Genomic DNA, 57,671 nt, shown 5'->3' with positions numbered 1-57,671 from the left:
GATTGTAACAACCTTTGTTATAGTTTTTTCAGATAAACTATTAGGGGTTTGTGCTTGACTTGGAAAATTCCCCAATCCTAAAAGTAGGGGACTAAGACTCAGGGAAATCAGTAAAGACTTGAATTGGTTCATAATCATCTTTATGGATTAGATATAACTATTGTGTTACCACCAATTTGCAAAGAAACGGAGCCATTGGCAGGTAGTGCAGCAATTGAGGTTCTGACAAATGCAATGGCAGCCCCTATGGTGGGAAACCCCTGTGTTTGTGTCGAACCACTTGCTGTAGTTGTTACAGATACTTGATTAAGAACTGGCGCTTCAGTGCTACTCACCGTCAGAGTAGCCCCCGATGCAAGCAACGATGCGATTTGTTGTTGTGTCGAACCGCCAGTTTGTAACGCTACAACAGCATTTTGTCCAGCCGTATTCACAGCTGTTTGAATCGCAGGCGAAACGGTAATTGTAGATGTTCCATTAGCACTAGTTGTGGCTGTAATGTTGCCTGATGTTGTTGCGCCACCGGTTTGAACAGTGACAGGGGTTGAAAAAACGCTAATACTAGCAGCACCTCCGTTATTACCACTAACTGAACCAGCTGTTCCTTTACTGGGACTATCTTGGCTGAGTTGGGCTTGGCTTGGTAACTGCCAAGCACTCAACAGCACAGGACTCAGACTAAAAGCAAGAATGAAAGACTTGATTTTTCTCATGGTGATTCTCTAGAGATAAGGTATTTATTTAGGCAGGAAATTGAAACCATAGCCGATGCTGATAATGAAAGCAGTACCGCCAGGTGTCCTATCCGTGAGGTCTGAACCTTGAAGTACAATTGTAAGAGGAATAGTTGGAACCGGAACAAAAGAAACTCCAGCGTTTAGACCTACTCCACTCCAAGATGCACCAACACCAACTTGAGGATGAACTTGTAAACCAAATCCTCCAAATACCCCAACACTGTCATTTCCTGGGCGGAAGTTACCGCCTCCCACTCCCACTGTGAGCGCCAATGGCATTTTATTATTAGGATTATTAGGTTGCAACACGGAGACATTTGTAACCGCACCATAGACGGTAGAATCAGCTATTGCTTCATTACCATACTGAGCAAAAGTATTCCAGCCAACTGCGGCGGCAACTTGATTTTTACTACCAGCATAGAGAACACGGTGGGCTTTGAGATCGAAAGTCCCATTAGCACCAAAGTTTTTGATACTACCGTTGTTAAAGGAGACTTCTAAACCGATTAATTTCTGGCTGTCTCCCAAACCAAAACCGACACTTGTGCTGCCATCGAAACCTGCATCGCCATTTGCTTCCTTGCGAGTTGCTCCCGATGCTGCAAAGAAAAAGTCTCCCATGTTAGCCCCGAAAGCACTGGGAATTCCAAAGCTAAGGCTAGGAGGATAGGTTTGTTTAACACCTGTGCTTCCCAACAAAGGCTTAATTTTTAGGTTTTGGCGTAATTCACTATCATTTAGTGGAGTTTCAGAGCCAGCAGAGGGAGTTGCAGTTTGGGATAGAATCTGGCGATCGCCTTGGTTGGGTGATATCATCAACTGCTGTGCTGGACTCAGATTTGAAGAATTTACTTGAGAGACAAAAATCGCCTTTCGGGTTTGAGTGTTGGCTGATTCAGTTAAAGATGCATTCTGTTGTTTTTTAAAAAAATTGTTAGTTTTTAAAGAAGCAGCCTGTTGTTTTTCATTGAAGATTTTAGGTTTAACGTTAGCACTAAAACCATCACTAATACTTACAGTCTCTAATTCAGCAACATTATTATTTTTTTGAGATACCAGCAACCTTTGTCTTAAGCTAATCTTTGGTTGTGTATTAAGTCTAGATAGTCTCGATTGAGTCTCTGGATTTTCAAAAGCAACGCTATCCGCAGCAACTGCCGATTGGATAGAAATATCTGTCAACATTAGCAGAAAAGTTAACAGGATTTTTCCTGAGTTCCAGCAAGCAGAGTTAATGCTAATCATTTCATAAGTATCACTACCATTAGTAATATTTTGTGTTTCATGCATCAATGATATTCCTTTTGTAAAAATTATTTACCTAAACACGAGATCAATTTATACGTAAAATTACTATTTGGCAATAGTAATTTTACGCCAATATAGGCAATTGACGGGACTTAGACAAAATAGAAGATGAAAAAAGATTCTAATTCCTAGCTATCTAATTGGTATTTAAGGACTTGAGGCTAGGGGAAATGCACCTTATTTCCTAATAAAAACTAATAGCTACGGTGTATATACAAGTCTGAAATAGTTTACTCACCTGCTTTTTCGTGTCATTTTTACCCCACCCTAGCCCTCCCCTTGCAAAGGGGAGGGAACTAAATTTTCTTGTTTCCCCCCTTAGCAAGGGGGGATTAAGGGGGGTAATTTGACACGCCTAAAAAGGGGGGCAAAAAGCTCTTTAATTCCCCCTTTTTAAGGGGGAATTAGGGGGATCTACAACGATTTTGGTTTTCGAGAAAGATGTGTGTACACCGTAGCCTAAAAGGAGAGAGGCTTTGATGCTCACTCCCCAACGCTAGCTCTTAAGGGGCTGGGGGTTAAGTCTATATTTCACGCAATTGAGAACCGCTATATAAATTAGCTTATTTCCAACTCAATAACTCTTTATTAGTAATAAAAAACTTCCTGATTAGGTACAAATAAGTAAATTACTCTTTGAGAGTAAGAAAAATTTTTCACCAGAATATTAAAATGAATTGTTTATAACTCAGTTTATGCTAATGCTAAAACCCTTGCTAAATATATGTTGCTAGCAATCTATGAATGGGTGAGAAGTTCCAACTAACTATTACAACTATAAATTAAAATTATGTCTTCTATATTTATAACTTATGACTTAGATATAACCATTTCACAAAATCGAAGTTAATTGTCAGGAAAGTAAGATATTTGTACTTAGGTATTAATAAAAACTTATTTAATAAAGTATTTTCTATATATATACTGCTGTTAATAAGGATTAAGAAATTCTGATTAAAGAATATTGCAATACCTTAATTTAATTGCTAAAGTGTTGTGTGACAACAATGCTGAGAAGCGCTCGGATCTAAGAGAAGTAGAATCTATGAGCTATACCCATTCAGCTAAGTGTCTTAAGCTTTGACGGATTCAAAACGAGAAATTGCTGCCTCATATAGACAACTATGAGGGATTGCAGATTAACCAAGAAATGTCTCATTGCTAAAAGCTTAGTTTCAGTTTGATTTCAATTGCAATTGATTATTTGTCTTACTTTGTGCCGACAAGTAGGTAGCTCTTGCTTGTGTGTATCGGCAATAACGAAAAGTTTGGTAAGACTTAAATTTTGGAGAATAAAACTAATGGAGATTCAAGGTAAAGTTGCCCTAATTACAGGGGCTTCGCGTGGAATTGGACGAGCGATCGCCATCGAATTAGCGCAACAAGGCATCAAACGGATGATATTGGTAGCACGCGATCGCCGCAAGTTATTGGAGGTAGCCAAGGAAATCGAGGCTATGGGTACAGAAGCTGCGATCGTCGCCTTAGATTTGACTCAAACAATTGAAGTAAATATCGCTGTCGCTCAACTCTGGCGCAATTACGGACAGATTCACCTGCTGGTTAATTGTGCAGGAGTCGCATACCAAAGCTCATTTTTGCAATCTAAAATGCCCCAAGTTCAAGAAGAACTCTCTGTGAACTTGTTAGGAATGTACAACCTCACTAGTTTGATTGCTCGACGCATGGCCAGCCAAAGACAAGGGACAATTGTCAATGTATCGAGCCTGATGGGAAAAGTGGCAGCACCAACGATGGCGACATACTCAGCAACCAAGTTTGCCATCTTAGGATTTACCCAAGCCTTGCGTCAAGAATTAGCTGAACACAATATTCGTGTGATTGCATTACTGCCTTCCCTGACAGACACAGACATGGTGCGCGACTTAAAATTATTTCGCTGGGTGATCCCCATGACTCCTCAACAAGTGGCTAAAGCACTCGTCACCGGAATGCAAAATGATTCATCAGAAATTTTAGTTGGATGGCAAAGTCATTTAGCCGTGTTGTGTCAACGCATTTCCCCTTGGTTATTAGAGCTAATTTTACGAATAGCAACACCGCCAGCACCAAGCAGACAACAGCCGAGTCAAAAACTGAACAAGCTAATCCCGAAACTGAATTTTTTGACCAGAATCCATCGTTTCAGTGATTTATTCTTGTCAAGAACATGATTTTTTGCGTGCCTGCATACATAGCGCCAAGGTGATTTTGACATAGATTGGAAGTATTCCCTTTTCCTGCTCCTGCGATCGCTTGACCCATTGCCCAAACTCTACAGTTACAACTTGTGTCAGAAGGTCATCCTGGTGCGGCACGTCCACGATATTCTAAACATACTCATACTGTACAATACTCACTCCACAGCATTGTGGCGTCTAAAATCAGTCCTTGTTCCAATCATTCACAGCAGAGCGGATGATGGTTCGATAAACGGAATGTACATTGATGTGGCTGTTGTGCAAACATCAACTAAACCGTTTCAGACAACTCTGAGCAAACAACATTCGACTTTATACGTTTAGTCAAATTGATATACTCTCAGCAGATTAACGCAATCACTATCCAAATCAGCGTTTTTTAGTGCTAGTATTTACCAGTATTTTTGATCCGCTCAGTAAATAACGCAGGTTATCACCTAAACGGGATGTCGCTTCCATTTGTTTTTCTGTCTGTGTTTAGCCACCAGTTAGAATACAGCGAAATTACTCGTTATGGAAATCTGCACCTCCTTTTTCTCTGTTTAAATTTCTTAAACTTAGGTTTTTGTCAGTCAATCATATTTATTCACGCTTTTTGAAACGCTTTTCTTTACCTAATAGAAAAACTACATAAAATCGCTTCACGAAAAATGGTATAGAAACTCTAATATCAACAAAATGACGTTTATAAATACGGTCATTAAATACTTTTTTTAGCTCAGTTAACTGTGCATTGGTAAAAGTAGCTACTATTTCAGGAGGAATACGAGTAAAAAGCTGTTGCTCGAAAGGGTCTTTTTTGGAAGAGTTTTTCTTTGAATGATTTTGAGACATCTTGCTTTTTACCTGACTAAAACTAAAGTTTAAAAATTAGGACTGTGTTCATAATCCCAGCACTTATCATCACGCCAAACTCTATCAGTGTATTCACATTCTGATTTATCATAAATCCAAGGAATTGATGTAGGGTAAGACAGAGGAGATGTGAGATTCAGAGAAGACAATACAAAAGAAAATATTGTAAAACAACAAATCGATAGAATGATTAAAAATCCTATGACAAACAAGCTATTGCTAAGAGTCCAAAAAGGATATAAACCTTTTTCAGAGCGTAAGCGGTTTTGAGAGCGACGTTCTGAACCTGCTAACAAAACTAGATAAAACCCTAGCCTGGGAATTGGTATTGAAACTCTTATGTTTAAAAAATGACGAGAAGACTTATTATAGCTAAAACCCCTTTTTAGTGCTTCTATTTGCTTATCAGTGAAGGTACTTGCAATTTCTGGATTAATCTGAGAAAAAAGCTGCTCAAAAGTAGGATTAGTGTAATGGGTATTATTCATTTTATCTGTCTTAACATACATTAATTAATATTTCATCACTTGTATCTTTTAATCCGGACATTAGGCACAATAAATTCTATTTAAATATAAAGTTATTGCCTCTACCAATAATTCAATATTTTCCAGATTTATTAGCATTCAAGGCAAACATACTATAGCCTGGCTTAGGTACCACAAAACTTACATATAGAACAGTTATAAATATAGTTATTTACCTAATTTGTACATAAAAAAATAAAAGATGAGCGCACTAGTACAACACGGCGGAAATAAACCAATCATTCCAAATCAACGAAACCCCTATGCTGTATTCATTTTTAATTTTTAATTCCGCCTTGCGGTACTAGTGGGAGGTTTTTTGTTTACGCTATCTATAAAATGCCGTTGTCTTTACAGGTCAAAATACTAATAGAGACTACTTGCTAATCCTTGTATGTATACTTAGTTCAACTCAGGTTTAAAATCTTCTTTTAGTTAGTAGATTCGATAAATATCCTGCTTCTATCGAAATACCAATATTCTCTAAAAACTCTAATAGCTTGCTTTGAGTGAAATTACCCCTGTAGTAAAAGCTCATAACTAAGGCTTTTACTGGATTGAACTCTCTGTCGTATCCTGCTGCTAGAGAAGCTAGGTAAGTTTTTCTGCCCTTTGTTGAGTAGTCTTTTTGCTTACAGAACACTACGTTATCAGTTTTCAGTAAGATGTCTTGAACGATTACTTGTTTGTAGCCCTTGAATTGTGAACCGAATAGTAATTTTTCTTCCTACCCCGATTTATCGAAGAGAACAAAGGGATGGGGAGACAAAGAGCTTGCGGCAACGCAATGCGGATTTAAGACCCCTACCACTTACTTTTTGGTGGATTTAAATCAGGTGGGGTTTGAATCTCCATCTGATTTCTCCCCTTGTCTCTTTCTTCAACGAGCAGATACTGATTTTTGTTGCAAGATAATTCTTCAAAACATCCTAACTTAATTTTTCAAGATTTTAATAACTGTAATATCACGTAGCTCTAGAAAATAAGGTAAAAAAATTACGGTGTATTTACTTACTAAAACACTTGTTCAATGTAAATCAACATATTGAGTAAAAATAATTTTAAAAAATTACAAATTTAAAAATAATACGTTAAAGATTACAAAACAAACAGAATTAAATATTAAAGCTTACATTTCACTTGAAATTTTATATTAAATCAACATGACTTAAACATCAAAGCTCTCAATTGTTGTTGATTGACTATCTTTTTGCATTTTTTATACAGATAAACTCTTTACATTCTTGAAAACGTATGTTTAATTTGATTCAGTAGAGAGCAAAGGCAAATGCCTAGCTAATACTAAAAATCAACAATGAGTTAAAGTCTAAAATCATGGCAGTCGAAAAAACTAATTCTTCTTCAAGTTTGGCAGAAGTTATTGACCGTATCTTGGATAAAGGTATCGTTATAGATGCTTGGGTACGTGTTTCCCTAGTTGGTATTGAATTACTTGCAATCGAAGCTCGGATCGTCATTGCTTCTGTTGAAACCTACTTGAAATATGCAGAAGCTGTAGGCTTAACACAGTCAGCCGCTGTACCTGCTTAATTATTAAGTAGATTCTAGAATATCGAAATTACCTACTAGGTAATTATGATATTCTACTTCCGACCAGATAAATATAAACACAACACTGAGTTAAGGTCTAAAATCATGGCAGTCGAAAAAACCAATTCCTCTTCAAGCTTGGCAGAAGTTATTGATCGTATCTTGGATAAAGGTATCGTCATAGATGCTTGGGTACGTGTTTCCCTAGTTGGTATTGAATTACTTGCAATCGAAGCTCGGATCGTCATTGCTTCTGTTGAAACCTACTTGAAATATGCAGAAGCTGTAGGCTTAACACAGTCAGCCGCTGTACCTGCTTAATTATTAAGTAGATTCTAGAATATCGAAATTACCTACTAGGTAATTATGATATTCTACTTCCGATCAAATAAATATCAACGCAACACTTAGTTAAGGTCTAAAATCATGGCAGTCGAAAAAACCAATTCTTCTTCAAGTTTGGCAGAAGTTATTGACCGTATCTTGGATAAAGGTATCGTTATAGATGCTTGGGTACGTGTTTCCCTAGTTGGTATTGAATTACTTGCAATCGAAGCTCGGATCGTCATTGCTTCTGTTGAAACCTACTTGAAATATGCAGAAGCTGTAGGCTTAACACAGTCAGCCGCTGTACCTGCTTAATTATTAAGTAGATACAATCAAATTAGAATTACTAAAACTATTTCTTTGTGAAGTCATCTGTGGCAAATTTCCTGGATAACTGATCTCCTTGGGTTCTTTTCTTTACAGTTCGTTTTCATTTATTGCAAATCAGCCGATCTTCATAGAGACTTGGTAGAAGTAATTCTGATTGGTATTCTGTTCTTCGTCGATTATCTTGATACTTCTCAATCAAGATTTATCAAAGGATAAAATGCCAAGAGCAGATATTGTTTGAGCTACATTATCTGGATATTAAGTGTCCATTTAATGTAGTTTATTCCCGATTTTAATAATATAATATTGCGGAGAATCTCATGACGGCTTTAATGGAAAAAATCCGGCAAGAGCATAAGTCGATAGCTGAGGAAGTATCCCAACTATTTAGAGAGACTCATGAATTCTTGTCCGCTACAACAGCAAACAGAGAAGAGCAAGCCAAAAAGCAAGCCCAATATCTGCATCAGTTCCACCAAAACCTACAGCAAACAAACCGCGAGTTTCTCACAGAAACTACTAAAGAAAGGCTTGTTCAAGCTCAAGCTCTCCACCAAGAACTTGAGCAAACAAACCGCGAGTTTCTCACAGAAGCTACTAAAGAAAGGTTTGCTCAAGCTCAAGCTCAAGCAAAGTTTTTGCAGGAGTTCTACCAAGAACTTAAGCAAACAACCCACGAATTTCTCACAGAAACTAATAAAGAAAGGCTTGTTCAAGCTCAAGCTCTCCACCAAGAACTTGAGCAAACAAACCGCGAGTTTCTCACAGAAGCTACTAAAGAAAGGTTTGCTCAAGCTCAAGCTCAAGCAAAGTTTTTGCAGGAGTTCTACCAAGAACTTAAGCAAACAACCCACGAATTTCTCACAGAAACTAATAAAGAAAGGCTTGTTCAAGCTCAAGCTCTCCACCAAGAACTTGAGCAAACAAACCGCGAGTTTCTCACAGAAGCTACTAAAGAAAGGTTTGCTCAAGCTCAAGCTCAAGCAAAGTTTTTGCAGGAGTTCTACCAAGAACTTGAGCAAACAACCCACGAATTTCTAGCAGAAACAGCAAAGAACAGAACTGAGCAAGCCAAAGCACAAAAGCAATATCTGCATCAATTTCGTCAGGATTTGTTTGTGAGCATTTTTGGCACGCATATTTAGTCATTAGTCAACGCTCTGACCAAGGGAGTTAATACCCTTTTTCTAAATTACAGTTCATTCTCCTTTCCTCCTTGCTGTAGATTTATTTTAGAGAATTGGTAATCTGTTGGCTGACTAGATTAAATAGTAAAACCCCCTAATCTTGCAGTTAAATAACTGGTCAGAAAAGGGGGCGAATTCAACAATGAGTTTTAGTGTAAAAGTTTAGATATTCTATTCTATCTATTAATTTAGTGTTACTGAGTTATCAAGTCTTAAAGTTTTGCTTGAGCTTGGTTTTTGGAATTAACAAGCATTAACTTTTGGCTTGCTAAACTGTGTAACTAGAATAGCATATCAAGTTCCAAATTGCAACATTCTGAGTTTTTTGTCTCGAAAAGCTATTTCTCATCATCGTAATCTATGACTATCACTGCAAATAACAACAAAAGAGCTGTTCTTCGTGTCCGTCCAGGGCAATTTGTCATCACACCAGCGATTGAGCAGGTAGTAATTCGGGCGTTGCGTTATCTCGCATCAGGCTTTGCAATTCACTTACGTGGCCCAGCAGGTACTGGGAAAACAACCTTAGCCATGCACCTGGCTAACTGTCTAGATAGACCTATCATGTTAATTTTCGGAGATGATGAATTTAAAAGTTCTGATTTGATTGGTAGTGAATCGGGTTACACCCATAAAAAGTTACTGGATAACTACATTCACAGCGTTCTCAAAGTCGAAGACGAATTTAAACAAAATTGGGTTGATTCTAGACTAACTCTAGCTTGTCGAGAAGGCTTAACCTTGGTCTATGACGAATTTAACCGTTCACGACCAGAAGTGAATAACGTCTTGCTCTCTGCTTTAGAAGAAAAAATTCTGACTCTTCCTCCCAGTAGTAATCAGCCAGAATACCTGCACGTTCATCCCCAATTTCGGGCTATTTTCACCTCCAACCCAGAAGAGTACTACGGAGTCCATGCGACTCAAGATGCTTTAATCGATCGGTTGGTCACTATTAATATGCCAGAACCGGATGAGCTAACTCAAACCGAGATATTAGCTAATAAAACAGGCATCAATAGATCAGATGCTCACTTAATTGTGCAGTTGGTTAAAGCATTTCGTTTACGTACAGGTGGCGAGAAGACATCAGGATTGCGGTCTTGTTTGGTGATTGCTAAGGTATGTGCGGAACACAATATTTTGGTATCACTAGAAAATTCTGATTTTCGGGAAATTTGTGCAGATGTGCTGTTCAACCGCACTAAGTTGTCTGCTAGCGAAGCTACAACGATTTTCCTAGAATTACTGAACCATGTAAGAGTAGTGGCAGTAGAGGGATCGCAATATAGTATCACAGCAGACGATACAGATGGGATTGGTACAGAAGAGAGCGAAGCGATCGATGAAGGCGGATTTCCAACCATCATCGATTCTAATTTTAGCGATCTTCATCCAGAAGACCCAGAACACCCAGTTCTAGATCACCCTGTTCCCTTCGAGAAGGAAATTTATCAATACCTACAACAGCGCAAAAGTGCAGCATTAGTTGTGATTCAAAAAGAATTCAACCTCAACCGGATCTCAGCAACTAATGCTCTCAATGCTTTAGAGCAAAAAAGCTTAGTGAGTAAGAACAATCGTTTATATACCATTGAAGAGCCGAATTAATTGTGACTACTACCCCACTACACCCAACACGTCCTCAAGTTAACTCAAATAGAGTAGTTCCTACATCTACGCAAGGCTCCACCTTAGCAGATATTCTCGAAAGAGTTTTAGATAAAGGAATTGTGATTGCTGGTGACATTTCTATATCTATTGCCTCAACTGAACTAATACATATTCGGATTCGTCTGTTAATTTCTTCAGTTGATAAAGCTCGTGAGATGGGTATAAATTGGTGGGAAAGTGACCCATATCTCAGTACCAAAGCTCAACGTTTAGTTGAAGAAAACCAACAACTTCAACAACGGCTAGAAAGTCTAGAATCACAGCTACGTATACTCACATCTGCAAATGTGAAAGATGAAGCTACATTCGCAGCCAAGAATCAAGACGATCTCCAGCCCATATACGAAGTAAATGGCCAATTGGAAAAGGATTCCCAAGTTGAGGCTTAATCAGTTTTTGGAAATGTCAAAGCAATCCATGTCCAATTTATACCAAGATTAAGTCGAATTCAATACTTTTAGAAAAGGTAGATAGCATCATGGCAATGGTTTTTACTCCCTCTGAAAAGTCTCCTGATTTGCTACCTACCACTTCTAAAGCTAACAGCAAAGCAGGTTTAGCTCCTTTACTTTTGACTGTAGTGGAACTAGTACGCCAGCTGATGGAAGCACAAGTAATTCGGCGTATGGAACAAAACTCTCTCAGCGAATCTGATTTAGAACGAGCAGGCGAAAGTTTGCAAAAGCTAGAAGAACAAGTTTTAAACTTGTGTGAGATTTTTGAGATTGAACCAGCAGACTTGAATATACATTTAGGAGAAGTTGGTAGTCTTTTGCCATCACCCGGATCTTATTATCCAGGTGAGATTGGGAATCAGCCTTCTATACTGGAACTACTAGACCGTCTTTTAAATACCGGAATTGTTGTGGACGGTGAAGTAGATTTAGGTATAGCTCAACTCAATCTCATTCATCTTAAGTTGCGGTTAGTTTTAACCTCAAGGCCGTTGTAATTACAAATAAGACTTACACCACTGGCACACTATAACAAGAATAGAGGTGGTCAATAGTCCACAATCAAAAGTTAAATCAAGTTGGACTATTGACTCTTGATATCCTCATCAATAAATCTCTAACACTTGCGTAAATTTTGATAATTACTTTAGTTTGAGCATTCTTTAGCATTATGACATTTGGTCTTTACGTATACGGGATTTTTCCTGAGCCAATTCCAGAAACAGTTGCTATTAAAGGATTGGATTCTCAACCTGTCTATAGTCAAGTAATCGATGGATTTACTTTTTTATATTCAGAGGCACAACAAGAAAAGTATTTAGCTTCTCGACGCAATTTAATTAACCACGAAAAGGTTCTAGAACAAGCTATGCAAGCTGGATTTAGAACCTTACTGCCTTTACGTTTTGGATTAGTTGTGAAAAATTGGGAAACAGTATCTACACAACTACTTCAACCATATAAAGAGCAGTTACAAGAGCTATTCCAAAAATTAGCTGGGCGCCGAGAGGTCAGCGTTAAGATTTTTTGGGACAGTAAGTATGAATTAGAGGCCTTGATGGAGTCTCATAAAGACTTGAAAAAAAAGCGAGACCAAATGGAAGGAAAGGCATTAAGTATGGAGGAGGTAATTCACATTGGACAATTAATTGAAAATAATTTAGCAAGTCGCAAGGAATCAATCATTCAAGTGTTTTTTGATGAGTTAAAACCATTGGCAGATGAGATGATCGAAAATGCTCCAATGACAGAAGACATGATTTATAACGCTGCCTTTTTGATTCCTTGGGAACAAGAAACTATATTTAGCGAACAAGTCGAAGCGATTGATCAAAAATTTGGTGAACGTTTACGCATTCGCTACAACAACTTTACTGCACCTTATACTTTTGCTCAAATTGCTTCATAGGAGTCAAGATTATGCTAGGGAAAATCTTACTATTACCAGTCATGGGCCCAATTAGTGGACTTATGTGGATTGGAGAACAAATTCAAGAACGTACTAATACTGAATTTGATGCTCAAGAAAATCTCCATAAACAATTATTGAGTCTGCAATTAAAGTTTGATATGGGCGATTTTTCTGAAGAAGAATTTGATGCCCAAGAAGAAGAACTTCTCTTGAAAATTCAAGCTTTGGAATTGGAAGAAGAGTCTCGCCTGGCTCTAGAAGCTGAAGATGAAGAAGATGAATATGAAGATTATTCAGTGCAATCTGAGTTTATAGATGTATCTGAAGAGAATGAAGTTTACCAAGAGAAAGACGTATTTGTAAAAGAATACGAAGATAATGAAAATCTAGTTTTATCACCATAATAACTAGTCATCATGATCTGTATATACTTATAACGGATGAAAAAGCTAGAGGCTAAAGGTAATAAATTAGTTTTTGGTTAAGCACTGGATACTAAGCTTCTGACTACAAAAGTTAATTTATTTACCTCTAGCTAGTTAATCTAGAAAATTAAACAATTAATAACCCGCTTTCGCGGGTTAGTTGTTTACTTTTTGTTCTTACTTTCAACTAATTTGGCAAGGCTTGAGAGCTTAGTATTCAATATCAAAAGCCTTGTAGTTATTAGTTTCAAAGAAGATTTTTGGACGCGCTACTGGAGGAACTCTTAACTCAGAACCACGTAAATGCTTAATATTCTTGTCTGTCGCATCTATCTGGCTTTGGAGTGTAGATAAATCTTTTGTAAGTAGCACTTTTCGCTGCTCAATAAAAACTAACTCTTGCTTAATCCTTTGTTTTTCTGTGATTAGCTTATAAAGCTCTAATTGATTAGATGCCTCAGATTGATTACGAGGCATTGTGCTAATTTTTGGTCTGGTTATTCCTTGGCTACGTATTCTTCTCATGGTGTTAACCTGGATATTTGATAGCATTATAACTAAGATTTTAAGAATGTAAATAGTTTTATAAAAATCAGCATTTCTTTTATTTATATGCCAAGATGATTGTTTTAGTTACTGTGGATTAAATTGCCTAGTTTTTTATCTGGTTAAAATCATGCGATCGCAGAATTTCTACACTTACGCATTTTTCAATACTCCTGATTTCCCTGTGGATTTGCCATCTGGCAATCTGGGTGAATTATTCTTAATTAATGGCAAGAATATTTCAGCTGTTGTAGAACCTGGAATATCTTTAGAATCAAGCCAAAATGACGATGAGCAAGTCATAAAAATGGTTTTAGCCCACGATCGCGTTATCTGTGAGTTATCTCGTCAGATGACAGTTTTACCTTTGCGTTTTGGGACTTATTTTATTTCTGAAGATACATTGCTAAACCATATAGAATCCCATGCTCAGGAATATCAAGATAAACTAAATAACATCCAAGGAAAAAATGAATATACTTTAAAGGTCATTCCCCAAAAAGTTGAAGAACTTGCAAAGGCATCTGGGACAAATGGCAGAGATTATTTTTTAGCTAAGAAACAGTACTATGAACAGCAGAAAAGCTTTTTTGCTGCCCAAAATCAGGAAAAATCTTATCTGATTAATTTAATTACAGAAACTTATCAATCATCTGCGATCGTTCAAGATCATGCAGATGAAGTACGGTTTCATCTTTTAGTTGATCGCCAGAATAAAGCTTTACTTTTAGAACAAGTATTAAGCTTGCAACAAAAATGCCCTCATTGGACTTTAATCTTGGGAGAACCTCTTCCTCCTTATCACTTTATTTAATTATTACTCACAAGTTTTTTCAGGAATTTTTTAATTATGAACTACTATGATTCATTGCATCTACTTATGTTTAGTGGCAAGGGTGGAGTTGGTAAAACTACCATTTCTTGCAGTTTTGCACGTTATTGGGCGCGAAAGTTCCCTCAAGAAAAAATTCTGTTAATTTCTACAGATCCTGCACATTCTTTAGGTGATGTATTGCAATCAGAAGTTAAAGATATTGCTTTACCATTAACAGATTTACCTAACTTGAGTGTTCAAGCGCTGGATGCTCAAAAACTATTATTGGCATTTAAAGCCAAATATAGCCACTTTTTAGAAATGCTGGTAGAGCGTGGCAGTTTAGCTGATGGAGGCGATTTAGCACCGGTATGGGATTTAAACTGGCCTGGCTTAAATGAATTAATGGGATTGCTAGAAATTGAACGTTTACTGTCTGAAAAAAAGGTAGATCGTGTAGTTATAGACATGGCTCCTTCTGGACATACCTTAAATTTATTAGGCTTAAAAGATTTTTTAGATGTTATTTTAAATTCCTTAGAATTGTTTCAAGAAAAACATCGGGTAATCACTAAAAGTTTTAAAGGCAGTTATACGGCTGATGAAGTCGATAACTTTTTAGTAGACATGAAAACCGAATTAGCAGAAGGCAGACGCTTACTGCAAGATGAAAAATTTACAGGTTGTTTGGTGGTGGGTATTTCTGAACCCATGTGTTTTTTAGAAACTGAGCGGTTTTTAAATAGTTTAGAAACTTTAGAAGTTCCTTATGCCGGATTATTCATCAATCGAATTTTGCTAAATTCGGAGCTAGAGCCAGATCGTTATGCTGAACAGCAAAATCTCCTGAAAAAATACTTAGAACTTAGCCCTAATCACCCTGTTTTTATCTTACCGCAGCAGAGGGTAGAACCCTTGGGCGACGTGGCTTTAGATTCTCTAGCAGCCCAAATTAAACAAATAGAAAGTGTTGAACTTGCTCCACCACCGCTGATTCAATGGCCTGCTAAAGTTTTACCTAGCTTCCATGATTTTCTCAATGAAGGATGCAAATTAATTATTGTTGGTGGTAAAGGAGGTGTAGGTAAAACGACAGTAGCAGCCGCTATCGCTTGGGCTTCTTCCCAACAACATCCAGATAAAAATATTCGGGTCATTTCTATAGACCCAGCGCATTCTTTAGGAGATGCTTTTGGGAAAAAATTAGGACATGAGCCTATATCTTTAGCATCTAATTTGACTGGCCAAGAAATTGATGCTCATCAAGTTTTAGAAAAGTTCCGCGTAGATTATCTTTGGGAATTAGCGGATATGATTAGTGGTGAAGGTTCGCAAACAGATACAACATATAATGTTGCTTATGTTCCAGAGGCATGGCGGCAGATTATGTCTCAAGCTTTACCAGGTATTGATGAGATGCTAGCCCTAATTACTGTGATGGATTTATTGGACAGTAAGCAGCAAGATTTAGTTATTTTAGATACAGCACCAACTGGTCATCTTCTCCAATTTTTAGAAATGCCATCGGCTTTAGGTGATTGGTTATCTTGGATATTTAAATTGTGGATAAAATATCAAGATGTTTTGGGTAGAGTTGATTTTATTGGACGCTTACGGCATTTACGCCAACAAGTTGTACAAGCGCAAAAGAATTTAAAAAATCCCCAACATACTCAATTCATTGGTGTAATTCAGTCGGAAGTGGCAATCATATCTGAACATATACGTTTAACAGAGTCTCTAAAAAATATGGGTGTTAATCAGCGTTATGTAGTTCAGAATCGTTACAGTCGAGAGGTAGAAATTGATGGCAGTCTCTTTCCAGAAGAAACTATGATTCGGCTACCTGGTTTACCCCGTTCTGTGGAGCCTATGGCCCGGATTCAGGGAGCGGCAAATCTTTTATTTGAAGTTGAGGAATTAACTAAAAATAAAAGATAAATGTGACAAAAGCAAAGTAAATTTTTCAAGATTCTTGGAGTTATTGTATGGCTGATTTATTTAAGGGATTTGAACAGTTCATTGAATTAGTTAAGACTTTAGAAGAAAAAGTAGAAAAGGGAGAAATTAAGACGGATTTCCAGATTAACTCCCGTTCTATGAGCAATATTCCTCGGTCTGGGAATATGCCGCGTCCTAATAATATGGCTAACGATATTGGTACAAGCCGTATCCACACCCAACCCTCTCCTAATTCTGATGCAGGGAATGGAGCTACACCTGACATCGTTGCACCACCTGATGCCCCTTCTGGTAATGCTTTGAAAGATATCGGGGGGCTTAATGAGATTCTCAGAGAACTCAAAGAACTCATCGCTATTCCCTTAAAACGCCCTGACCTGCTGGCTAAACTGGGGCTAGAACCAACCAGGGGAGTACTTTTGGTTGGCCCTCCTGGTACTGGTAAAACCCTGACTGCGCGTGCTTTAGCTGAAGAACTCGGCGTTAATTACATTGCTATTGTGGGGCCGGAAATCATCGGCAAATACTACGGTGAAGCCGAGCAAAGACTGCGCGGCATCTTTGAGAAAGCTGCTAAGAATGCTCCCTGTATTATCTTCATTGATGAAATCGATAGCCTAGCTCCAGACCGCAATTCTGTAGAAGGTGAAGTGGAAAAACGCGTTGTGGCTCAACTGTTGGGTCTGATGGATGGTTTTTCTCACAGTCCAGGTGTGATTGTTCTGGCTGCGACGAACCGCCCCGACCATCTTGACCCAGCTTTGCGTCGTCCTGGACGATTTGACCGCGAAGTGCAGTTTCGGATTCCAGATGCTAAAGGACGCAGAGATATTCTGGAAATTCTCACCCGTGCGATGCCTTTGGATGAGACGGTTGATTTGGACTTCATCGCCGAAGGGGCTGTGGGATTTGTGGGAGCTGATTTGAAAGCCGTTTGTCAAAAAGCTGCTTACACAGCTTTGCGCCGTCAAGTTTCTTCGATTGAGGGACAAATTCCCGAAAATATGACGGTTAACCAAGCTGACTTTTTACAAGCACTCAAAGAAATTAAGCCGGCTGTGTTGCGGAGTGTGGAAGTGGAAGTTCCACATATCGCCTGGGAAGATATTGGCGGTTTGGATAAGATTAAGGAAACCCTACGAGAATCAGTAGAAGGAGCGCTTCTCTATCCAGAACTTTACCTGCAAACTAAAGCACTAGCGCCCAAGGGAATCTTATTGTGGGGGCCACCGGGAACAGGTAAAACTTTATTAGCCAAAGCTGTTGCTTCCCAAGCTAGGGCGAATTTTATTGGTGTCAATGGCCCGGAACTACTCACCCGTTGGGTAGGTGCGAGTGAACAGGCAGTGCGGGAATTATTTGCTAAGGCGCGTCAGGCAGAGCCTTGTGTAATATTTATTGATGAAATTGATACTTTAGCCCCAGCACGCGGCAGTTACAATGGTGATTCGGGAGTGAGCGATCGCGTAGTCGGTCAATTACTGACTGAGTTGGATGGTATAGAAGTGGGAAGCACTATTTTAGTGATTGGGGCGACTAATCGACCTGATGCCCTTGACCCAGCTTTGTTACGAGCTGGACGCTTGGATTTACAGATGAAGGTAGATTTACCAGATTTAGCTAGTCGCTTGGCAATTCTGCAAGTCCATAGTCAAGGACGACCCCTAGAAGATGTGGATTTAGACTATTGGGCAGAGATGAGCAAAGACTGGAATGGTGCAGATTTAACTTTACTGTGCAATCAAGCGGCGGTAGAAGCAATTCGGCGTTTCCGCTCCCAAGGATTGACAGAGCCTTCTGATATCAGGATTACTACTGATGATTTCAATTATGCTTATCAAGTTCTAACTCAACAGCGTCCAGATTAATTTTTTGGCAATCCGTCAAAAAGGTGCAGGGTTTCATACTTAAGAGTTAAAAGGAAAAAAGTAAATAGACCATGCGGTAGGGGCGCAAGGCCTTGTACCCCTACGACAGGTGTGGTTCCAATACTTGTCGGGTTTTGAGGAAAAGGGGAAAGAATAAACCTTTAACCCAAACCCAGTAACCTTTTCCCCAAACCAAATTCCAGTTTAAAATCCAAAACCCGAGCAGTATTGGGCGTGGTTCAAATAGATGAAAACTGCTGTAAGATCCCCCCGCCTGCGAGGGGATCTTCAAAATATTAAAACGTTAACCGAACTGTATTGAGAGAAAAGAAGTGCATATTTGCATTCACTCCTGATACCAATTCACGAAAATCTTGATACAAATAAAGCATCCAAAATAAAACCCCAACCTGTAATAGAAGCAACAATTGATGTATTGAGTGTTTCAAGACGATTGGGGGAAGTACATGTAGAAGGTAGTACCGCGATCGCACTCTAAAAAAATATTGCCTTTTAGCTGTTTGACTAGGTTTTTCACAATTCTTAACCCTAAAGAGTCGTTATTTTCCCAATCTAATGTTTCGAGAATGCCAACACCAGTATCTTTAACTGCTAAAATTAATTGATTTTCTGAGGATTGTTCCAGAGAAATTGTAATATTTCCTTTCTTTTGTTCGGGAAATGCGTATTTTAGACAATTAGAAACCAATTCGTTAATTATCAATCCGCAGGGAATTGCTGTATCAAGGGGCAATTTGATGCCATTCATTTCTATATTAGGAACAATATCTTTTTGACTGATTCCATAGGAGCGAAATAAGCTATCTGTCAGACTTTTGATGTAGTTGTCAAAGTTGATTTCATAAATATCTGCTGACTGATACAGTTGTTCGTGAATCAAAGCCATTGATTGTACACGATCTTGAGACTCTTTAAATAGCATCAAAGTTGTTTCATCACCAGAGCGTCTAGATTGCATCCTCAGCAAACTGGAGATAATTTGCAGGTTGTTTTTTACCCGATGGTGAATTTCTTTAAGTAAGGTTTCTTTTTCTTCTAGCGATCGCTGAATTTGTTCTACTGCTTTTTTGCGCTCGCTAATATCAGACAATCGCACCAAATTAACAGCCTTACCTGCTACAGTAATTTGTTGAGCTGCTAAATTCCCCCAAAAGAAATTACCTTTGCGGGTAGCATATTCGATTTCCCGACTCCACCAAGATTTGTGATTCACTTCCTGTACAATCTCATCCAATTCTTGAGGAGTAAATTCGTAACGTTGTAGTGTATTCCCCTGAATATTCATTAATTCTTCCTTTTCTGAAACCTCAAACAACTCAACTGCACGGCGATTGCAATCAAAAATCAATTGGGTATCGCTGTCTACTAAAAAAAGAGCATCGGCTGATTCGTTAAAGATTGCTTCTCGCAAATCACGATGGTGATTAACTTCTGATTCAATTTCTTTGCGAATAGTGATATCTGTCAGAGTTCCTATATAGCCGATAAGCGTGCCACTGGGGTTGGTTTCGGGTACTATCTGCATATAGAACCAGGTGATGCAACCATCTGGACGCAAATATCTGACTTCTTGCCGACAAGTTTCGTGTAGCCTACATCTTTGTTCGCACGGGTCAGAGCAGTCCATCAACAGGCGATCGCAATCTTCTAAATGTATATTTTCTAACCACCCTTTCCCCAATGCTGCTGCTGTTGGTTTACCCATCATCAGACCCCAGCGCTCGTTAACGTAGATACAATTACTATCAGCATCAAGGCGTAAAATAGCAACTGGGGCAGCTTCTGTCAAGGTAGCATAACGGTGTTCACTCTCCCGCAGAGCTAACTCTACTTGTTTGCGATCAGTAATATCATAGTTAATGCCAACCATCCGCTGTGGTTCACCCTGCTCATTGCGTTGGACTAGAGCAGAGGCTTTGATAAAGCGGATACTACCATCCCTAAGAATAATCCGAAACTCTGTATCAAATTCTTTTACTCCCAGTAGAGCATCTTGAAAAGAAGTTTCTGCTAGAACCAGATCATCTGGATGAAGCCTATTTACCCAGTCTTGATAGACTGCAACTCTATCAGAGCGTTGTAAATCATACAGTTCATACATTCGGTCATCCCATTCCGCATCCTGGATCATATCCCAGTCCCAGATACCAATATTGGCTGACTTGAGCGCCAAGCCCAATCGATCTGAAAGATTGCGTAGTTGTTCTTCAGTTTGCTTACGTTTGGTGATATCAAGGATAGTGCCAATTAATTGACATGGTTGACGATTAATATCTAATATGAATTCGCCTCGTGATAGTAAATAACCCAAACTTCCATCCGCACGATAAAAACGATACTCTATTTCATAAGGCTGTCCCTGTTCCATTGCTTGTAGCAAAACAAAATCACGGCGAGCGCGATCGTCTGGATGAATATAATGGAGCATTTCGTTGTAGCTTGGTGTACCAGACTCAGGATTACGGCCAAATATGCGAAACACCTCTTCTGACCAGATTAATTGTTGCGTTTGTAAGTTCATTTCCCAACTACCCAGATTCGCAATCCGTTGTGCAGATTCGAGGTTAGCCGCATTTTTGCGGAGTTGAGCTTCAATTTGTTTTTGCTGGGTGATATCTTTGGCAATCCCCACACCGCCAATAATTTGTCCTTCTAGATTACACAGGGGTTTAACCGATAGAGCAACAGGAAAGCGCGAACCGTCTTTACGAATGAAAGTCAATTCTACCTCGCAATTATCTTGCTGGATTTTCACCATAGATAAATCTCCAAAGGGAATTTCCCTGCCCGTCTCCTGCGAGAGTGCATCTGTCCGTTGTTTGAGTTCCTCTGGGTCGTGAAAAGTGTTTGGTGTTAACTTACCAATAACCTCATTGGCTGTATAACCCAGCATCTTCTGGGCAGCCAGGTTAAAAGTTTGAATTATTCCCTCGGAATTGGTAGAAATAATGGCATAATCTATGCTAGCTAGAATAGCCTGTTTCAATCTGGTAACGGCTAATAATGCTGCTTCCGTCTGCTTACGTTTGCTAATATCCGTTGCCGAGCCACTCATGCGAATAGCATTGCCGAATTCATCCCACAATGCCTGACCCCGGTCTAATATCCATATATAAGAGCTATCTTTGCATTTTATCTGGTATTCTTCTTGGAAAAAGGGTGTTTTATGGGCTAAATGGTCAGCCAGCACCTTCATGATGCGATCGCGATCGTCGAGATGAATTCGGCTTGACCATGCTTCAAAATTGTGGATAAGTTCATTCTCAGCGAAGCCCAGCATTTCTTCCCAACGAGCCGAAAAGAAAACTTGACTAGTTTTGATGTTCCAGTCCCAGATACCATCATTGCTGCCTCGTAGTGCCAAATACCAACGTTCTTCACTTTCCCGTAAAGCCGCCGTGCGTTCTTCAACTCTGGCTTCGAGTTCTAGATTGAGTTGTTGCAATGCCCGTTCTGCAAGAATTTTATCGCTAATATCTACACATGAGCTGATGTAGCCAAGAAACTCTCCTTCACTGGTGAAACGAGGAGTGCCTGTATCCAAAATCCAACGATATTCTCCATCAAAGCGTTTGAGGCGATATTCCATTTGAAAATTTTCGCGGGCATCAAAGGCATTGACATAAGTATCTAAACAATCTTGCAATTCATCAGGATGTACTCCTTGCGCCCAGCCATCGTCTACCTCTGCTTCTAAGGTTTTACCAGTAAATTCCAACCAGGTTTTATTGAAGTATTGACAAGCTTTATCTAATCCAGCCATCCAAATCAGCACCGGAGCAGTATCAGCCATCTGGCGAAAGCGTTGTTCGCTCTCTCGGAGGGCTGCTTCTACCCGTTTTCGTTCTTGTAGTTCTGCCTGTGCTTGCTGATATGCACTCGCTTGCTGAATGGCGATGGCTATTTGCACGGCCAACTGATCCAACAAGTCCAATTCAAATGACTGCCAATGACGGGGTACAGTACATTGGTGGGCAATTAATAATCCCCATAATTTATTTGTCACCAGAATAGGTACTATCAGACAGGCTTTGACTTCAAATTGCTCTAGTAGCTGCAAATGACAAGGCGTTAAGCCTGCCTGATTTATATCGTCAATCGCCCGTTTTTTTCCTTTGTGATAGTCGGCTCCGGCACCCTTTTTAAAGCAGTTATCTTGAATTTGCGCTCCCATAGCCACTGTCCAACCCGGAAGTATGGACTCCGCCACTATAGTCCCTCTCATATCAGGCTGAAATTGATAGATCACTACCCTGTCTGTCTGAAGAAACTGGCGCACTTCTGCGGCTGTAACAGTCAAAATTTCTTCTAGATCGAGGGACTGACGAATCCGTAAAGCGATCGCCGCCATCAGTTGTTGTTGTTGCCGACTTTGTTCTAACTGTCGGGTCAGCAGCATCAGTTCCACTGCATGATGAATGGCACTTTGCAAGATTTCCGGTGTGAGATAATTTTTCACCAAATAATCCTGAGCGCCTTTTTTCATGGCACGGACAGCGATCGTTTCGTCCCCTTGTCCTGTGAGCATGATGACGGCAGATTCGCTATTATTCAGGTTTTCTCTCAGGTTTTGCAGAAACCCTAATCCATCGTCATCGGGTAATAAATAATCCAGCAAAATCACATCTGGTATCTGTTGCTGACACCATGTCATCGCCTGTTTTGCTGTCTGAAATTCCAAAATATTATGTGTATACAATCTATCCTGTTGCAAATACTGATGATATATCTCCCGATCTTCGGCACAATCATCAATTACTAGGATGGTTAGGTGGGAACGATGACTCATAAATCACACATATAAACGCGATCGCATTTCATCAAAAAATTGAAATTCTCTATTTGCCAAATTCAAAAGTTTTCTGATATCGAGTCAACCCTGAATAGGGTATTAAAAACAGAGTAAATAAAATTCCTGAAGTATTAATACTGACACAAGTCTCTATAAAAAAGTTGTATCTCAAGTTTTCAGTACGGTGGATAACATGTACCTTTTTTTACAATTATTCAGAATGTTTGGAAATAAAAATTAAAGTTCTTCAAGCAACCAACCCAGTTGCTCCACCTGCTTTTTGGATAGTGCGCTATTCCGCTAAAGGAAAAATAAACGCTCACTAATACTATAAACTACAAATATTTCAAGCGATTTTCCCCACCCAAACAAAAGGGAAGTATACTAAATGCAAGCATCTTGGAAAAGCTACTAGTAAAGCTTACCTCATGGCAGTTGAACAAATAGCTACGAAAGCCAAGATTCAAGGACTGTAACAATCTGTAAATACTTTAGTACAAGGATTAGGGTATTTAATAGAAGAGGGTGAAAAATATAAACAAGATTAATTATTTGTGTTCGTGAATATTATGACTTTGTTTGCAAAAGTTGGCAAAATATAATTTAACAATTGGACTGCCAATCAAAAACCGTTTCTTTGAAAAATGTTGGGTTTGGATTTAACTTCGTTCTACCTAACCTAGTAAATAATCAGAGTTTCAGTAATTCCCTAACAAAGTCATATTATTTGCAAACAACTATTTTTTTCCCAAGTCAAAATACTAAAACAGTTAATACATCTCAAGTAATGACAAAAATCTTAGTAATTGAAGATCAGGAAGATATCCGTAGCGTTATTGTAGAAATGCTGACTGCCGAAAATTTCTATGTTATGGATGCAGAGAACGGACAAGTTGGCATTCAATTACTACAAGCAGAAATTCCAGATTTGATTATCTGCGACATTACAATGCCTAAGTTAGATGGATATGAAGTTGTTAGTTGGTCTCGTGAAAATCCAGAAACTGAAGCAATTCCTTTCATATTTCTGACAGCTAAAGCTTCTCAGAGTGATATTCGCCAAGGCATAGAATTAGGTGCAGATGATTATCTAATTAAGCCGTTTACAAGAGCAGATTTACTGGGGGCAATAACAGCGAGATTTGAAAAGCAAGAAATAATTGATAGACAAACTCAAAGAAAAATAAGCAAATATTACAACTACATTACTCAATCAACTAGCAATGAGTTGTGTAATCCTCTTCAGGAAATTATGTCTATTTCCAAGAAGCTGATAGATAACTATGACTTAATGGATAAAGATGAAATACTAAAAAATCTCAAAGAAATTTCTAGTTTAAGCGAAAGATTACAGGAAATAAATCCAAATAAATTATGAATACACTCAACCATAAAATTAATTATGAATCCTATCAAAATTTTAATAGTTGAAGATGAGCAGTTAGTTGCTGATGACCTGAGAGAAACTCTAGAATACTTGGGGTATAATGTCCCTGCTTTAGTTGCATCAGGAGAAGAAGCTATTTTAATAGCAGAAACTTTGCAACCTGACTTAGTACTAATGGACATCAGGCTAGAGGGCGAAATGGATGGAATAGAAGCCTCTTTAGAAATCCAGTCTCGCTTTAATTTGCCTGTAGTTTACTTAACTGCTAATGCCGATCGAGCGACATTAGAGCGAGCGAAGATTTCCCAACCTTTTGGTTATATCTTAAAACCATTTGATGAAAGAATACTAGCTACCACAATTGAGATTGCTCTTTCCCGACACCAAGCAGAGATTGGAGTTAAGAAAGCGCTGGTTGCTGCCAAAACTAGTCAACAAATTGCTGAGTCCAAAAGCCAGATAAAATCTCAGCACTTTTATATGGCAGCACATGAATTCCGTAACCGTTTGACTACAATTCAGCTTAGTACTGAAATGCTGAAGGCCTATGGCGATCGGATGTCAGAGCAAAGAAAACAAAATCATATCAATGGCATTGATTCTGCCACGCATAGCTTGACAAATCTTTTAGAGAATATACTTACACTAGGTAGATCCGAATCTAACAGTTTTGTATTTAACCCCATACCAATAGATGTGGTAACTTTCTGTGCAGAAATAGCCGAATCTTTACGGTTGACACTTAAAGAGCAGTATGAAATTAGCTTTTTGGCAGATGCCGAAAGTTGTATTGCCTGTTTAGATGAACAGCTACTATGGCATTTACTAAATAACTTACTTTCCAACGCAGTAAAGTACTCTTCAAAAGGTAGTACAGTCTCGTTATCGCTAACTTGCCAAGAGAATAGTGTGTGTTTTCAAGTAACAGACCAAGGAATAGGGATTCCAGCAGAATCTCAAGCTAAACTATTTGAACCTTTTCAACGTGCTAGCAATGTTGCTACAATTCCAGGTTCAGGATTAGGGCTAGCAATTGTTAAGCGATGTGTGGATCTGCACAAAGGTAAAATATACCTAGATAGTACGCTAGGTAAAGGAACAAGTTTTCTAGTTAGACTTCCATTGAAAGTAGATTCTGTATCTGTTTAATTATGATTGATAAATCAATTGATTACTTAACAAAAATTAACTATAAGTTTATTCAATCTTAATTAAGATTACCTGAATTAATAAAAATTAAATGGCATATTTGGAAATTCTGTCTCTCTAGATAAGTTTATCGAACTAAATTTTTCAAAAATTAAACTATATTTCTGTATTTTTATTGACAAAGGGCAACAGTATACACTAGTATAAATAATTCACTTGTCCCTAATTGAAAAAATTGAATACAATTGATGTCAATTAATTATTGAATTGAATAAATTTCTGATATCAGCATGGCTAAACGATCTCTCCAAGCTTCAGATGAAGGTATTAGAAAAGCCAAGCAGGCTTTTAATTATAAAGGTTGGACACAAGAATATCTTGCAAAGCAAGTTGGTTTAGACAGTCGCCAACCAATTTGGAAGTTTTTTACTGGCAAACCTGTTGCCCGCCAAATATTCCATGAAATTTGCTTGAGTCTAGCACTAGAGCCAGAAGATATTATTCAAAGACTGGAATTTGAACCAGATGAAGACTTAGCATCTCAGCAGATACTAGAAAGTAGAAATTCTACTACCATTGACCCTTTAGTCATTAAAGTACGTACTGCTCACTCGGAAAAAATTCAAAACCAATGTGGTACGATGCGGTTGCTAGATGTTGCTCGGACTGTAGAATTAGATGAATTATTTGTTGAAGTAAATGTAGTAGAAGAAATTAACAGTCAAAGATGGCTAGATATTTCAGATTTACAAAAATTTGATAATAAAGTTTTGGATAAATTTGACTCCGAGGAAGGTAGTACTAAGAGGATTGCAGGTTTACAAGCTATTGAGAAGTCTTCCAAAGTTATCGTACTTGGAAAGCCAGGAGCAGGAAAAACTACTTTTTTACAATCAATTGCTATCCTTTGTAATCAAGGTAAATTTCAGACTCAAAAGGTTCCCATTTTTATTAGTCTGAAAGATTTTGCCGAAAACATGGATTATGATGATAAAAATTATTTATTAAGCTATTTAATTCAAGAATTTAGCATTTGTAAAATAACTCAACAAGAATTAGAATATCTACTTCATGAAGGTAAAGCTTTAATTTTGCTAGATGGTTTGGATGAAATTGCCGATAAAAATAGTGATAGAATCAATAAAGTAATTAGCAATTTCTTGGATGTTTTTTATAAAAATATAGTAATTATTACTTGTCGGATCGCATTTAGACATCAAAAATTTAAAGGGTTTGCTGAAGTAGAAATTGCTGAGTTTACAAAATTACAAATTTCAACTTTTGCTAATAAATGGTTTGCAGCATTTGCTAACAATAATCTCCGATTAAGAAAAACATTAGCGTCTAAATTTATTGATACAATAGCGCTTCCCGAAAATCGGCTGGTTCAAAACCTAGCATCTACACCTCTTTTACTAAATTTGACTTGTTTAGTTTTTCAATATCTAGGCGATTTTCCTAGTAAGCGTTCCGAAATTTATCAACAAGGATTAGAGTTATTACTGGTACGTTGGGATGAAGCAAGAGGTATAAAAAGAGATGAAGTTTACCGTAATTTAACTTTAACTCAGAAAATTAAATTGCTTAGTTATATAGCTGCTATTTCTTTTGAAACAGGTGATTACTTTTTTGAAGAAAGCAAAATTTGTCAATTAATAGCTGACTATCTTTATTTGTTACCCAATGCACCGACTGATATAGAAGATTTACAAGTAAATAGTAAAGCTGTACTTCAAGCAATTGAATTACAGCATGGATTATTAGTTGAACAAGCTAGAGGGATTTATTCTTTTTCTCATTTAACATTTCACGAATACTTCACGGCGAGGAACTTTGTTGCTAATGGCGATCAAAAAACATTAGAACAAGTTGTCAATCATTTGTTTGATAAGCGGTGGCGTGAAGTTATTTTGCTTACATCTGAAATGCTCAGATCGTTTGATAACTTATTCCAGTTAATGAAGCAACAAATTGAGAAATTAGCTGTTAGCGATGAAACATTAAAGAGTTTTCTGACTTGGGTAATGCAAAAGTATTCAACAGTTACCTCAGATTGTCATCCATCTGCTATCCGTGCTTTTTACTTTACCCTCGTCCTCCCTCCTCATTATTTTTTATCGCGTAACCAAACTCTAGCTATATCTTTAGATAACCATCTTGCTGGAAAATTAGCTAATGATTTAGCTTTAGATTTAGCTTTAATTCATATCCTTGCTGTTAGCCTAGCTTTGACTCCAGAGATTTTTTGCAAGCGGATCTCTGCTATGAAATTAGCTCTTGACATTGATTATTTGTTACAAGATCATTCATCTTTATATGAATCTCTGCAAAGCCTCAAAAATGAATTGCCTAGTTCACAACAAGATAGAGAAATATTAAAAACATGGTGGCAATCTAACGGGCAATCATGGACTACACAATTAAACGAAGCGATCGCAATTCACAGACAGATGGGTTATGATTGGCAATTCACTGAGGAACAGTTGCAGTTAATTCAGCAATACTGGGAGGCAAATAGTTTACTAGTATATTGCTTCAGCACTGCTAATAATGTTACTCCTAGCTTACGAGAAATGATTGAAGAAACTTTGATTTTACCACCAGATACACAGCGATCGCACTGATTAGATAAGCTAAAGTTATCTTTTATAATACACATGAAGAATCAATTTCTTAATTTGGGATAAAGTCGAGCTTAGAAGAGGATTAAGCTGGGCAGGATAGCAGGTAATAGTTGGAAGATTACCATATTCTTTAATGACTTGTATCTGCGGTTGATGTTCGCCAGCTTGTAAGCGATTTTGCAAAATTAATAGTGTACTTTCAATCCCACTGTGTAAATCTACAGCTTTAATCGGTGCTTCATCTAAGCGAGAAAAGTTACGTAAACTCAAGACAATTTTGCTGATGCGATCGCTCCCCGTTTTGATTGATTGTAAAATATTAATCGCATCCTGACAGAGAAAATCGACCTCTATTTCTTCACGTTTGGCTTGAATTTTAGAACTAGGTTGAGCAGATTCCTCTTGATAAAGTGCCAGTAAGCTCATCAAATCGACGATGTAATTTTCTAGATGATTGAGATTACCATTAATAAAACTAATGGGATTGTTAATTTCATGAGCAACTCCTGCCACCAGTTGACCAAGGGATGACATTTTTTCGGTATGAATTAATTGTGCCTGGGTTTTTTGCAGATGTTGCAAGGCTTGTTCTAAATCTTGGGCTTTTTGGTTGAGCGCCTGAGTTTTCTGCTCTACTTCTGCTTCCAGGTTTTGAGAATAGTTGGCGACTTGCTGATACAGTCGAGCATTTTCCAAAGAAATGGCAGCTTGGGTGCAAAGGAAGTCGAGAATGAGAATGCGATCGCTTCGCTAGTAAACACCCCACTGGTAGAGCGATTCTGCAAATACAAAATCCCAATCAAATTTCCTTGATGGAGAATCGGCAAGCATAAAAAACTTTGAGGTTGCTGCTGGGTTAAATATTCATCGATTACCGGTAGATCCGTTTTGAGACGATCAATCACCACCATTTCTTGGGTGTTTTTGACATACTGAATTAGCTTCACTGGTATACTGAGATTCTCCTCCATTGGTTCTGAGTAAAGTTGAGTTGTTTCCGATGTGGCAATGGCTTGCAGATACCACTTACCCTCGCTATTAGGGAGGATTAAAGCACAGCGATCGCAGACATCCCTCTGACCAATTTTAAAATCTTCAATTTTACCAATTTATTGGAACTGGGCAAGACATTTTTCTAAATCTGATTTTAATCCCAAGGCACTTTGATATCTATCTTCAGCGTTTTTCGCCATCAACTTAATGACAATATCTGCAACTACCTGCGGAATTTCTTTTCTGTTCTCTATCCCCAGTTCCCTATTTCCTAATGCCGTAGGCATTTTCGCCAAATGGCAATGTACCACTTTCATCGGATCGTTACTGTCAAATGGTAATTCTCCTGTTAATAATTCATAAAATGTGACCCCAAGGGAATAAAAATCCCTCCGGTAGTCTATTCCTCGATTCATCCTGTAATTTCTCTAAGGATTTTCCTGATACTATTTTCTGGTAAATAGACCATGCGGTAGAAGCGCAAGGCCTTGCGCCCCTACGACAGGTGTGGTTCAAATATATGAAAACTGCTGTAAAAAGATAGTTGCATTGGAGGCAATACTTGCATCACCAGGGAAATGGTGTAGTTACTAAAGTTGAAAGTACAGACGATAAAAAGAGATGCAACTAATCCCAGCTTAGTTAGATTCTTCCATGACCAAAGTCACCAGGGTGCTGGAAATTTTATCAAGGGGGAGAATAAAATCTACATTGCCAGTTTTAACAGCCGCAGAGGGCATCCCGGAAAATTCGGCGGTTTTTATGTCTTGGACAATAACAGTACCACCCATTTTTTTTATCGCTTCTACTCCCATCGCGCCGTCGCTACCCGTTCCAGTTAGCACAACAGCGATCGCTCTGTCTTTGTAAGTGGCTGCAACTGATTCAAATAATAAGTCAGCCGAAGGACGTAAAAAATGTACTAATTCCGACTGTGATAAGGAAAGTGTACCGTCACCGTTAACCAACAAGTGACGATCGGGTGGAGCAACGTAAGCCGTTCCTGGAGTAAGGGAATCTCCCTCTTCTGCCTGTTTGACAGTAATATGTGTGCGCCGACCAAGAATTTCTGCCATGAATGACGGATATTCGGGAGCCAGGTGTTGCACAATCGCGATCGCGGCTGGAAACTTTGCGGGTAGAGTCGATAGCACTTTAACTATAGCAGTCAGACCGCCTGCTGAGGCTGCGATCGCCACTATATCAAAGGCAGCATTACTAAAGTGAGGTGGATGATTTTTGGCATTTTCTGCCATCTGAATCATGATTTTGCGCCTATGATTATCTGCGTAACTTCTTTAGTTACAAATAGCATTAATAAAGTTACAATTTCTTATTTATACCTGGATCTATTATACAGTATATCTCTCTAAACTAATTCAGCATTTTTTTGCCTTTACCTATCAAATTTACAAGTTAACAAAGTTTGGGGTAAAAGTAGCATAGCTTCTATCAAGCAGCCCGAGTTGAAGCCTAAATCTAAATCCCCGTCACAAAACGTAATTGCTCTCTTCGCAGCGGTAGCGTTCGCGCAGCGTCTTGTAGAGAGGAACGAGCGTCATTGCGTTAGCGAAGCGGGGCGTAGCCCATTGCGAATTGTTTTAATCTTCCTGCTCTAGAATACGTTTCGCCTGCAAAAGTTGCTGCTTATGTTCTTCGCTAACTGTTGGGTATTGCAGATTTAGTTCTTCTAATTTTGTGCAAATAATATTGGCAACGGTTAGGCGTGTAAACCATTTGCGATCGGCAGGAATAATATACCACGGCGCCCATTTAGTACTAGTATTATTAAAAACCTCTTCATAAGCATTCATATAATCATCCCAAAAAGCTCGTTCTCGGACATCATTATCTGAAAATTTCCAATTTTTATCAGGAGAGTCAATCCGTTCTAAAAAGCGTTTTTTCTGCTCTGCTTTGGATACGTTTAGAAAAAACTTCATAATTATTACACCATTGTCAACCAAATATTTTTCAAAATTATTGATTTCTTGAAAACGCTGTTTCCATATCTTTTTCCCATTAGGAAAGTGAGGAACTTGTTGTTTCTGAAGCATTTCTGGATGAACACGAACCACTAGCACTTCTTCATAGTATGAGCGGTTGAATATGCCAATTCGTCCTCTTTCTGGTAGAGCTTTCATTGAGCGCCACAAGTAATCATGGTCTAATTCTTCTGCACTAGGCCCCTTAAAACTAAATACCTGGAATCCCTGCGGATTCACACCTGAAGTTACATGTTTAATAGTGCTGTCTTTGCCAGCAGCATCCATTGCTTGAAAGATAATTAATAGAGCATAGGTGTTTTGAGCATAGAGAATATTTTGGTAATTAGCTAGTCGTTCAATATCTACCTGTAATTTGATTGCAGCATCGGTTTTTTCATTAAAATCAGTCTTATAAGCTGGGTCATAGTTTTTTTTCAGAGAAATCTTTGAACCTGGCGGAACAATGAAAGCATCATGATTCATGTATAAAATCTCCTAGCAGCTAATTAATACACAAGTATATTTTGAAGTGTTAATTCCTGAAAGTTAATTAAAGCGGATAATTAAAGGTTTGTAGTGTACCCTTCCGGGGAAGCAAGCTACGCATAGCGTCTCTTAGAGAGGGCTTCAGCCCTCATTAAAAACTACTTCCGTCGTTTTGGCATAGGACGCATTGCTTCACGTCCCAAGATAAACATCCCCGTGATACCTAAACAGACAAACCAAATATATTGATACCAATATTGCCGAATCTGCACAACTGTACTGATTTTTGGATGCAATGTATTTAAGTATAACAACAGTACCAATATCATGAGCGCCCCAAAACCAACAAGGCTCAAGCCGACAAGAATTCGTGCGGGACGCAGTTCAAAATCAGTAATAGTATTTAGGTCAATTTCGGCCAGTTCTTTAAAGGAGTCATCTGCCAAAGATGAGGTTGATTGAAATCTATTGCTCAGTTTTGGTGGCAAAATCGGCGACAGTTTGGCTACAGTTGGGCGACGTAGCAAAGCCTCAGTATCTCGCAGCAATTCCAGCGGCTTACGGGTAGTAGTTGGTTGAGCAAACTCTATATTCTCTGTAGGAGTTGAGGCATTAGCTTTGCTTTCAAAATCCATAGTATACTTCGGAAAAACCAGGATATACATAGCCTAGCGAATCAAAAGACAAATGCGTGAAAATAATTCGTAATTTGTAATTAATTGATTTATGGGAAAAAACATATTCTTTACTCAAAGTAAGTTAATTTAGGCGTTGGCTAATTACAAATTACTCGTCCATCTCTTTTAATGTAGCTAATGCCGATGGAGATAAACGACTGAGATAGCGGAATATCCAATATTTAAAGATAGTGTTTAAAATCACAGGAAATGTAGCAATAAAGAAAAAGATTACATTTCTACTGGCTGGTAGACCTAAATGTTCTGCCAATCCCGCAAGAAGGACTTCCCACCCATCTGGTGAGTGAAATCCTACAAATATATCCGTAAAGAGAATAATTAAAAAAGCCTTAGCACTATCGCTGAGACCAGAGACAATGGTATCCATAAAAGACTTCAGAATCACAATTTCTCTTTTGCTCATGGCGATAACTATACCAAAAGAAAAGAGTGAGATTAAATCAGCAAAAGCATTACTAATGCTACTATTACTTTTTTTGCTAAATTCTTCAGAGATTTCAATTGCTTTACTTTTGATTTTTTCTTGGATTAACTCGGAAGAAAGTGGTGGTGCTTGATTAAGAAAATATTCAAATCTTAGTCCTTCTTGAAAATTATGTAATTCATGGAGAGCTTCTTTTTCCATGTCAGAATTAATGAAGATTTTAGTTGTATTATCTCCTCTAACCCTTTCTAATATTGGAGTTACTATAAATTCTTTAGATAAATATTGAGTTAGAAGCGGTACAATAATGAGAACTATCAAAAATCGCAAGGCAATTATTGTTCTACCTTTAGAAATGCGATAATTCCTGACAAACTCTTCTTCTGTCTGCGGTGCAAAATCTGCCTGAATTTTATTAATTCTTCTGCCAAGAGAACTTTTATTCAGTCTAGGTTTGGGAATTGGATCTTGAACTTGAGGATCATTTATATTAGATGAATTTAGCTGTTTTTTTATTTCGTTGTCATTGATTTTTAAAGGCTGATAAGTTGAGACTAATGGAGTATTGTTAATTAGTTCATCTTTGATAGCATACCTCTCTACTACTTCATCAATAACCTTTAATTTTTCTAATAAAACAGAATTAGAGATATTGACAATTGCCCGACTAAGCTGGAATTCTGCAAGCCTGATCTTAATAATAGTTAGGTTCTTATTAAGATATACTTGCCAATAAGACATTACATTTTCAGTATACTTTACTGATTGTAAAGATATTTTTTTGCCATCAAAATGTTCGTTCTCAATATTTTTAATTCTCTGAGCTGCTTCGTAAGCTTCTAAAAGTGCCCTTTCTGGCGTATCTGACAACCAACGGTTAAGCGATCGCAAATATTTTTGGAAATTTTGGCGGAGTAATTCTGCTGTTCTGGTAAGTGAGTTTTTCATTACATATATGACTTTTAGATAATGTGTATTATAGTTATATAATCATCAAAAATGGGTAGTAACAGCTAAATAGTTAGTCCACTCCAGATTCAGGTAATACTCCCTGATGCGATCTCTAGCACGGGCTATGTCTACGTTAGCAATTTTATATTACCTATAAACTCAGATGGATCGGCATAGATTGACACTGGTTATTTATATTGGCAGTTTATCCATTACACTGTCATTATTGACACCATCTGTCAGTGTTTCTGCTCTATACAAAAGCTTTGATTGTAACATTTCACAATCGAGGCAAATCTTCTACTATGCAGAGTCTATCACTGTTAAAGGGAATAGGAAGTAAAGATGTTGCTTTCTCATCTCCCTTATCCCTCTATTCACTATTCCCCACTCCCAAGTTTTAAATTATGAGTTTGAGTCTATGCATGATTGTGAAAAACGAAGCAGCAACACTGCCTAAATGCCTGAGCAGTGTAAGAAAAGTAGTGGATGAAATGGTAGTTTTGGATACAGGCTCAATCGATCGCACTCCCAATATTGCCCAACAACTTGGTGCAAAAGTCCATCATTTTAAATGGTGTAATGATTTCAGTGCTGCCCGCAATGCAGCTCTCAAATATGTTACTGGTGATTGGATTTTGGTATTAGATGCTGACGAAACTCTGACTCCAGCAATTGTACCGCAGTTACGAGAGGCGATCGCAAGAGATGAATATTTGCTCATCAACCTCGTCCGTCAGGAAGTTGGTGCAGAACAATCTCCCTATTCTCTGGTTTCCAGGCTATTCCGCAATCATCCAGATATTCGTTTTGACCGTCCTTACCATGCCTTGGTAGATGATAGTGTGTCAGAAATTTTAACTAGAGAACCCCACTGGCAAATAGGTTATTTACCTGGGATTGCCCTTGTACACACAGGATATCAAAAAAGTGCGATCGCTCAAAATAACAAATACGCCAAAGCCGCTACAGCAATGGAAGGGTTTCTGGCAACTCATCCCAACGATCCTTATGTTTGCAGTAAATTAGGGGCGTTGTATGTGCAAACTGGGAAAATTTCTCAAGGTATGGATTTGGTCAGACATGGAATCACTGTTGCTAAAGACAACTACGATATTTTATATGAACTTCATTACCATTTAGGCATTGCCTACAGTCGGTTGCAAAAATCCCCACAGGCGATTTCTCACTATCAAGCTGCCATCAAATTGCCAATTTATCCCATGCTCAAATTAGGAGCATACAACAACTTGGGTAACTTACTCAAAGCAGCAGGAGATTTCAACGGTGCGAAAACTGCTTATGCCACAGCTTTGAAAATTGATCCTACTTTTGTTTTTGGACATTATAATTTGGCGATGACATTTAAGGCTTTGGGTTTATTTACAGATGCGATCGTATATTATCAACATGCAATTACCTTAAATCCCAACTATGCCGAAGCGTATCAAAATTTAGGGGTAGTGTTGCTCAAAATTGGCAATCATCAAGATAGTTTAGCAGCTTTTAAAAAAGCGATCGCCCTTCACGAGAGGTATAATCCCGAAGAGGCGAAGAGGCTACGCCAGGGATTGCAGGAGATGCAGTTGATGTAGAGGTGAGGGGGCATTGGGCATAGGGGAGAATGACAAATGACATTAGGATATTAGTATCAATATTTCAGAGATTCCTATGAGTCAAACCATTGATGAACGGATACGCTGGACAAGTGCGGATTTAGAGTTATTGCCAGATAACGGTAATCGCTACGAAATTATCGATGGGGAATTATTTGTGACTAGGGCACCGCATTGGGGACATCAAAAGCTACTGGTAATATTTATGCAGAATTAAGAAGTTGGTCACTCTCAACAGGTCTTGGTGAGGCTGTCCCAACACCAGGAATTATTTTTAGTGATGCAGATAATGTTATTCCCGATGTGGTTTGGGTAAGTAAAGAACGCCTCGCCATTTTACTTGATCGAGAAGGACATTTAACGGGAGCGCCAGAATTGGTTGTAGAAGTACTTTTCCCTGGAGTCCAAAACGAGCGACGCGATGCCTACGGCGGGCTACGCCTACGCGAAGTTAAGCTAAAATTATATGCTTCTAGAGGAGTTCAAGAATATTGGATTTTAAACTGGCAATTACAACAGGTTGAAGTGTATCGCCGAGAAAAAGCAGTTCTGAAATTAGTAGCAACATTATTCGCAACAGATGACCTCTCTTCACCTCTGTTACCAAATTTTGTTTGCACTGTAGCGCGGTTGTTTGTGTAAATAGGCAGAACTTCAAAAACTTGAAGCTGGAAACATAAAACATCAGACTGGAGTATAGTTCAATACAGTTAAGTTAATTGTATTGACTTATAGTCTCAAGACTTGCCTCCCCTAGTTCTCCCCGATTGTTACCTAATCTAAAAATACCAACCCAAAAGTTAAAATCAAAACTTTTGACGGTATCAAACTTTTTAATATTTTATGAATAAAGAGATAAAGTTATTTCGTATATTTCGTTCATATTCGGTGATATTGGCAGCATAATTGCCTTCACGGGCATAATTCTTTAAAGAATATGACAACGTACATGCAATAAGTATCTGAGGAAGTAATACCTATGCTTGAAACCCATCTTATCCACACCGAAGCTGATTATCGTGCTGCACTTAATGAAATTGAAAGATTGTTTGATGCAGAACTCAATACGCCAGAGTTTGACCGCTTGGAAGTTTTAACTACGCTTGTGAAAGCATACGAGCAAAGGTATTACCCAACCGAAGCACGAGATCCTATTGAAGTAATTTTATATTATCTTGAATCCCGTGAGTTATCTTTTGATGACATAGAGCCAATGAAACAAGCGATGTTTAACTAAAAACTTCTGGAACTTGAGCTTCGGAACACGAAAGTTGAGCTTCGGAACTCGGAACTTGAGCTTCGGAACTCGGAATTTGAACTTCGAAACTCGGAATTTGAGCTTTAGAACACAAAACTTGAGCTTCAGAACACGAAACTTGAGCTTCGGAACTCGGAACTTGAGCTTCGGAACTCGGAACTTGAGCTTTAGAACACGAAACTTGAGCTTCGGAACTCGGAACTTGAGGTTTAAAAATGAACTCCACCCGTTCTGAGTTGAAAAGGTGGAGTTCAAAAGTTGAAGAGTTGATAAATTCTCCTCACAAATGACAAATGACAACTGACAACTAACTAAATACGCGACTTGACAAATTTCTCCAATCTATCCATTCCCTTTTCAATCGTCGCCATATCTGTGGCGTAGGAAAGGCGAATGTTGTCATCAGCGCCAAAAGCAATTCCGGGAATGACTGCAACTTGATGTTCTCCCAGCAAAGCGTCACAAAATTCTAGGGATTTTAGACCGGTTTTGCTGATATCAGGGAACAGATAAAAAGCGCCATCTGGTTTTGCGGTACTCAATCCGGGAATGGCGTTGAGTCTGTCTAGCATTACCTGGCGGCGTTTGGCGAAGGCTTGGCGCATTTCTTCGACACAATCTTGAGAACTTTGTAGCGCTGCGATCGCACCATATTGGGCAAAGGTACACACGTTAGATGTACTATGCCCTTGGATGGTACTGGCTGCTTTAATGATTTCCACAGGCCCCGCTAAATAACCAAGTCTCCACCCAGTCATAGAATAAGCTTTCGCAAACCCATTACTAATCAAAGTCCGGTCAAAAATTTCCTTCCCTAGAGAACCGATGCTGATATGTTCTGCACCGTCGTAGAGAATCTTTTCGTAAATCTCATCTGAGACGACAAAGATATCTGCATCAACTACTACCTGCGCCAGTGCTTTTATTTCATCTGGCGTGTAAACCATCCCTGTGGGATTAGATGGGGAGTTGAGGATAAATAACTTCGTCTTCGGCGTGATTGCTTTACGGAGTTGTTCGGGAGTAATTTTATAACCCGTCGTTGCATCTGTGGTAACAATTACCGAGACTCCACCGACCAAAGTCACCATTTCAGGATAACTTAGCCAGTAGGGTGCAGGGATAATTACCTCATCACCTGGATCGATTAGCGCCACGATTAAGTTGTACAGAGAATGCTTACCGCCATTGGTGACAACGACGTTCTCCGACTTGTAATCAAGACCGTTATCAATTTTAAGCTTGTGGGCGATCGCTTCCCTTAACTTTGGTTCTCCGGCTGCTGCACCATACTTGGTTTTGCCTTCATCCAAAGCTTTAACTGCTGCGGCTTTAATATGCGCCGGAGTATCAAAATCTGGTTCTCCAGCGCTAAAACTACAAACATCTATTCCCTCCGCCTTCAGTGCCTTAGCCTTGGCTGCGATCGCTAAGGTTAATGAAGGTGTTACCTGACTTACTCTTGCTGCCAGCTTCATTCTTACTATTTTTGGCAAATCTTTCACTTATCTAAGGATATCCCAGAATCTCTACCAAGATTTGCTTTTTCTGAATTCGTTGAGGATTGAGGAGATGAGGGAGCAGGGGAGCAGGGGAGAATAAGAAATAACTAATGACAAAGGACTAATGACCAATGACCAATGACAAATGACAAATGACTCCGCAAAGCAGTTTGATTATTGACTCCTAAGAATGTATCGTCTATAACTTTAGTTTTAGTGGAAACTAACTGTTTTTATGCAGATTAAGAAACTTTTAATTGCATCTTCTCTGCTAATTACTGGTCTTTTTATACCTAATGCTGCCATTGCTCAAAATCGCGGTACTCCGGGTAAATTTGATTTTTATGTACTGACACTCTCTTGGTCGCCGGATTATTGTGCAAAAAATGGTACTCGTGACCCGCAGCAGTGTGGTTCTGGAAGAAAACTCGGTTTTGTACTACATGGTTTGTGGCCGCAGTACCAAACTGCTTATCCTGCTAATTGTTCCACGCAAAAATTACCGTCGGAAGTAAAGCGACGCTTTCCCAATTTGTTTCCTAGCCCTAAACTTTACGATCATGAATGGGAAAAACATGGTACTTGTTCGGGGAAAACTCCTGCGGAATACTTGGGATTGAGTAAAAAATTAAAAGATGCGATCGCTGTTCCCGCAGCTTACAATCGCCCTAATAAACCTGTACGTACCACAATTACAAATTTTAAAAATTCATTCGTGAGTGCGAATAATCAAATTACTGCTGATGGTGTAGCACCTTTTTGTTCTGGTTCAGGAAGATTTTTGCAAGAAGTCTTCTTTTGTTATTCCAAAAATGGCGAACCTGGTATTTGTAGCGCTGAGATTTTGAAGCGATCGCAAAAAAGTTGTGGTCAGCCAGATTTCTTATTGAGAAACGTTAGATAAAAAGGGGCATGGGGCATTGGGCATGGGGCATGGGGGAAAGAATTGTTATAACTCCTAACTCCTAACTCCCCAGTCCCCCGTCCCCACTCCCTAAGCGATCGTCACATCTGGCGACAAATAAACGTCTTGAATGGTATGAAACAGTTTTACACCTTCCTCAAAAGGACGTTGGAAGGTTTTTCGCCCAGAAATTAATCCTGAACCACCAGCGCGTTTGTTGATTACGGCGGTGCGTATTGCTTCGGCGAAATCATTTTTACCAGTCGCGCCACCAGAATTAATCAGCCCCACGCGCCCAGAGTAGCAATTTAGTACTTGGTAACGAGTTAAATCAATTGGGTGATCGGTTGTCAATTCTGTATAAACGCGCTCATCGGTTTTGCCGTAACTCTTACCACTGGCTTTGGCAACTGCACCGTAACCATTGTTATTTTCGGGTAACTTTTGTTTAATAATGTCGGCTTCAATAGTTACACCCAAATGATTCGCCTGTCCGGTGAGGTCGGCTGCAAGGTGGTAATCTTTATCTTGTTTAAAGGCGTTATTCCGCAGATAACACCAGAGAATAGTCGCCAAACCGAGTTCGTGGGCGCGTTTAAAAGCTTTGCTGATTTCTTGGATTTGTCTGGTAGACTGCTCTGAACCAAAGTAAATTGTCGCACCTACCGCCGCGGCCCCTAAATTCCAAGCTTGTTCGACATCCGCAAACAATACCTGGTCAAATTGATTGGGGAAAGTCAGCAATTCGTTGTGATTGATTTTGGCAATAAAGGGAATTTTGTGGGCATATTTCCGTGATACGATGCCTAATGTTCCTAAAGTGGTAGCAACAGCATTGCAACCTGCGGCGATCGCTAGCTTGAGAATATTTTCTGGGTCAAAGTAAATCGGATTGGGCGCAAAAGACGCACCTGCTGAGTGTTCAATCCCTTGGTCTACTGGTAAAATCGAGAGATAACCTGTGTTTGCCAGACGACCAGTAGAATAAAGTAGGTGGAGATTACGCAATACTTGAGGATTGCGATCGCTGTTGAGCCAGATTCGATCTACAAAGTCCGGCCCCGGTAAATGTATTAAATCACGAGAAACTTTTGCTTTGTGGGTAAGCAGGTCTTCTGCCTCTTTACCTAGCAATGACTCAATAGAATTAGCCTCTTTGAGCGTTGTAGTCATAGTATTATCCTCAAAGTTTGAGCAAATGACCTTGCCTTTAAGATAGCATTTCTAATATTGCTAACTTGGTTGTACGGTCATTAATTATGTGTATTCTTTTTGAATATATAGCAATCTTCTTTTATAAATGAAAACCAAAAGGCTGAGATTTCCCACTTATTTCAATAAGTCGGGAATCTTGTTATGAATGATTAAGTAAGGCTATACTACCGGAAGTATTCAATCAACTTTCGGAATTGATATTTTCAACTTCAGTTACCAACATCAAACAGTACAATCATACTATCTTGGGATCGTAACTGAAAATTGAAAACCCATCTTTCCTCGATTTGGTTAATAATTTTGAACAGAATAAATACAATTCTATGAGTAAGTTTCAAATCGATATCGACTTCAGCAATATAGATTTAGCTTCCCTTGAGACAGAAGAAGATTTTCAACGAGAGGCAAAAATGTTACTCCCAAAGGCACTGGTCAAACTAGGTGAAAGTGTAGGTGAAAAGACTTGGGAAGAATTACAGGAAAAGCTGCAAGGAAATGGAGGTAAACTCAAATCTTCTCCCAGCGAGAAACGTAGGTTTATTCAAGAAACCGGAAGAACTTATCAACGAAATGCTAGTAACAGAGAAAAACAAGAACTAGAAGAATATATAGTAGAGCTATTACGCCAGCACAAGTAGTATTTGTCATAATTTAACTTATCAGACATGATTCAAACAAACCAGCGACGAATCAACTCCACCTGGAAGCAATAGCCGTCGTCAACTTCCTCAATTAATTCACGTTGCAACAGCAAGTTGAAAGTAATCTCAGCATGAGGAAAGTGTTGCAATAGAGTTTGGCAGCTAACTATAGCCCCTTCCCCTTGAGCGGCGATAAAACGTAGAATAGCTTGTCCAGCCGCGTCTACTTGGTTGTTTTGAATGTCAGCGAAGAAAAAGCCCCCACTTTGCAAAGCTTCTGCTATCGCGGCTTCCACATCCGCTAAAGTTGCCAATCGCCGCATAGAGGGGTCTTGTTCATTCTTAAGGACAATAATTTCTGCACAGAGTAGTTGTATACTCGTGGTTTTTTTAACGAACCGCAAAGGACGCAGAGGACGCAAAGAAAGAGGAGAAATATATTTATAAATAAAGTGAAGTAAAGCGGTACGTTAGCCAAAGGCTAACGTACCGTACCAAAACACTAAAGGAGTTAGGAATAAATAACTCCTAACTCTTGTACAGACGCGATTAATCGCGTCTCTAATTTTTACAACGCACAAGTCAACTCGCCGGCTTTTTGACTGAAGCGGTGATTCTCCCGATAATCTACGGGACAATCTATCACGGCGGGTACATCTTGAGCGAGGGCTTCTTTGAGTGTGGGAATCAAATCTAAAGCTGATTCAACTCGGTAGCCTTTTAAACCCATGCTTTCGGCGAATTTGACAAAATCAGGATTGCTAAAATGCACAAAAGATGAGTTTCCTTTGCCAAATTGATTTTCTTGTTTCCACTCAATTAACCCATAACCGCCATCATTGAAAATTATCGTGACAAAGGGCGTTCCGACACGTAAGGCTGTTTCTAATTCTTGAGAATTCATCATAAAGCCGCCATCGCCTGTGACAGCAACGACTTTGCGGTTGGGATGAACCAGTTTTGCTGCTAAAGCGCCAGGAATGGCAATACCCATAGCTGCGAAGCCGTTGGAAATTATGCAAGTATTAGGGCTATGGCAATGATAATGACGAGCCATCCACATTTTATGTGCGCCAACATCAGAGATGACAATATCATCTGGGCCCATCACTTGGCGTAAGTCATATATTAACTTTTGCGGCTTAATAGGAAATCCGTCATCATGGGCATACTGTTCGTAATCAGCCCGAATCTCTGACCTTAAGCTAATAGCAAAAGGATCGGGTTTACCTTGGCGGTCTGCTAATTTTAATATTTCATAGAGGGAATCTGAAATATCTCCCACAACTTCGGCATTAGGAATATAACTACTATCAATTTCCGCCGGACTTACCCCAATATGCACAATAGGAATTTCACCATTACGATTCCATTTCTTCGGGGAAAACTCAATCAAATCATAGCCGATCGCAATTACTAAATCTGTGTTATCAAAGGCACAGGTAATGAAGTCTCTTTGCTGTAATCCTACTGACCACAAAGCTAATTGATGTGTGTAGGGAATCACGCCTTTACCCATGAAGGTATTGGCAACAGGTATATTCAGCAAGGTGGCAAATTGCGTTACGGCATCACTTGCATGAGCGCGAATTGCTCCATTTCCGACTAAGATTAATGGGTTCACAGCTTGGCAAATTGCGGCGGCGGCTGCCCGAATGCTAGCAAAAGATGCATAGGTTTTTTCGCTATTATCCTTACGCAAAGGTTTGCCTTCGACGGGCATGGCAGCAATATTTTCTGGCAAATCGATGTGAACTGCACCAGGTTTTTCGGATTGCGATCGCTTAAATGCTTTACGCACTACTTCGGGTGTAATACTCGGTCGCACAATCTGCTTATTCCACTTGGTAACAGGTGCAAACATTGCCACCAAATCTAAATATTGGTGGGATTCAATGTGCATTCTATCTGTTCCCACTTGACCTGTAATCGCCACTAAGGGCGCACCATCAAGGTTAGCATCTGCTACCCCAGTCATCAAATTAGTTGCCCCAGGACCAAGAGTAGAAAGACATACTCCGGCTTTTCCGGTTAAGCGTCCGTAGACATCGGCCATGAATGCTGCACCCTGTTCATGACGAGTCGTAATAAATTTAATCGAAGAATGTTTTAACGCTTCCAAAACGTGCAGGTTTTCTTCACCAGGGAGTCCAAAAATATATTGCACTCCTTCATTTTCTAGACACTGCACCAATAATTCTGCTGTATTCATTTTATTTCCCGACAACTCTATTAACGAATAAGACTTTTGTTCTTTGTCATTAGTCCTTTGTCATTTGACCAATGACCAATGACTAATGACTAATGACTAATCATTTAACCCACACGGTTTTAACATTGACGAACTCATGTATACCTTGGATACTCAATTCTCTGCCATATCCAGAACGCTTGATGCCACCAAAGGGCAACCGAGGATCGGATTTGACCATACTGTTGATAAATACGGCACCTGCTTCGATTTCCTCAACCAAGCGATCGCTCTCTTGGTCGTTGGTTGTCCAAGCACTTGCACCTAAGCCAAAGGGTGAGTCATTAGCGAGTTTGATGGCAGCATCGATATCTGGAACCCGGAATAACAAGGCTACCGGGCCAAAGAATTCTTCTTTTGCGATTGGTGTGTCGGTGGGGATATCTATGATAATCGTTGGCGGATAAAAGTTTCCCGGACGATCTGATAAAGGATGTCCACCGATGATGACTTTACCACCGCTGCTAATCGCACCTTGCACTTGTTGGTCTAAATCCTGGAGAATCCCAGGTGTTGCCAGTGGCCCTAAATCGGTATCTGGTTGCATGGGATCGCCTACTTTCAGCGCCTCGAATTTTTCTAAAAGCAATTTTTCAAATTTGTCTGCGATCGCATCTGCGACAATAAAACGTTTCGCTGCAATACATGATTGCCCGTTATTTAACATCCGCGCTGTAGTAGCTGTGACAACTGCTGCCTCTAAGTCAGCACTTTCTAACACAATAAACGGGTCACTTCCTCCTAATTCCAAAACTGTTTTTTTAATTTGTTTACCGGCGGCGACGGCGAGAGATGCGCCTGCTGGTTCGCTTCCTGTCAAGGTGGCAGCTTTTACGCGGTCATCAGCCATTAAATCGGCAACTTTGGCTGCGCCTATTAATAGAGTTTGAAACGCACCTTCAGGAAAACCTGCCCGTCGGATAATATCTTCAATTGCCAAGGCGCACTGCGGCACGTTGGAAGCGTGTTTGAGTAAGCCGACATTTCCCGCCATCAGGGCTGGTGCGGCAAAACGAAAAACTTGCCAGAAGGGGAAATTCCACGGCATCACCGCAAGAATTGCACCCATTGGTTGATAACGTACAAAACTCTGGTTGGCATCAGTTTTTACACTGACATCAGCTAAGAAACCAGGGGCGTGTTCGGCGTAGTAGCGACAGACGGCGGCGCATTTTTCGACTTCTGCGATCGCAGCTTTAAATGGCTTACCCATTTCTAGAGTCATCAACTTCGCAAATTCTGCTTTGTCTTGCTCTAAAATATCAGCAGTTTTTTGCAGCCACTGCGATCGTTCAGAGAAACTAGTCTGACGATAGTGTTCAAAAGTCTGATTAGCTAAATCGAGTTTAGCGACAATCTCTTCATCATTGAACGCCTCAAAGGTTTTGAGCGTCTCCCCAGTGGCGGGATTAATGGTGGCGATCGCCATTACCTGACCTCCCGTTAAAAAATAGCTTCGGTAGGCTTCCTAGTGTTACACAGATCAATTCTGGAAGCTACCACCCAAATTCTAGTCTTTTAACCCAGAATTAGTTGCTTCATATTACGATTTTGCAATTATTTTTGAAATAAAATATACCAATCAGTAAGTAATTAATATTGGTTAATTAAATACAAATAAAGTTGCTATAATTTGCACAATTGAGGAATCAAGCTATGACTCAAGTCTTACGCAAAGTAGTTACATTCGATGAATTTGTTGCTAAATATCCAGATAACACAGGGAAACGTTACGAACTATATGATGGAGTAATAATTGAGATATTCGCACCTACAGGCGACCATAAAGAGGTGATTGGATTTTTAGCCACAAAAATTACTTTAGAATATAGTCGCTTAAATCTTCGTTATTTCATCCCTAAAACAGTATTCATTAAACCAGTTGAAAACGAGTCTGCTTATTCCCCAGATATTTTGATACTAAATCAGCCTAATTTACTTAATGAACCTCTGTGGAAAAAAGAATCAACTGTTACTCAAGCAGCATCAATTCCTTTAGTAATTGAGGTGGTAAGTACAAACTGGCGTGATGATTATCTGAAAAAATACGCTGATTATGAAGAAATGGGCATTCCTGAATACTGGATTGTAGATTATGCTGCATTGGGCGGTAGAGAATTTATTGGCAAGCCCAAACAACCTACTATTTTGGTTTGCTGTTTAGAAGAAGGTGAGTATTGCATTAGTAAGTTTCGAGGAGATGACCGTATCCAGTCGCCAACATTTCCAGAGTTTAATGTGACCGCAGAGCAAATTTTTTGCGCTGGCACGGTCAGCTAAATTTAGCATCAGGCTATTCAACCTTTCGTAAGAGAGAGGCTGTCACAGCGATGCATAGCAGATTTATCCTAACCAGGATAGTTAGATATTTTTTATTTGGAAGCCCCTAACATAATTCATAGTTAGTGATTTTTTCCTATTGCCCATTATGCCCAATACCTAAAGATTAATGATTGGAGCAATAATTGTTGGTACTGGCTGCAATTTTGTCTGATAAACCTTAACTAATCGCTCAATACCTTTGAAACGATAATCTCCCATTTCTTGGAAGTCAGAGGGTTCTGAAAGCATTTTATGGGTGGCTTCACTAATCACGCATTCACTAGGGGGACAAACTGCTTCCATTCGAGCAGCAAGATTAATTGTTGCGCCTAATGCCGTATAATCTACCCTTTGGGAACTACCGACATCTCCCACCACAGCCTTACCGCTATTAATCGCAATACGTAATTGCAGAGGTTCGTGCCAAAAACCATTGGCATTCAGATGTTCGAGACGAGTGAGCATTCCCTTGGCAGCAGTAACAGCGCGATCGGCATGATCTGCTTGCGGTTCAGGAGCGCCAAAAAATGCCATAATACAATCACCAATATATTTATCTAAAGTGCCGCCGCAACCAAACACTTCTTTTAGCATTTCTTCAAATAAATTATTTAATAGTTGAGCGATCGCAGTTGGTGTTAACCTTTCAGAAATTGCCGTAAAGCCAACTAAATCAGCAAACAAAATGCTGATTTCGCTTTCGGCGGGAGCTAAACGACCACCCGGTAATCCGCCTACAGATATCAACTGCTGTACAACTGCTGGAGAATGATAACGTTCTAGTCGGTGACGAATCATCTCTTCAGTTTTGAGTTTCTCTACCAGTAGCCAACGCTGCACACTAGAAGCTACAAGGTTTGCTAAAGCTGAAAAAAAGCTCAATTCTTCTTCACCTTCATTTGCCCAATGGTAAGAAGAAAAATTGGCATCGGCATACAGTACGCCCACAACTTTATTTTCATCCCATAAAGGCACTGCCATCGCGCTACGAATGCCTTTGACTAAAATACTCTGTTCGCTAGCAAAGCGTTCATCCTGATGAGTATCACCGGTTTGAATGACGACTTTTTCCTCAAATACCTTTTGACAAATACTACGACTAATCCAACTACCATCAGAGGGGAGATGTTTCTGTTGGGAAAGGTTTCGAGTGGCAGCATTCATTAATTCCAACTGTCCGCAACCATTGACATCAATTAATAATGCCAAGCGATCGATACTATCAAGATAACGAAAAACTACTTGCTGTACCTGAGAAAAAATCTCTTCTATAGATGCGGCTGCACAAAGATTTTTCGCTATGTCCACTAAGTCTTTGAGACGGGCAATGGTTTTGTCCTTATTGCTGATGTTGCCATCCTTACTATCAGCTGCAATCCATTGCTGTTGTAATTGTTCGACATTGTGAAGGATTGTTCTTTGCTCATTAATGTCCGAAATTCCGGGATACTCAGGTGTCGGTTGAGAAACAGGGGTTGTGAGCAGCACTACCAAGCTGACATTGCCCAGCCAAACGATATCGCCGTGATGTAACTCTTGAGGATAGTTAACAAGATATTTATTGACTTGCGTCCCGTTTTTGCTGCCCAGATCCTCAATAGTCCACACACCGTCAGCCGTTTTTACCAGGCGAGCATGGTTGCGGGATATTCCACCAAAAGGTAAGTACAAGTTACATTCAGGCAAACGACCAATTGTAAATATATCTTGGTCAACTGCGATCGTTGTCTCGGTATCTCCCTCTTGTAGGCGTAGCGTCAGTTCAGTCATGAGTGTGATAGATCCATCGAAGCTAGGGGTCAAGCAAGTCTAAGGTAAGTTATACCCTACAGGTTAACCTTCACCTTTTCTTTATGACACTGTTAACTGCATTCCGACAACTGTATGTGACAGATATTACATTGAATGAGGCAATTTTGCTAGAGTTTCAGTTCATATCGTGTCCGGCTAAAGACTTACCATTTAGACCGCAGTTCTTGCTGGGGGAAAGAGGCTTTTCCGATTTTTGCACAGATTTGCTAATCATAAGTGATTAGCCGGACTTGATATCAGAGGGGGTTGAGAGGATTAAAAGTCTCTGGCACAACTCCAAGAGACTTGTGTGTACACCGAAAATTTGTACGCGAGAGGAATGAAAGTGAGGTTTTCCAGAACCCGTGCAAAATCAATCTATTGAACAGCTAACGAATATTAGCGATCGCTTTTAGCAGAACGGCGCGATCCAGATGAACGAGCGCCAGGTTTCTCGCCATTGGTGGCAGGTGGCGCTGCTTTACGTTTAGCCGATGTCTGTGGTAACGGTTTAGGAGTACGAGCCGCACGCTTCTCACTTCCGGGCTTGGCTCTATGTTGCCGTACATTTGCAATTGGTTCGGGGTTGATATCGGGGTTGGGCGCAAAACCAGCAACCACTTCCTTCGGCAAGCGTTGCTCAATCAGTTTTTCGATATCTTTCAATAGATGCTGTTCATCGATGCACACTAACGATACAGCTTCACCTGATGCGCCAGCGCGACCGGTGCGACCAATACGATGAACATAATCTTCTGGTACATTGGGCAAATCAAAGTTAACTACATGGGGCAGTTCGCTGATGTCAAGACCCCTAGCAGCAATGTCTGTCGCCACCAATACTTGTAAGGTGCCATTTTTGAACTTGGCCAGAGCGTTAGTACGCACTGGCTGGCTCTTATTACCGTGGATTGCCAATGCTTGAATGCGGTCTTCGCCCAACTGCTTCACTAAACGGTCAGCACCATACTTGGTGCGAGTGAATACTAGTACTTGATACCAATTATCTCGTCGAATCAGATGAGCAAGTAATTGGCGTTTTTTGTCACGGTCTACTTGGTAAACTTTCTGGGCGATCGTGTCGGCGGTAACGTTGCGGCGCGCCACTTCAATCATCGTCGGATTATTGAGTAGTCCGGCAGCCAGTGCCTTAATTTTGTCTGAGAAAGTAGCGAAAAATAGCAAATTCTGTCGCTGTTTGGGCAGGAGTGAGAGAATGCGGCGGATATCATTAATAAAACCCATGTCCAGCATCCGATCGGCTTCATCCAGCACCAAAACCTCAATCTGCGATAAATTCAGCGTACCCTGATGTACGTGGTCTAGCAGTCGCCCTGGAGTAGCGACCAAAATATCCACTCGACTCCTCAAACGCTGTTTTTGCAGATTAATACTGACTCCGCCAAACATCACCATCGAGTTAAGATTTAAGTACTTGCCGTACTCGCGCACGCTTTCTTCCACTTGTGCAGCTAGTTCGCGAGTCGGGGTGAGAATCAACGCCCGGATTGGTGGGTATCCATTAGGCGTACCTTTGCTCTTGTTAGACGACAACCGATGCAAAAGCGGTAATGTAAAACTAGCGGTTTTTCCAGTGCCAGTTTGTGCCCCAGCTAATAAATCTTTACCCGACAAGACAGCAGGAATGGACTGCATCTGGATTGGCGTGGGTTCCGTGTACCCTCGTTCGGTAACAGCACGGATAATTTCATTGGACAAGCCGAGATCGGAAAAAGACATAAGACTCCAAAAATAACATCGGCCTGTCGCCAATCATGGCGTCAGTCTTAGGCGGACGGATAAAAATCATTGAAAAGCTGGATGGGCAGTAGCGCAAAGACTGAGAGCGAGTGCCGCAGTCCCTCATTCTATCAGATTGTCGTCTATTGTGTGGTTAAAGTTGCTCTGATTCAGTGTTGTGTTAAATTAGCATTACCTGCTTGTAAAGCAAAGTATTGAACAAATGGGAGAAATTCATTATCGCAATCCAAAAGCAACTGATTAATTCACAAATCAAGTCACCTAGCGTCTTCTTAATTGACCATGAGAATAATAATCGTGGTCTGATCGACACCAATGAGGCGTTACAGCTAGCTGAAAGCTTAGAGCTCGACTTAGTTGTAGTCTCCCAGGGTAAAGACGCTCCAATCGCCAAGATTCTCAACTATGGCAAGCTACAATATCAAAAGAAAAAACGTCAGAGCCAGAGTGCTAGACCCACGGTAAAAGAAGTTCGATTCGGTCTAAACGTGGGTATGGCTGATTACAATTTACGCATCGAACAAGCAGGTCAGTGGTTGAGTAAAGGCGATTCTGTCAAGTTTGCCATTCGTTTACGAGGCCGAGAACATCAATATCGTGACAAAGCGGGAGAACTGCTAGACCGAATTGCAAACGATCTCAGTCAAGTAGGTAAAATCCAGTCGCTGGATAAACGCGCCTTAGTTGTTCAAGTAATTCCTGCCTAGTTATCTAGCGATCGCTGGAGGCTTTATTTGTAACAGCTTGTAAAGAACGAAAAAGCGCGGAGGCAACACTGTAGCTTCTATGGAAAAAACATTGACATTCTCCCCATTTAAGACAGCAAGGGGATTTTTCGTTGTGCATTCAGTCACGCTTGCACAGAGCTATAGTGGAGATGAGGATGGAACCTTAAACCAGTGGGGAATGTCATAACCCCAAGTACTGGGACATCGAAACATCCCAGATCCTGTCTACGAATATTGATAAAGTCAAAACCATTTCTGTGGAACTCAAAGCCGCACTGACATTTATAAGTGCGGTTTTTGGTTTTAGGTCGTGTACTGCAATATGAATTAATAGCTTTTAAGTTAAAAGCAAGAGAGTTTTACGTATAACAGAGGTACTGGGGGATTGAAAATTATCTTCATTTTATCGCCAGTGAGAAAACCGTTCCACAATATCTTTTACTGTCTTATAACTTAGATGAAACTGCTGGGCAATCTGGCGGCTAGAATACCCCTCCTCGATCATCGTTAAGACTTGAAAAGCATACTTATCTAATTGCTTTAAATCATCCATCTAATTTCTAGACCTTTTGTATAGGGTTGGATAAAAATTCGTATTAATTAGAGGCTGTTTGAAAAATAATTGGCTGTGATTTTAATAAAATTGAGTCGAAAATAGAAATCCCAGACTTGTCGGAAATTCTTATTTCTACGGGTTACAGCCAGGAGAGACCTCTTGACTTGCGGTTTGTTCAAAGCCAGGCGTTAAAAACTCGTGGTGGCTCTTGCGGCGGACTTTCATAATATTGTACGAAATCGTACTGACTGGGAGCGGTCAAGTTTTTTAATCTTTAAACAATACTCAAATATATAGGAATCCGGTTTGATTCCTGAATTTACTTGCGTGGGCAGGGAACAGGGAATAGGGAATAGGGAACAGGAAAGAAGGCATAGATCCGTACTGAGTCTTGTTCAAAAATAAAATAGGAGTCCTATAGACAATCCCGAATGTCTAAGAAAGAAACTTGGGAGCAAATTCATGGATGGCAATATCCCTTAGCTTCTCGTTATTGGGTTAGCCAGTAATGAACAATTGGTGGGATAAAGCCCATTAGGAATTGGTTAACAGTCTCTTTCTATTTAGGAATTGAAACTTAGTTAGATGTCACCTGGATTGATAATGAATCTAGATATGTTTCCCCAGCAGTTACAGTCACTGCAAGGGCGTTTAGCTAACTTGTACCAAGATGCGAACACCGCAGTACAGCCAGAGGCCAATTTGCTGCTAGCAGCCTTGAAGGAACTTGATACTGCTTCAAAAATACTAGAGATAGCTACACAGAAGCTATTCGAGCAAACTCAAAAATTGGTAAATGTACAAGCACGGCTTAGAGAGGAATACAAGCGCTACCAAGACCTGTTCGAGTTCATACCAAATGCCTATTTGGTAAGCGACATACAAGGAAAAATTCAGTCAGCTAATCGTGCTAGTGCCACACTGTTCAATCTTCAACAACGATTTTTGGTAAACAAACCATTGGTCTGTTTCATTGCAGTAGAAGAACGTCAGACGTTTCGTTGCCAACTAAACCAGATGCACAGGTCTGAGTGTGACTATATGCAAGAGTGGATATTACGCATACAGCCCCGTGACTGTGAGCCTTTTGAGGCTGCTATAACTGTAGCTCCTATCCGCGACGTTAAAGGCAATTTAACAGGCTTACGCTGGATGGTGCGCGACATTCATCACGTCTAGCAGTAGCCTCTATTATCGCTAGAAAGGTGAGAAAGACTTTATTCGTTATCTCTATACTTTAAACTTTAGCAGGCGATCGTATTCCTGTTTGATTACCCTATAACACTCACAGGAAGCCTCTTCTAGCCTCTGCCGATCAATAATTTGGATTTTCTTTCGACCGCATTTGATCAGACCTTTCTTTTCGAGGAGGTGGGCGGTTTCGGTGATGCCAGAACGGCGCACGCCTAGCATGTGCGAGAGGAACTCATGGGACAGGAACAGTTCATCTGCGTAGAGACGGTCACTGGACTCAACCAACCAACGGGCCATACGTTTTTCTAGAGTATGAATGCGGTTGCAGGCAACATTCTGCGAGATTTGCGCGATATAAGCCTGGGTGTATTTAAGCATCACGTCCCGCAGTTGCTTATTAGTGTCGAACTCGTCAAGCAGCAGATGTGCCTTCATTTTCACCGCGTTGCCGGGAACCTGAACAATGTACTCGGTCTGCGTCGTCTCTCGACCGCCCATGAAAGCGTTGATCCCTACCATCTCGCGGCTTCCAACCACTCCGGCTTCAACTGTGCTGCCGTCCATCATTGTGATCGTGACTGAGATTAAACAGGTGAGAGGGAAGTAGACTTCTTCGATGGTTTCGCCGGGTCGGTTGAGTATCTCACCGTATGAAAGCTCGACCTGCTCCATTTTTGTTTTCTATCTGCTTGTACACCTCGCGGGGCAGGGCGGTGAGCAGAAGGTTTTCAGTAGCCATATTTTTGTTAAAACTTGTTTATTGACTATTTTTAATATTGTTAAGGTATGCCAATCCGAAGTCCTATAAGCATAACTACGGGAGGTTAGCCAATTTTGAAGAGATATTAGCCAGCAGTTTTTAATAATTTGCTGATACCTTTTTAAGGTTTTTACGCCAAGTAAACTTTTGGAATCCGTATTAATTAAACGTATCCTTTGCTTATTGTATCCCACCTCCGGATTTCTCATAAGCGAGAAATCCGGGTCAAATTTCCCAGCGTTAAGTTATATGATGTCTGCTTGATTACTTATTAAACCCGCAGAACCTCAAAGAGCCAAAGCTGCGCTTTAACTCCTCCTAATTGTAAAAAACCTACACCTGTCAGGGGGTTGGGGTAGGGTTCTTTTATTATAGGTAATTTGGCGGATACGATCTCAATCAAGTTGATATTTGACCTTCCGACCGAATAAGCGCCGGGATATAACCAATCAATCGGCGCATTTTGCGATCAGGTGTGTCAAGGCATCAATCAAGCGATCGCTTTCCATTGGTATAATATCCTGTCCATGCATCACATTTTGAGTAATATGAAAATGCACTAATGCTCCTAAGAGAATTCTCGCTGTCGCCTCAGGATCGGGTATCTTTAATTCTGGAGCCGCCAAGTATTGGGTGAGAGTTTCCGCTACTGGCTTAATCATCGTCCGCACACAAATTTGAGCTAACTCAGGAAAACGCCCAGATTCCCCGATTAGTACTCGCATAAATGCACTATGTTCTTTGTCGTTAAGCATCTGCTCTAATGCTTTGGTTGCTACTTGGTGCAGGATGGCGGCTGGTTCTCCCTCAATAGGTTCTGTACCAAAAATGGAGCTGTTTTTTTTGCTTGTCAGTTGCTCTAACAGTACTTTAAAAAGTCCTTCCTTATCTTGAAAGTGGCTGTAGACTGTCGCTTTAGAAACACCAGATGCTACTGCTACCCGATCCATGCTCGTACCAGCATAGCCATTTTGGAGAAACTCTTGCATTGCACCTTGCAGAATTTGCTCTACTTTATCAACGGAATTATCTCGATCAACTTCGTCAGTTTTGATGCGTACCATTTATTAATTATCCTTTCTTATCAACAATATTAATAGATGCTGCGAAATGCCCCAGTACAAAATGGCGAAAATAAATATACCCTTTGATAAAGCCCCAAAGCCTCTATTATCAGCTTTCCTCTCCTCTACTTTTTTGTAGTAGACAATCAATCCCAATAGAGAATAGCATTCCACACCATAAGGGATTTCCAGTTAAAAAATATCCGGTCTAGAGACGCAATACCTTGTGCCCATACAAATCTAGAGATGATTTGGGATAATTTGTTTTTTGCAAGTCCCTAATGCCAAGCAAATTGATTGACAAGCTTAGTTGTGTCCTATTGACTAAACTAGTCCGTTTAGTTTAGCATAAATTGAACTGGACAGTTTAGTACAGGTTGCTACTGGTGGTAAGGGGGGAATAGCATGAGGGAAAACAGGAATTCAGAGAGTTTGAGGTCTTCTCAGAATCTTTTGCGATCGCCACTTCTACTTGCAATAATTGCATCTCTAGCAATAGGCGCAACCAGTGTTTATACAGTGATGAAGATTCAAGCTGCAACTAATGAAAAGCAAAAAGCACCAGTAGCAGTCCAGCCAGTGGTAAAAACAGTAACAGCATTAGGGCGGTTGGAACCAAAGGGAGAAATAATAAAACTGTCAGCGCCTTCTTCTAATGAAGGAAATCGAGTAGAGCAACTATTAGTCAAAGAAAGCGATCGCGTTAAAGCTGGGCAGGTAGTTGCGATTATGGACAACCGCGATCGGCTACAAGCTAGTTTGATTGAAGCACAAAAACAAGTTCAAGTTGCCAAATCTCGCCTTAACCAGGTAAAAGCTGGAGCCAAACAGGGAGAAATTGGAGCGCGTCAAGCTACCGTCAATCGTCTGCAAGTAGAACTAGAAGGAAATATTAAAACTCAGCAAGCCACAATTAATCGTATAGAAGCAGAACTGCAAGGACAACAACGGAGCTTGCAAGCAACAGTGGCCCGCGTAGCAGCCGAGAGACGTAATGCTCAAGCTGACGTGCAGCGCTACGAGACTTTATACAAAGCAGGAGCAATTTCTAGCCAAGAAGTTGATAGCAGACGCTTAAACGCCGAAACTTCCACTCAAACGTTAATTGAAAGCCAAGCCACCCAGACAAGAACTGTCGCAACCCTACAACAGCAGCTTAACGAAGCAAAAGCCAACCAGAATCAAACCCTCGCCAGCTTGCAACAGCAGATTAACGAAGCAAAAGCTAACCTGAATCAAACTGCTGAAGTCCGTCCCACAGATATAGCAAATTCACAAGCAGAGGTAGACAGCGCTCAAGCTACCGTGGAGAAAATTAGAGCAGAACTGGCACAGGCATACGTTGTGGCTCCAAAAGCTGGTCGAATTTTGGAGATTAATACACGAGCCGGAGAAACTGTTGGCAACGAAGGAATTGTGGCTCTAGGTCAAACCGACCAGATGTATGCAGTAGTTGAAGTCTACCAAAGTGATATCAAGAAAGTGCGTCCGGGACAAAAGGTGCTGGTAAGCAGTGATTCTTTACGCAATGAATTAGAGGGAAGAGTGGATTGGATTGGTATGCAGGTAAAGCGGCAAAATCTGATTAACGCCGATCCCTCTAGCAATATTGATGCCAGAGTAGTGGAAGTCCATGTGCAACTGAATAAACTATCTAGCCAAAATGCTTCTAGCTTAACTAATTTGCAAGTCAAGGCGGTAATTGAACTGTGATTGGATTTATTCAGCAACTGCGGCGGCGAACGCCTTTAGGATGGCTGCAACTGAGTCATGAAAAAGGCCGTCTTTTGGTGGCATTGTCAGGCATTGCCTTTGCCGATGTTCTGATGTTCATGCAGCTAGGGTTTCAGACTGCCCTGTTTGAAAGTAACACAATCCTGCATCGCAGTATGCAGGCTGATATGTTTGTCATCAGCCCCCAAGCACGTAACCTAGCAAATATGTCTAGCTTTACGCGGCGACGGCTGTATCAAGCAATGGATATACCAGGTGTAAAGTCAGCAGAAGGAATGTATATCAACATTATTGATTGGAAAAATCCCCAAACACATCAGAAGACGACAATATTAGTTATGGGGTTCAATCCCGATCGGCAAGTGTTTAACTTAGCGGATGTGAATCGCCAAATAGATGCTGTTAAGCTACCAGATACCGTTTTGTTCGATCGCGCCTCTAGAGGAGATTATAATGATGCGATCGCTAAAATTGACCAAGGTAAAACTGTCACAACCGAAATAGAACGCCGGACAATTACTATTAGTGGCTTATTTTCAGTCGGGGCTTCCTTCATCGCCGATGGTACTTTAATCACCAACGACCAGAACTTTCTGCGACTATTTCCTAGACGAGAAGCCAGTGGTGTCAGTCTCGGTTTGGTACAACTACAACCAGGCTACGACCCAAAGCAAATGAAAACAACTTTAGAAGCTTATTTAGATGATGATGTTAAAGTTTTAACAAGAGCAGAATTTATCGAATTTGAAATAAATTACTGGAAAACAAATACGGCTATCGGCTTTATTTTCAGCCTGGGTGTAGCAATGGGATTTATGGTGGGCGTGATTATCGTCTATCAAGTTCTTTCTACAGATGTAAATTCTCATATCAAAGAATACGCCACTTTCAAAGCAATGGGGTATAACAATCTTTATTTATTAGGTGTGGTGTTTGAAGAGGCGATTATTTTGGCAGTTTTAGGGTTTATTCCCGGAGCGATCGCACCTTTAGGGCTTTATCATTTAACTCGTAATGCCACCAATTTACCACTTTATATGACCGTAGCACGAGCTTTGACGGTATTAACTCTGACTATGATTATGTGTGTAATTTCTGGTGCGATCGCCACCCGTAAATTACAATCCGCTGACCCCGCAGATATGTTTTAAATTTGTCATTTGTCATTTGCAAATGACGAGCATCACGAGTAATCAAGCTATTTATGAGTAGTCAACCTGTAATCTCTGTTAAAAATCTCGACCATTATTTTGGTCATGGTCAACTCCGCAAACAAGTTCTCTTTGATATCAACCTGGATATTAACGCCGGCGAAATTATTATTATGACAGGGCCTTCTGGTTCTGGTAAGACTACACTTCTCACCTTAGCAGGCGGCTTGCGTTCTGCTCAATCCGGCAGTTTGCAGATATTGGAACAAGAACTGTGTGGCGCTAGCAAAGCACAACTTACCCAGGTGCGACGCAGTAACGGTTATATTTTCCAAGCACATAACTTGCATGGTAGTTTAACGGCACTCCAAAACGTCAGAATGGGCTTGGAAGTGCATAATAATATTTCGCCAGCAGAAATGAAAACTCGGTCAGCCCAAATATTAGAGGAGGTAGGATTAGGAGAACGCTTGAATTATTATCCTGATGATTTATCTGGGGGACAAAAACAAAGAGTTGCGATCGCTCGTGCGTTGGTTGGTCGTCCTAAAATAGTCTTAGCAGATGAACCCACCGCCGCCCTTGACAGTAAATCGGGACGAGATGTGGTTAACCTCATGCAAAAACTAGCTAAGGAACAAGATTGTACCATTCTTTTGGTTACTCATGACAACCGCATTTTAGATATTGCCGATCGCATCGTCTATATGGAAGATGGCAAATTAGTAAATGACCGTGCTGTTGTTGCAGCATCTTAAGCAGATTCTTTTTGAGCAGTTCTCACAAATAAAATTTGTGAACTAAAGAGATTTTGGAACTGCGAATCAGACTTTTTAGACATTAGGTTTTTGCTACTCTTTCTAAGGATTGTACTCAAATTCGCTCGTTGAACGCACCCCTATTTAATCTCCTGCGGGGGTTTGTCCGACCTCGTAGGTGTAACCAACATCCCAAAAACTGATATTGTAGTAAGTACAATTAGCTAAGTACTGATTCCTAAACTGGTTAAGTTTACGGCTATTTTAGGCATCATGAACATCTTCTTAGGGATTATAAACAAATTCACTTTTTAGATAAAGCCCTACCCAATCTCCACCTAAAACTTTACCGATTATGTATATATTTTCCTGAGTCCAAAAGCTGAATCTATACATCATTACCTCTGGAAAACAATAAGCTAAAAATTTATTTACTTGCTGATATTTTAAGTATTTGGTTTCTGAGCCACTATTCTCATCTTGAAAGTATTGTTTATCAGGGTAAAATTTATGGAATTTACTTATTTCCAACATTCCCGAAGCCTGTAAACCCATTTCAATAGCCCGCTCTTTAGTCTCAGCAGCATAGACAATTTGGTGTTCATAGCTATAGTAATAACCACCACCAAAATCGCCTTCTAAATGAATTGTTCCTAATTCTGAAGTAATTGCTTTAATTTCTGAAACTAAAGTTAATGTATTCTCACTCAATGGTTTAAGTAGGTGGGTGGGAAAATTTATAAGTATGTAACAAAAATTTAACCTGAAGAA

At 39.9% G+C, this 57,671-nt stretch carries 53 protein-coding genes and 1 pseudogene (1 of these 54 running past the window's edge); 27 read left to right on the top strand and 27 right to left on the bottom strand.

Annotation, left to right across the window (positions count from 1 at the left end; all coding sequences use genetic code 11):
* The 3 genes in view from HWQ43_RS26150 to HWQ43_RS26140 are tightly spaced (at most 24 nt apart) and all read right to left on the bottom strand, a layout consistent with a single transcriptional unit that may run on beyond the window.
* A protein-coding gene (locus HWQ43_RS26150) for a hypothetical protein (RefSeq protein ID WP_292739082.1) crosses the window boundary here: on the bottom strand, window positions 1-132 show its beginning. 363 nt of this gene lie to the left of the window's left edge; the window shows 132 of its 495 coding nt (coding positions 1-132); its start codon is at window positions 130-132; its stop codon lies off the left edge, out of view.
* An 8-nt stretch (window positions 133-140) separates the two neighbouring features.
* Window positions 141-713: a hypothetical protein gene (locus HWQ43_RS26145; protein WP_292739080.1), complete on the bottom strand. Its 573-nt coding sequence runs from the start codon at window positions 711-713 to the stop codon at window positions 141-143.
* Between the two features lie 24 nt (window positions 714-737).
* On the bottom strand, window positions 738-2,030 hold the full coding sequence (locus HWQ43_RS26140; RefSeq protein ID WP_292739078.1) for a hypothetical protein: 1,293 nt from the start codon (window positions 2,028-2,030) through the stop codon (window positions 738-740).
* A 1,319-nt stretch (window positions 2,031-3,349) separates the two neighbouring features.
* Between HWQ43_RS26140 and HWQ43_RS26135 the strand changes: the two genes are divergently transcribed.
* Entirely contained in the window at window positions 3,350-4,222 is an 873-nt protein-coding gene (locus tag HWQ43_RS26135; RefSeq protein ID WP_292739076.1) for an SDR family NAD(P)-dependent oxidoreductase, read from the top strand.
* On the opposite strand, the gene HWQ43_RS26130 is transcribed toward HWQ43_RS26135, so the two are convergent.
* From HWQ43_RS26130 to HWQ43_RS26120, 3 genes are all read right to left on the bottom strand, one after another.
* Window positions 4,211-4,372: a hypothetical protein gene (locus HWQ43_RS26130; RefSeq protein WP_292739074.1), complete on the bottom strand. Its 162-nt coding sequence runs from the start codon at window positions 4,370-4,372 to the stop codon at window positions 4,211-4,213. The two genes, HWQ43_RS26135 and HWQ43_RS26130, sit on opposite strands and share 12 nt — an antisense overlap.
* Before the next feature lie 459 nt (window positions 4,373-4,831).
* Window positions 4,832-5,083 carry a hypothetical protein gene (locus HWQ43_RS26125; RefSeq protein ID WP_292739072.1) on the bottom strand — a complete coding sequence of 84 codons (252 nt, stop codon included), beginning with the start codon at window positions 5,081-5,083 and terminating at the stop codon, window positions 4,832-4,834.
* A 29-nt stretch (window positions 5,084-5,112) separates the two neighbouring features.
* Window positions 5,113-5,592 (bottom strand): hypothetical protein, encoded by a 480-nt coding sequence (locus tag HWQ43_RS26120; protein ID WP_292739070.1) that lies wholly within the window; start codon window positions 5,590-5,592, stop codon window positions 5,113-5,115.
* Window positions 5,593-6,966: 1,374 nt separating this feature from the next.
* Here HWQ43_RS26120 and gvpA (HWQ43_RS26115) point away from each other — a divergent pair.
* The 9 genes from gvpA (HWQ43_RS26115) (at window position 6,967) to HWQ43_RS26075 (ending at window position 12,970) form a co-directional block, all read left to right on the top strand.
* Window positions 6,967-7,182, top strand: coding sequence for a gas vesicle structural protein GvpA (gene gvpA, locus HWQ43_RS26115; protein ID WP_015080752.1), 216 nt, complete (start codon window positions 6,967-6,969; stop codon window positions 7,180-7,182).
* A 105-nt stretch (window positions 7,183-7,287) separates the two neighbouring features.
* A complete protein-coding gene (gene gvpA / locus HWQ43_RS26110) occupies window positions 7,288-7,503 on the top strand; it encodes a gas vesicle structural protein GvpA (protein WP_015080752.1) in 216 nt (71 codons plus the stop codon).
* A 105-nt stretch (window positions 7,504-7,608) separates the two neighbouring features.
* The gene (gvpA, locus tag HWQ43_RS26105; protein WP_015080752.1) at window positions 7,609-7,824 is read left to right on the top strand and encodes a gas vesicle structural protein GvpA; all 216 of its coding nucleotides are present in this window, start codon (window positions 7,609-7,611) and stop codon (window positions 7,822-7,824) included.
* 335 nt (window positions 7,825-8,159) lie between these two features.
* The gene (gene gvpC / locus HWQ43_RS26100) at window positions 8,160-8,984 is read left to right on the top strand and encodes a gas vesicle protein GvpC (RefSeq protein WP_292739054.1); all 825 of its coding nucleotides are present in this window, start codon (window positions 8,160-8,162) and stop codon (window positions 8,982-8,984) included.
* 402 nt (window positions 8,985-9,386) lie between these two features.
* Entirely contained in the window at window positions 9,387-10,637 is a 1,251-nt protein-coding gene (gene gvpN, locus HWQ43_RS26095) for a gas vesicle protein GvpN (protein WP_292739052.1), read from the top strand.
* 2 nt (window positions 10,638-10,639) lie between these two features.
* Window positions 10,640-11,089 carry a gas vesicle protein gene (locus HWQ43_RS26090; protein ID WP_292739050.1) on the top strand — a complete coding sequence of 150 codons (450 nt, stop codon included), beginning with the start codon at window positions 10,640-10,642 and terminating at the stop codon, window positions 11,087-11,089.
* 95 nt (window positions 11,090-11,184) lie between these two features.
* Entirely contained in the window at window positions 11,185-11,652 is a 468-nt protein-coding gene (locus HWQ43_RS26085) for a gas vesicle protein K (RefSeq protein ID WP_292739299.1), read from the top strand.
* A 173-nt stretch (window positions 11,653-11,825) separates the two neighbouring features.
* A complete protein-coding gene (locus HWQ43_RS26080) occupies window positions 11,826-12,563 on the top strand; it encodes a GvpL/GvpF family gas vesicle protein (RefSeq protein ID WP_292739048.1) in 738 nt (245 codons plus the stop codon).
* A gap of 11 nt (window positions 12,564-12,574) precedes the next feature.
* Window positions 12,575-12,970: a gas vesicle protein GvpG gene (locus HWQ43_RS26075; RefSeq protein ID WP_292739046.1), complete on the top strand. Its 396-nt coding sequence runs from the start codon at window positions 12,575-12,577 to the stop codon at window positions 12,968-12,970.
* 231 nt (window positions 12,971-13,201) lie between these two features.
* Here HWQ43_RS26075 and HWQ43_RS26070 read toward each other — a convergent pair whose 3' ends face one another.
* Window positions 13,202-13,516, bottom strand: coding sequence for a gas vesicle protein (locus tag HWQ43_RS26070; RefSeq protein ID WP_292739044.1), 315 nt, complete (start codon window positions 13,514-13,516; stop codon window positions 13,202-13,204).
* Window positions 13,517-13,667: 151 nt separating this feature from the next.
* Here HWQ43_RS26070 and HWQ43_RS26065 point away from each other — a divergent pair, with 151 nt between their 5' ends.
* From HWQ43_RS26065 to HWQ43_RS26055, 3 genes are read left to right on the top strand one after another with little or no spacing between them, the layout of a single operon-like run.
* Window positions 13,668-14,351 (top strand): GvpL/GvpF family gas vesicle protein, encoded by a 684-nt coding sequence (locus tag HWQ43_RS26065; protein WP_292739042.1) that lies wholly within the window; start codon window positions 13,668-13,670, stop codon window positions 14,349-14,351.
* A gap of 36 nt (window positions 14,352-14,387) precedes the next feature.
* Window positions 14,388-16,292 carry an ArsA family ATPase gene (locus HWQ43_RS26060; RefSeq protein ID WP_292739040.1) on the top strand — a complete coding sequence of 635 codons (1,905 nt, stop codon included), beginning with the start codon at window positions 14,388-14,390 and terminating at the stop codon, window positions 16,290-16,292.
* A gap of 47 nt (window positions 16,293-16,339) precedes the next feature.
* Window positions 16,340-18,181 carry an AAA family ATPase gene (locus tag HWQ43_RS26055; RefSeq protein ID WP_292739038.1) on the top strand — a complete coding sequence of 614 codons (1,842 nt, stop codon included), beginning with the start codon at window positions 16,340-16,342 and terminating at the stop codon, window positions 18,179-18,181.
* 445 nt (window positions 18,182-18,626) lie between these two features.
* On the opposite strand, the gene HWQ43_RS26050 is transcribed toward HWQ43_RS26055, so the two are convergent.
* Entirely contained in the window at window positions 18,627-22,991 is a 4,365-nt protein-coding gene (locus tag HWQ43_RS26050; protein WP_292739036.1) for a PAS domain S-box protein, read from the bottom strand.
* Between the two features lie 730 nt (window positions 22,992-23,721).
* Between HWQ43_RS26050 and HWQ43_RS26045 the strand changes: the two genes are divergently transcribed.
* The 3 genes from HWQ43_RS26045 to HWQ43_RS26035 all read left to right on the top strand — a co-directional run bounded on the left by HWQ43_RS26045 (window position 23,722) and on the right by HWQ43_RS26035 (window position 28,154).
* The gene (locus HWQ43_RS26045) at window positions 23,722-24,372 is read left to right on the top strand and encodes a response regulator (protein ID WP_292739034.1); all 651 of its coding nucleotides are present in this window, start codon (window positions 23,722-23,724) and stop codon (window positions 24,370-24,372) included.
* Window positions 24,373-24,396: 24 nt separating this feature from the next.
* Window positions 24,397-25,530, top strand: a complete 1,134-nt coding sequence (locus HWQ43_RS26040) for an ATP-binding protein (protein ID WP_292739032.1) — start codon at window positions 24,397-24,399, stop codon at window positions 25,528-25,530.
* A gap of 290 nt (window positions 25,531-25,820) precedes the next feature.
* Window positions 25,821-28,154, top strand: coding sequence for an NACHT domain-containing NTPase (locus HWQ43_RS26035; protein WP_292739030.1), 2,334 nt, complete (start codon window positions 25,821-25,823; stop codon window positions 28,152-28,154).
* A 15-nt stretch (window positions 28,155-28,169) separates the two neighbouring features.
* Here HWQ43_RS26035 and HWQ43_RS26030 read toward each other — a convergent pair whose 3' ends face one another.
* From HWQ43_RS26030 to HWQ43_RS26000, 7 genes are all read right to left on the bottom strand, one after another.
* Window positions 28,170-28,850: a histidine kinase dimerization/phospho-acceptor domain-containing protein gene (locus HWQ43_RS26030; RefSeq protein ID WP_292739028.1), complete on the bottom strand. Its 681-nt coding sequence runs from the start codon at window positions 28,848-28,850 to the stop codon at window positions 28,170-28,172.
* Window positions 28,787-29,164 carry a GAF domain-containing protein gene (locus HWQ43_RS26025; protein WP_292739297.1) on the bottom strand — a complete coding sequence of 126 codons (378 nt, stop codon included), beginning with the start codon at window positions 29,162-29,164 and terminating at the stop codon, window positions 28,787-28,789. Before HWQ43_RS26025 ends, HWQ43_RS26030 begins: the two co-directional genes overlap by 64 nt.
* 99 nt (window positions 29,165-29,263) lie before the next feature.
* Window positions 29,264-29,563: a hypothetical protein gene (locus tag HWQ43_RS26020; protein ID WP_292739026.1), complete on the bottom strand. Its 300-nt coding sequence runs from the start codon at window positions 29,561-29,563 to the stop codon at window positions 29,264-29,266.
* A 222-nt stretch (window positions 29,564-29,785) separates the two neighbouring features.
* Complete coding sequence (locus HWQ43_RS26015) at window positions 29,786-30,412, bottom strand: chemotaxis protein CheB (protein WP_292739024.1); 627 nt, start codon at window positions 30,410-30,412, stop codon at window positions 29,786-29,788.
* Between the two features lie 336 nt (window positions 30,413-30,748).
* Window positions 30,749-31,618 (bottom strand): polyphosphate kinase 2 family protein, encoded by an 870-nt coding sequence (locus HWQ43_RS26010; RefSeq protein ID WP_292739022.1) that lies wholly within the window; start codon window positions 31,616-31,618, stop codon window positions 30,749-30,751.
* Between the two features lie 161 nt (window positions 31,619-31,779).
* Complete coding sequence (locus tag HWQ43_RS26005) at window positions 31,780-32,256, bottom strand: hypothetical protein (protein ID WP_292739020.1); 477 nt, start codon at window positions 32,254-32,256, stop codon at window positions 31,780-31,782.
* Window positions 32,257-32,407: 151 nt separating this feature from the next.
* Window positions 32,408-33,691: a proton extrusion protein PcxA gene (locus HWQ43_RS26000; protein ID WP_292739018.1), complete on the bottom strand. Its 1,284-nt coding sequence runs from the start codon at window positions 33,689-33,691 to the stop codon at window positions 32,408-32,410.
* Between the two features lie 410 nt (window positions 33,692-34,101).
* On the opposite strand from HWQ43_RS26000, the gene HWQ43_RS25995 reads away from it, so the two are divergent.
* From HWQ43_RS25995 to HWQ43_RS25985, 3 genes and pseudogenes are all read left to right on the top strand, one after another.
* Window positions 34,102-35,289, top strand: a complete 1,188-nt coding sequence (locus HWQ43_RS25995) for a tetratricopeptide repeat protein (protein ID WP_292739016.1) — start codon at window positions 34,102-34,104, stop codon at window positions 35,287-35,289.
* A 76-nt stretch (window positions 35,290-35,365) separates the two neighbouring features.
* A pseudogene (locus HWQ43_RS25990) lies at window positions 35,366-35,952 on the top strand (Uma2 family endonuclease).
* Window positions 35,953-36,289: 337 nt separating this feature from the next.
* Complete coding sequence (locus HWQ43_RS25985; RefSeq protein ID WP_292739014.1) at window positions 36,290-36,547, top strand: transcriptional regulator; 258 nt, start codon at window positions 36,290-36,292, stop codon at window positions 36,545-36,547.
* Here HWQ43_RS25985 and HWQ43_RS25980 read toward each other — a convergent pair.
* Window positions 36,540-36,794 carry a hypothetical protein gene (locus HWQ43_RS25980; protein WP_292739012.1) on the bottom strand — a complete coding sequence of 85 codons (255 nt, stop codon included), beginning with the start codon at window positions 36,792-36,794 and terminating at the stop codon, window positions 36,540-36,542. The two genes, HWQ43_RS25985 and HWQ43_RS25980, sit on opposite strands and share 8 nt — an antisense overlap.
* Before the next feature lie 85 nt (window positions 36,795-36,879).
* Window positions 36,880-38,046 (bottom strand): pyridoxal phosphate-dependent aminotransferase, encoded by a 1,167-nt coding sequence (locus HWQ43_RS25975; protein WP_292739010.1) that lies wholly within the window; start codon window positions 38,044-38,046, stop codon window positions 36,880-36,882.
* Window positions 38,047-38,305: 259 nt separating this feature from the next.
* Between HWQ43_RS25975 and HWQ43_RS25970 the strand changes: the two genes are divergently transcribed.
* On the top strand, window positions 38,306-38,974 hold the full coding sequence (locus HWQ43_RS25970) for a ribonuclease (protein ID WP_292739009.1): 669 nt from the start codon (window positions 38,306-38,308) through the stop codon (window positions 38,972-38,974).
* Between the two features lie 90 nt (window positions 38,975-39,064).
* Here HWQ43_RS25970 and HWQ43_RS25965 read toward each other — a convergent pair whose 3' ends face one another.
* A complete protein-coding gene (locus HWQ43_RS25965) occupies window positions 39,065-40,147 on the bottom strand; it encodes a class I fructose-bisphosphate aldolase (RefSeq protein ID WP_292739007.1) in 1,083 nt (360 codons plus the stop codon).
* A gap of 365 nt (window positions 40,148-40,512) precedes the next feature.
* On the opposite strand from HWQ43_RS25965, the gene HWQ43_RS25960 reads away from it, so the two are divergent.
* A complete protein-coding gene (locus HWQ43_RS25960; protein ID WP_292739005.1) occupies window positions 40,513-40,827 on the top strand; it encodes a hypothetical protein in 315 nt (104 codons plus the stop codon).
* Window positions 40,828-40,859: 32 nt separating this feature from the next.
* Here HWQ43_RS25960 and HWQ43_RS25955 read toward each other — a convergent pair whose 3' ends face one another.
* From HWQ43_RS25955 to HWQ43_RS25945, 3 genes are all read right to left on the bottom strand, one after another.
* Window positions 40,860-41,153, bottom strand: coding sequence for a hypothetical protein (locus tag HWQ43_RS25955; RefSeq protein WP_292739003.1), 294 nt, complete (start codon window positions 41,151-41,153; stop codon window positions 40,860-40,862).
* A gap of 245 nt (window positions 41,154-41,398) precedes the next feature.
* A complete protein-coding gene (locus HWQ43_RS25950; protein ID WP_292739001.1) occupies window positions 41,399-43,042 on the bottom strand; it encodes an acetolactate synthase large subunit in 1,644 nt (547 codons plus the stop codon).
* A 100-nt stretch (window positions 43,043-43,142) separates the two neighbouring features.
* Complete coding sequence (locus tag HWQ43_RS25945; RefSeq protein ID WP_292738999.1) at window positions 43,143-44,510, bottom strand: NAD-dependent succinate-semialdehyde dehydrogenase; 1,368 nt, start codon at window positions 44,508-44,510, stop codon at window positions 43,143-43,145.
* Between the two features lie 227 nt (window positions 44,511-44,737).
* Here HWQ43_RS25945 and HWQ43_RS25940 point away from each other — a divergent pair, with 227 nt between their 5' ends.
* Window positions 44,738-45,361: a Uma2 family endonuclease gene (locus HWQ43_RS25940; RefSeq protein ID WP_292738997.1), complete on the top strand. Its 624-nt coding sequence runs from the start codon at window positions 44,738-44,740 to the stop codon at window positions 45,359-45,361.
* A 159-nt stretch (window positions 45,362-45,520) separates the two neighbouring features.
* Here the strand turns inward: HWQ43_RS25940 and HWQ43_RS25935 are convergent, their stop codons facing one another.
* Both HWQ43_RS25935 and HWQ43_RS25930 read right to left on the bottom strand, forming a co-directional pair.
* A complete protein-coding gene (locus tag HWQ43_RS25935; protein ID WP_292738995.1) occupies window positions 45,521-47,173 on the bottom strand; it encodes an adenylate/guanylate cyclase domain-containing protein in 1,653 nt (550 codons plus the stop codon).
* A 420-nt stretch (window positions 47,174-47,593) separates the two neighbouring features.
* Complete coding sequence (locus HWQ43_RS25930; RefSeq protein WP_292738993.1) at window positions 47,594-48,934, bottom strand: DEAD/DEAH box helicase; 1,341 nt, start codon at window positions 48,932-48,934, stop codon at window positions 47,594-47,596.
* Between the two features lie 215 nt (window positions 48,935-49,149).
* Between HWQ43_RS25930 and infC the strand changes: the two genes are divergently transcribed.
* Window positions 49,150-49,662 carry a translation initiation factor IF-3 gene (infC, locus tag HWQ43_RS25925; RefSeq protein WP_094352543.1) on the top strand — a complete coding sequence of 171 codons (513 nt, stop codon included), beginning with the start codon at window positions 49,150-49,152 and terminating at the stop codon, window positions 49,660-49,662.
* Window positions 49,663-50,086: 424 nt separating this feature from the next.
* Here infC and HWQ43_RS33895 read toward each other — a convergent pair whose 3' ends face one another.
* Window positions 50,087-50,236, bottom strand: coding sequence for a LuxR C-terminal-related transcriptional regulator (locus HWQ43_RS33895; RefSeq protein WP_292809776.1), 150 nt, complete (start codon window positions 50,234-50,236; stop codon window positions 50,087-50,089).
* Between the two features lie 588 nt (window positions 50,237-50,824).
* On the opposite strand from HWQ43_RS33895, the gene HWQ43_RS25920 reads away from it, so the two are divergent.
* Window positions 50,825-51,418, top strand: a complete 594-nt coding sequence (locus HWQ43_RS25920; protein ID WP_292738991.1) for a PAS domain-containing protein — start codon at window positions 50,825-50,827, stop codon at window positions 51,416-51,418.
* Window positions 51,419-51,469: 51 nt separating this feature from the next.
* Here HWQ43_RS25920 and HWQ43_RS25915 read toward each other — a convergent pair whose 3' ends face one another.
* Together HWQ43_RS25915 and HWQ43_RS25910 are read right to left on the bottom strand one after the other, a co-directional pair.
* Window positions 51,470-51,730, bottom strand: a complete 261-nt coding sequence (locus HWQ43_RS25915; RefSeq protein WP_292739295.1) for a helix-turn-helix domain-containing protein — start codon at window positions 51,728-51,730, stop codon at window positions 51,470-51,472.
* A gap of 912 nt (window positions 51,731-52,642) precedes the next feature.
* The gene (locus tag HWQ43_RS25910) at window positions 52,643-53,257 is read right to left on the bottom strand and encodes a TetR/AcrR family transcriptional regulator (RefSeq protein ID WP_292738989.1); all 615 of its coding nucleotides are present in this window, start codon (window positions 53,255-53,257) and stop codon (window positions 52,643-52,645) included.
* Window positions 53,258-53,662: 405 nt separating this feature from the next.
* On the opposite strand from HWQ43_RS25910, the gene HWQ43_RS25905 reads away from it, so the two are divergent.
* Genes HWQ43_RS25905 through HWQ43_RS25895 form a run of 3 tightly spaced genes read left to right on the top strand, consistent with a single transcriptional unit; the run spans window position 53,663 to window position 56,900 of the window.
* On the top strand, window positions 53,663-54,970 hold the full coding sequence (locus HWQ43_RS25905; RefSeq protein WP_292738987.1) for an HlyD family efflux transporter periplasmic adaptor subunit: 1,308 nt from the start codon (window positions 53,663-53,665) through the stop codon (window positions 54,968-54,970).
* A complete protein-coding gene (devC, locus tag HWQ43_RS25900; RefSeq protein WP_292738985.1) occupies window positions 54,967-56,142 on the top strand; it encodes an ABC transporter permease DevC in 1,176 nt (391 codons plus the stop codon). Before HWQ43_RS25905 ends, devC begins: the two co-directional genes overlap by 4 nt.
* Before the next feature lie 53 nt (window positions 56,143-56,195).
* Entirely contained in the window at window positions 56,196-56,900 is a 705-nt protein-coding gene (locus HWQ43_RS25895) for a DevA family ABC transporter ATP-binding protein (RefSeq protein ID WP_292738983.1), read from the top strand.
* Between the two features lie 285 nt (window positions 56,901-57,185).
* Here HWQ43_RS25895 and HWQ43_RS25890 read toward each other — a convergent pair.
* Window positions 57,186-57,671: nuclease A inhibitor family protein (locus HWQ43_RS25890; protein WP_292738981.1), on the bottom strand; the 486-nt coding region annotated here is incomplete at its 5' end.

This window comes from Nostoc sp. JL31, from assembly GCF_017114965.1.
Lineage (GTDB): Bacteria > Cyanobacteriota > Cyanobacteriia > Cyanobacteriales > Nostocaceae > Nostoc > Nostoc punctiforme_A.
The sequence above is the reverse complement of the archived record's forward strand: the minus strand, read 5'-3'. Positions and strand labels throughout refer to the sequence as shown.

Coding starts and splice junctions, on each gene's coding strand:
- HWQ43_RS26145 (WP_292739080.1), bottom strand. CDS start 713: ATGAGAAAAATCAAGTCTTTCATTCTTGCTTTTAGTCTGAGTCCTGTG.
- HWQ43_RS26140 (WP_292739078.1), bottom strand. CDS start 2,030: ATGCATGAAACACAAAATATTACTAATGGTAGTGATACTTATGAAATG.
- HWQ43_RS26135 (WP_292739076.1), top strand. CDS start 3,350: ATGGAGATTCAAGGTAAAGTTGCCCTAATTACAGGGGCTTCGCGTGGA.
- HWQ43_RS26125 (WP_292739072.1), bottom strand. CDS start 5,083: ATGTCTCAAAATCATTCAAAGAAAAACTCTTCCAAAAAAGACCCTTTC.
- HWQ43_RS26120 (WP_292739070.1), bottom strand. CDS start 5,592: ATGAATAATACCCATTACACTAATCCTACTTTTGAGCAGCTTTTTTCT.
- gvpA (WP_015080752.1), top strand. CDS start 6,967: ATGGCAGTCGAAAAAACTAATTCTTCTTCAAGTTTGGCAGAAGTTATT.
- gvpA (WP_015080752.1), top strand. CDS start 7,288: ATGGCAGTCGAAAAAACCAATTCCTCTTCAAGCTTGGCAGAAGTTATT.
- gvpA (WP_015080752.1), top strand. CDS start 7,609: ATGGCAGTCGAAAAAACCAATTCTTCTTCAAGTTTGGCAGAAGTTATT.
- gvpC (WP_292739054.1), top strand. CDS start 8,160: ATGACGGCTTTAATGGAAAAAATCCGGCAAGAGCATAAGTCGATAGCT.
- gvpN (WP_292739052.1), top strand. CDS start 9,387: ATGACTATCACTGCAAATAACAACAAAAGAGCTGTTCTTCGTGTCCGT.
- HWQ43_RS26085 (WP_292739299.1), top strand. CDS start 11,185: ATGGTTTTTACTCCCTCTGAAAAGTCTCCTGATTTGCTACCTACCACT.
- HWQ43_RS26080 (WP_292739048.1), top strand. CDS start 11,826: ATGACATTTGGTCTTTACGTATACGGGATTTTTCCTGAGCCAATTCCA.
- HWQ43_RS26075 (WP_292739046.1), top strand. CDS start 12,575: ATGCTAGGGAAAATCTTACTATTACCAGTCATGGGCCCAATTAGTGGA.
- HWQ43_RS26070 (WP_292739044.1), bottom strand. CDS start 13,516: ATGAGAAGAATACGTAGCCAAGGAATAACCAGACCAAAAATTAGCACA.
- HWQ43_RS26065 (WP_292739042.1), top strand. CDS start 13,668: ATGCGATCGCAGAATTTCTACACTTACGCATTTTTCAATACTCCTGAT.
- HWQ43_RS26060 (WP_292739040.1), top strand. CDS start 14,388: ATGAACTACTATGATTCATTGCATCTACTTATGTTTAGTGGCAAGGGT.
- HWQ43_RS26055 (WP_292739038.1), top strand. CDS start 16,340: ATGGCTGATTTATTTAAGGGATTTGAACAGTTCATTGAATTAGTTAAG.
- HWQ43_RS26050 (WP_292739036.1), bottom strand. CDS start 22,991: ATGAGTCATCGTTCCCACCTAACCATCCTAGTAATTGATGATTGTGCC.
- HWQ43_RS26040 (WP_292739032.1), top strand. CDS start 24,397: ATGAATCCTATCAAAATTTTAATAGTTGAAGATGAGCAGTTAGTTGCT.
- HWQ43_RS26035 (WP_292739030.1), top strand. CDS start 25,821: ATGGCTAAACGATCTCTCCAAGCTTCAGATGAAGGTATTAGAAAAGCC.
- HWQ43_RS26020 (WP_292739026.1), bottom strand. CDS start 29,563: ATGAATCGAGGAATAGACTACCGGAGGGATTTTTATTCCCTTGGGGTC.
- HWQ43_RS26015 (WP_292739024.1), bottom strand. CDS start 30,412: ATGATTCAGATGGCAGAAAATGCCAAAAATCATCCACCTCACTTTAGT.
- HWQ43_RS26010 (WP_292739022.1), bottom strand. CDS start 31,618: ATGAATCATGATGCTTTCATTGTTCCGCCAGGTTCAAAGATTTCTCTG.
- HWQ43_RS26005 (WP_292739020.1), bottom strand. CDS start 32,256: ATGGATTTTGAAAGCAAAGCTAATGCCTCAACTCCTACAGAGAATATA.
- HWQ43_RS26000 (WP_292739018.1), bottom strand. CDS start 33,691: ATGAAAAACTCACTTACCAGAACAGCAGAATTACTCCGCCAAAATTTC.
- HWQ43_RS25995 (WP_292739016.1), top strand. CDS start 34,102: ATGAGTTTGAGTCTATGCATGATTGTGAAAAACGAAGCAGCAACACTG.
- HWQ43_RS25985 (WP_292739014.1), top strand. CDS start 36,290: ATGCTTGAAACCCATCTTATCCACACCGAAGCTGATTATCGTGCTGCA.
- HWQ43_RS25975 (WP_292739010.1), bottom strand. CDS start 38,046: ATGAAGCTGGCAGCAAGAGTAAGTCAGGTAACACCTTCATTAACCTTA.
- HWQ43_RS25970 (WP_292739009.1), top strand. CDS start 38,306: ATGCAGATTAAGAAACTTTTAATTGCATCTTCTCTGCTAATTACTGGT.
- HWQ43_RS25965 (WP_292739007.1), bottom strand. CDS start 40,147: ATGACTACAACGCTCAAAGAGGCTAATTCTATTGAGTCATTGCTAGGT.
- HWQ43_RS25960 (WP_292739005.1), top strand. CDS start 40,513: ATGAGTAAGTTTCAAATCGATATCGACTTCAGCAATATAGATTTAGCT.
- HWQ43_RS25955 (WP_292739003.1), bottom strand. CDS start 41,153: ATGCGGCGATTGGCAACTTTAGCGGATGTGGAAGCCGCGATAGCAGAA.
- HWQ43_RS25950 (WP_292739001.1), bottom strand. CDS start 43,042: ATGAATACAGCAGAATTATTGGTGCAGTGTCTAGAAAATGAAGGAGTG.
- HWQ43_RS25945 (WP_292738999.1), bottom strand. CDS start 44,510: ATGGCGATCGCCACCATTAATCCCGCCACTGGGGAGACGCTCAAAACC.
- HWQ43_RS25940 (WP_292738997.1), top strand. CDS start 44,738: ATGACTCAAGTCTTACGCAAAGTAGTTACATTCGATGAATTTGTTGCT.
- HWQ43_RS25935 (WP_292738995.1), bottom strand. CDS start 47,173: ATGACTGAACTGACGCTACGCCTACAAGAGGGAGATACCGAGACAACG.
- HWQ43_RS25930 (WP_292738993.1), bottom strand. CDS start 48,934: ATGTCTTTTTCCGATCTCGGCTTGTCCAATGAAATTATCCGTGCTGTT.
- HWQ43_RS33895 (WP_292809776.1), bottom strand. CDS start 50,236: ATGGATGATTTAAAGCAATTAGATAAGTATGCTTTTCAAGTCTTAACG.
- HWQ43_RS25920 (WP_292738991.1), top strand. CDS start 50,825: ATGTCACCTGGATTGATAATGAATCTAGATATGTTTCCCCAGCAGTTA.
- HWQ43_RS25915 (WP_292739295.1), bottom strand. CDS start 51,730: ATGGCCCGTTGGTTGGTTGAGTCCAGTGACCGTCTCTACGCAGATGAA.
- HWQ43_RS25910 (WP_292738989.1), bottom strand. CDS start 53,257: ATGGTACGCATCAAAACTGACGAAGTTGATCGAGATAATTCCGTTGAT.
- HWQ43_RS25905 (WP_292738987.1), top strand. CDS start 53,663: ATGAGGGAAAACAGGAATTCAGAGAGTTTGAGGTCTTCTCAGAATCTT.
- HWQ43_RS25895 (WP_292738983.1), top strand. CDS start 56,196: ATGAGTAGTCAACCTGTAATCTCTGTTAAAAATCTCGACCATTATTTT.